This window comes from Gaetbulibacter sp. PBL-D1 (assembly GCF_050509525.1).
Lineage (GTDB): Bacteria > Bacteroidota > Bacteroidia > Flavobacteriales > Flavobacteriaceae > Gaetbulibacter_B > Gaetbulibacter_B jejuensis.
The window spans coordinates 115,343-173,013 of the sequence record NZ_JBNWKB010000006.1 but is presented as its reverse complement, the minus strand read 5'-3'; the positions used below and the strand labels follow the sequence as shown (position 1 = coordinate 173,013).

General features: G+C 33.0%; 44 protein-coding genes (2 of these 44 running past the window's edge). 34 read left to right on the top strand and 10 right to left on the bottom strand.

The features are described 5' to 3' along the window. Nucleotides 1-369: the final stretch of a peptidylprolyl isomerase gene (locus ACQ0RB_RS06980; RefSeq protein ID WP_131507699.1), read on the top strand. It extends 855 nt beyond the left edge of the window; the window shows 369 of its 1,224 coding nt (coding positions 856-1,224); its start codon lies off the left edge, out of view; the stop codon is at nt 367-369. A 69-nt stretch (nt 370-438) separates the two neighbouring features. On the opposite strand, the gene ACQ0RB_RS06975 is transcribed toward ACQ0RB_RS06980, so the two are convergent. Next, nucleotides 439-1,902: an aminoacyl-histidine dipeptidase gene (locus tag ACQ0RB_RS06975; protein WP_430497457.1), complete on the bottom strand. Its 1,464-nt coding sequence runs from the start codon at nt 1,900-1,902 to the stop codon at nt 439-441. 194 nt (nt 1,903-2,096) lie between these two features. Between ACQ0RB_RS06975 and ACQ0RB_RS06970 the strand changes: the two genes are divergently transcribed. From ACQ0RB_RS06970 to ACQ0RB_RS06895, 16 genes are all read left to right on the top strand, one after another. Next, nucleotides 2,097-3,164, top strand: coding sequence for a DUF3810 domain-containing protein (locus ACQ0RB_RS06970; RefSeq protein ID WP_430497455.1), 1,068 nt, complete (start codon nt 2,097-2,099; stop codon nt 3,162-3,164). Nucleotides 3,165-3,249: 85 nt separating this feature from the next. Next, on the top strand, nt 3,250-6,234 hold the full coding sequence (locus tag ACQ0RB_RS06965) for an amidohydrolase family protein (RefSeq protein WP_430497453.1): 2,985 nt from the start codon (nt 3,250-3,252) through the stop codon (nt 6,232-6,234). Nucleotides 6,235-6,246: 12 nt separating this feature from the next. Next, nucleotides 6,247-7,557 carry an amidohydrolase family protein gene (locus ACQ0RB_RS06960; protein WP_430497451.1) on the top strand — a complete coding sequence of 437 codons (1,311 nt, stop codon included), beginning with the start codon at nt 6,247-6,249 and terminating at the stop codon, nt 7,555-7,557. A gap of 92 nt (nt 7,558-7,649) precedes the next feature. Beyond that, complete coding sequence (locus ACQ0RB_RS06955) at nt 7,650-8,447, top strand: TrmH family RNA methyltransferase (RefSeq protein WP_430497518.1); 798 nt, start codon at nt 7,650-7,652, stop codon at nt 8,445-8,447. Nucleotides 8,448-8,475: 28 nt separating this feature from the next. Beyond that, the gene (locus ACQ0RB_RS06950) at nt 8,476-8,823 is read left to right on the top strand and encodes a four helix bundle protein (protein ID WP_262732645.1); all 348 of its coding nucleotides are present in this window, start codon (nt 8,476-8,478) and stop codon (nt 8,821-8,823) included. Between the two features lie 48 nt (nt 8,824-8,871). After that, nucleotides 8,872-10,104, top strand: coding sequence for a M48 family metallopeptidase (locus ACQ0RB_RS06945; RefSeq protein ID WP_430497449.1), 1,233 nt, complete (start codon nt 8,872-8,874; stop codon nt 10,102-10,104). Between the two features lie 97 nt (nt 10,105-10,201). Then, nucleotides 10,202-12,412, top strand: a complete 2,211-nt coding sequence (locus ACQ0RB_RS06940; protein WP_129760440.1) for a RelA/SpoT family protein — start codon at nt 10,202-10,204, stop codon at nt 12,410-12,412. Between the two features lie 25 nt (nt 12,413-12,437). Beyond that, a complete protein-coding gene (locus ACQ0RB_RS06935) occupies nt 12,438-12,884 on the top strand; it encodes a Fur family transcriptional regulator (RefSeq protein WP_129760439.1) in 447 nt (148 codons plus the stop codon). 16 nt (nt 12,885-12,900) lie between these two features. After that, nucleotides 12,901-14,175: an adenylosuccinate synthase gene (locus ACQ0RB_RS06930; protein ID WP_430497446.1), complete on the top strand. Its 1,275-nt coding sequence runs from the start codon at nt 12,901-12,903 to the stop codon at nt 14,173-14,175. Nucleotides 14,176-14,304: 129 nt separating this feature from the next. After that, nucleotides 14,305-16,098 (top strand): OstA-like protein, encoded by a 1,794-nt coding sequence (locus tag ACQ0RB_RS06925; RefSeq protein ID WP_430497516.1) that lies wholly within the window; start codon nt 14,305-14,307, stop codon nt 16,096-16,098. Between the two features lies 1 nt (nt 16,099). Next, nucleotides 16,100-17,278 (top strand): aspartate aminotransferase family protein, encoded by a 1,179-nt coding sequence (locus ACQ0RB_RS06920; RefSeq protein ID WP_430497444.1) that lies wholly within the window; start codon nt 16,100-16,102, stop codon nt 17,276-17,278. Nucleotides 17,279-17,449: 171 nt separating this feature from the next. Beyond that, on the top strand, nt 17,450-18,853 hold the full coding sequence (locus ACQ0RB_RS06915) for a tetratricopeptide repeat protein (protein WP_262732638.1): 1,404 nt from the start codon (nt 17,450-17,452) through the stop codon (nt 18,851-18,853). Between the two features lie 45 nt (nt 18,854-18,898). Further along, nucleotides 18,899-19,819, top strand: coding sequence for a DUF368 domain-containing protein (locus ACQ0RB_RS06910; RefSeq protein WP_262732636.1), 921 nt, complete (start codon nt 18,899-18,901; stop codon nt 19,817-19,819). 2 nt (nt 19,820-19,821) lie between these two features. Beyond that, entirely contained in the window at nt 19,822-20,841 is a 1,020-nt protein-coding gene (locus ACQ0RB_RS06905) for a DUF368 domain-containing protein (protein WP_430497442.1), read from the top strand. Then, nucleotides 20,834-21,571 carry a shikimate dehydrogenase family protein gene (locus ACQ0RB_RS06900; protein ID WP_129760433.1) on the top strand — a complete coding sequence of 246 codons (738 nt, stop codon included), beginning with the start codon at nt 20,834-20,836 and terminating at the stop codon, nt 21,569-21,571. The genes ACQ0RB_RS06905 and ACQ0RB_RS06900 overlap by 8 nt, the downstream gene beginning before the upstream one ends. An 87-nt stretch (nt 21,572-21,658) precedes the next feature. Then, nucleotides 21,659-23,659: a DUF349 domain-containing protein gene (locus ACQ0RB_RS06895; RefSeq protein WP_430497440.1), complete on the top strand. Its 2,001-nt coding sequence runs from the start codon at nt 21,659-21,661 to the stop codon at nt 23,657-23,659. 192 nt (nt 23,660-23,851) lie between these two features. On the opposite strand, the gene mazG is transcribed toward ACQ0RB_RS06895, so the two are convergent. The 5 genes from mazG to ruvX all read right to left on the bottom strand — a co-directional run bounded on the left by mazG (nt 23,852) and on the right by ruvX (nt 27,041). Further along, complete coding sequence (gene mazG / locus ACQ0RB_RS06890; protein ID WP_430497438.1) at nt 23,852-24,625, bottom strand: nucleoside triphosphate pyrophosphohydrolase; 774 nt, start codon at nt 24,623-24,625, stop codon at nt 23,852-23,854. A 102-nt stretch (nt 24,626-24,727) separates the two neighbouring features. Next, nucleotides 24,728-25,153, bottom strand: coding sequence for a DUF5606 family protein (locus ACQ0RB_RS06885; RefSeq protein ID WP_129760430.1), 426 nt, complete (start codon nt 25,151-25,153; stop codon nt 24,728-24,730). A 63-nt stretch (nt 25,154-25,216) separates the two neighbouring features. Next, a complete protein-coding gene (gene def, locus ACQ0RB_RS06880; protein ID WP_129760429.1) occupies nt 25,217-25,807 on the bottom strand; it encodes a peptide deformylase in 591 nt (196 codons plus the stop codon). A gap of 112 nt (nt 25,808-25,919) precedes the next feature. After that, entirely contained in the window at nt 25,920-26,516 is a 597-nt protein-coding gene (locus tag ACQ0RB_RS06875; protein ID WP_430497435.1) for a T9SS type A sorting domain-containing protein, read from the bottom strand. A gap of 114 nt (nt 26,517-26,630) precedes the next feature. Beyond that, a complete protein-coding gene (gene ruvX / locus ACQ0RB_RS06870; protein WP_430497433.1) occupies nt 26,631-27,041 on the bottom strand; it encodes a Holliday junction resolvase RuvX in 411 nt (136 codons plus the stop codon). A gap of 232 nt (nt 27,042-27,273) precedes the next feature. Here ruvX and ACQ0RB_RS06865 point away from each other — a divergent pair, with 232 nt between their 5' ends. Both ACQ0RB_RS06865 and ACQ0RB_RS06860 read left to right on the top strand, forming a co-directional pair. After that, complete coding sequence (locus ACQ0RB_RS06865) at nt 27,274-28,089, top strand: 2,3,4,5-tetrahydropyridine-2,6-dicarboxylate N-succinyltransferase (RefSeq protein ID WP_262732628.1); 816 nt, start codon at nt 27,274-27,276, stop codon at nt 28,087-28,089. Between the two features lie 50 nt (nt 28,090-28,139). Continuing rightward, entirely contained in the window at nt 28,140-29,207 is a 1,068-nt protein-coding gene (locus ACQ0RB_RS06860; protein ID WP_430497431.1) for a glycosyltransferase family 9 protein, read from the top strand. Here ACQ0RB_RS06860 and ACQ0RB_RS06855 read toward each other — a convergent pair. Further along, nucleotides 29,204-30,025 carry a glycosyltransferase family 2 protein gene (locus tag ACQ0RB_RS06855; protein ID WP_131507737.1) on the bottom strand — a complete coding sequence of 274 codons (822 nt, stop codon included), beginning with the start codon at nt 30,023-30,025 and terminating at the stop codon, nt 29,204-29,206. The genes ACQ0RB_RS06860 and ACQ0RB_RS06855 overlap by 4 nt on opposite strands. Nucleotides 30,026-30,170: 145 nt before the next feature. Between ACQ0RB_RS06855 and ACQ0RB_RS06850 the strand changes: the two genes are divergently transcribed. Next, complete coding sequence (locus ACQ0RB_RS06850; protein WP_430497429.1) at nt 30,171-30,932, top strand: glycosyltransferase family 2 protein; 762 nt, start codon at nt 30,171-30,173, stop codon at nt 30,930-30,932. Here ACQ0RB_RS06850 and ACQ0RB_RS06845 read toward each other — a convergent pair. Then, the gene (locus tag ACQ0RB_RS06845; RefSeq protein WP_430497427.1) at nt 30,929-31,702 is read right to left on the bottom strand and encodes a lipopolysaccharide kinase InaA family protein; all 774 of its coding nucleotides are present in this window, start codon (nt 31,700-31,702) and stop codon (nt 30,929-30,931) included. The two genes, ACQ0RB_RS06850 and ACQ0RB_RS06845, sit on opposite strands and share 4 nt — an antisense overlap. 103 nt (nt 31,703-31,805) lie before the next feature. On the opposite strand from ACQ0RB_RS06845, the gene ACQ0RB_RS06840 reads away from it, so the two are divergent. The 7 genes from ACQ0RB_RS06840 (at nt 31,806) to ACQ0RB_RS06810 (ending at nt 38,223) form a co-directional block, all read left to right on the top strand. Further along, on the top strand, nt 31,806-32,723 hold the full coding sequence (locus ACQ0RB_RS06840) for a polysaccharide pyruvyl transferase family protein (RefSeq protein WP_430497425.1): 918 nt from the start codon (nt 31,806-31,808) through the stop codon (nt 32,721-32,723). A gap of 5 nt (nt 32,724-32,728) precedes the next feature. Then, complete coding sequence (locus ACQ0RB_RS06835; RefSeq protein ID WP_430497423.1) at nt 32,729-33,586, top strand: glycosyltransferase; 858 nt, start codon at nt 32,729-32,731, stop codon at nt 33,584-33,586. 1 nt (nt 33,587) lies between these two features. After that, nucleotides 33,588-34,148: an L-threonylcarbamoyladenylate synthase gene (locus ACQ0RB_RS06830; RefSeq protein ID WP_129760419.1), complete on the top strand. Its 561-nt coding sequence runs from the start codon at nt 33,588-33,590 to the stop codon at nt 34,146-34,148. A 43-nt stretch (nt 34,149-34,191) separates the two neighbouring features. Then, entirely contained in the window at nt 34,192-35,610 is a 1,419-nt protein-coding gene (locus ACQ0RB_RS06825) for a CCA tRNA nucleotidyltransferase (protein ID WP_430497421.1), read from the top strand. Beyond that, the gene (locus tag ACQ0RB_RS06820) at nt 35,607-36,632 is read left to right on the top strand and encodes a COX15/CtaA family protein (RefSeq protein ID WP_430497419.1); all 1,026 of its coding nucleotides are present in this window, start codon (nt 35,607-35,609) and stop codon (nt 36,630-36,632) included. The genes ACQ0RB_RS06825 and ACQ0RB_RS06820 overlap by 4 nt, the downstream gene beginning before the upstream one ends. Nucleotides 36,633-36,663: 31 nt before the next feature. After that, entirely contained in the window at nt 36,664-37,179 is a 516-nt protein-coding gene (locus ACQ0RB_RS06815) for an IS1096 element passenger TnpR family protein (protein WP_131507752.1), read from the top strand. Nucleotides 37,180-37,257: 78 nt separating this feature from the next. Continuing rightward, nucleotides 37,258-38,223 (top strand): hypothetical protein, encoded by a 966-nt coding sequence (locus ACQ0RB_RS06810; RefSeq protein ID WP_430497418.1) that lies wholly within the window; start codon nt 37,258-37,260, stop codon nt 38,221-38,223. 237 nt (nt 38,224-38,460) lie between these two features. Here ACQ0RB_RS06810 and ACQ0RB_RS06805 read toward each other — a convergent pair whose 3' ends face one another. Then, nucleotides 38,461-39,537: a hypothetical protein gene (locus ACQ0RB_RS06805; protein WP_370450272.1), complete on the bottom strand. Its 1,077-nt coding sequence runs from the start codon at nt 39,535-39,537 to the stop codon at nt 38,461-38,463. 84 nt (nt 39,538-39,621) lie between these two features. Here ACQ0RB_RS06805 and ACQ0RB_RS06800 point away from each other — a divergent pair, with 84 nt between their 5' ends. The 5 genes from ACQ0RB_RS06800 (at nt 39,622) to ACQ0RB_RS06780 (ending at nt 51,686) form a co-directional block, all read left to right on the top strand. Next, nucleotides 39,622-40,518, top strand: coding sequence for an ABC transporter ATP-binding protein (locus ACQ0RB_RS06800; protein ID WP_430497416.1), 897 nt, complete (start codon nt 39,622-39,624; stop codon nt 40,516-40,518). 29 nt (nt 40,519-40,547) lie between these two features. After that, nucleotides 40,548-41,375 (top strand): ABC transporter permease, encoded by an 828-nt coding sequence (locus ACQ0RB_RS06795; RefSeq protein WP_129760413.1) that lies wholly within the window; start codon nt 40,548-40,550, stop codon nt 41,373-41,375. Nucleotides 41,376-41,498: 123 nt separating this feature from the next. After that, entirely contained in the window at nt 41,499-44,900 is a 3,402-nt protein-coding gene (locus tag ACQ0RB_RS06790; RefSeq protein ID WP_430497414.1) for a T9SS type B sorting domain-containing protein, read from the top strand. A gap of 36 nt (nt 44,901-44,936) precedes the next feature. Further along, nucleotides 44,937-46,721 carry a gliding motility-associated C-terminal domain-containing protein gene (locus ACQ0RB_RS06785; RefSeq protein ID WP_430497413.1) on the top strand — a complete coding sequence of 595 codons (1,785 nt, stop codon included), beginning with the start codon at nt 44,937-44,939 and terminating at the stop codon, nt 46,719-46,721. 141 nt (nt 46,722-46,862) lie between these two features. Beyond that, nucleotides 46,863-51,686, top strand: coding sequence for a choice-of-anchor L domain-containing protein (locus ACQ0RB_RS06780; RefSeq protein ID WP_430497411.1), 4,824 nt, complete (start codon nt 46,863-46,865; stop codon nt 51,684-51,686). Between the two features lie 3 nt (nt 51,687-51,689). Here the strand turns inward: ACQ0RB_RS06780 and ACQ0RB_RS06775 are convergent, their stop codons facing one another. Beyond that, a complete protein-coding gene (locus tag ACQ0RB_RS06775) occupies nt 51,690-53,258 on the bottom strand; it encodes a TlpA family protein disulfide reductase (protein WP_430497409.1) in 1,569 nt (522 codons plus the stop codon). Between the two features lie 123 nt (nt 53,259-53,381). Between ACQ0RB_RS06775 and ACQ0RB_RS06770 the strand changes: the two genes are divergently transcribed. Together ACQ0RB_RS06770 and ACQ0RB_RS06765 are read left to right on the top strand one after the other, a co-directional pair. Then, nucleotides 53,382-55,724 carry a choice-of-anchor L domain-containing protein gene (locus ACQ0RB_RS06770; protein ID WP_430497407.1) on the top strand — a complete coding sequence of 781 codons (2,343 nt, stop codon included), beginning with the start codon at nt 53,382-53,384 and terminating at the stop codon, nt 55,722-55,724. A gap of 68 nt (nt 55,725-55,792) precedes the next feature. Next, nucleotides 55,793-57,671: the 5' portion of a T9SS type B sorting domain-containing protein gene (locus ACQ0RB_RS06765; RefSeq protein WP_430497405.1), read on the top strand. Its footprint extends 1,034 nt past the window's final position; only the first 1,879 of its 2,913 coding nucleotides appear in the window; it begins with the start codon at nt 55,793-55,795; the stop codon falls past the right edge of the window.

Here is a 57,671-nt window from a genome sequence, read left to right as displayed (position 1 = left end):
TTAAGAGTATATTACATTAACAAAGGTGATGGAGAAAAGCCTGCGCAAGGTAAAAGAGCCTACGTAAACTACGAAGGTTATTATGAAGATGGACGTTTATTTGACAGTAATGTTGAAGCTGTTGCTGAGCGTCATGGTATGTTGGACGAGCGTAGAAAAGAAGCTAACATGTACAAGCCTTTCCCAATGAAAATTAGTCCAGATGCTCAACTTATTGCAGGTATGAAAGAAGCCCTTGCTGATATGCGTGTTGGTGATAAAGTATATATGTACATTCCTTATCACTTAGCCTATGGCGAACGTGATTACGGACCAATTCCTGCAAAATCAAACCTATCGTTTATTGCTGAAATGACAGGAATAGAATAGATTTCTAAACATTAAGAATAAAAAAAATCCATTTTCATATGAAAATGGATTTTTTTTATGATGTTCAATTTACTTTTTCGGAATCTGTTTTAAGATTTCTAGTACAAAGTTCCAGTATTTTTGAGCCGAAGAAATTTGAGCACGCTCATCAGGTGAATGTGCGCCTTTAATATTGGGTCCAAAACTTATCATATCCATTTCAGGATAGTTTTGTCCTAAAATACCACATTCCAATCCTGCATGACAAGCAGCAACATGAGGTTCCTCTCCATTATTAAGTGTTTTATATAATGGGACCATTACTTTTAATATTTCAGAGTCCATATTAGGCTGCCAACCAGGATAATCGCCACTAAACTCAACTTCACAACCTGTTAACTCGAATGTTGCTCTTAATGTATTGGCTAAATCCCATTTAGAACTTTCTACTGAAGAACGGGTTAAACAACCTATTTTAATATTCCCATCTTTCACAATTACACGTGCAATATTATTTGAAGTCTCTACCAAATCAGGAATATCAGCACTCATACGATACACACCATTTAACGCAGCATAAATAGCTCTTGTTAATCCTTCTTGCACACCTAAATCCATAATAGATTTTGGTGTTTCAATTTTAGAAACCACAACTGTTAAATCTGGTTCCATTGTTTTATACTCTGCTTTTATTTCTTGAGCCAATGCTTCTGTTTCGGCAACAAACGCTTCTTCGTGTATCGCATCTACAACAACAGTAGCTACACTTTCACGAGGGATTGCATTACGTAAACTTCCGCCATCAATTTCACTAATTCTCAAGCCAAAGTTTTCAAATCCGTCAAACAATAAGCGGTTCATTATTTTATTGGCATTACCTAAACCTTCATGGATTTGCATCCCAGAGTGTCCACCTTGTAAACCTTTTACAGTTAATTTAAAACCAGTTTTAAACTCAGGAGTTTCTTCTTCTTTATAAGTTCTTGTAGCAGTAACATCAACACCACCAGCGCAACCTACTCCAATTTCGTCATCTTCTTCGGTATCTAAATTTAAAAGTATATCTCCTTGCAATAAACCGCCTTCAAGTCCCATTGCTCCTGTCATTCCTGTTTCTTCATCAATAGTAAATAAGGCTTCAATAGCAGGATGCTTAATATCTTTACTTTCTAAAATTGCCATTATGGTGGCTACTCCAAGTCCGTTGTCAGCACCAAGCGTTGTGCCTTTAGCTTTTACCCAATCACCTTCAATAAACATTTCAATTCCTTGTGTGTCAAAATCAAAAACGGTATCGTTATTTTTTTGGTGAACCATATCTAAATGCGACTGCATTACAATGGTTTTGCGGTCTTCCATACCAGCAGTTGCAGGCTTTTTTATAATAACGTTACCTACCTTATCAACAATCGTTTCTAAACCAAGTTGCTCTCCAAAATCTTTCATAAACGCGATAACACGTTCTTCTTTTTTAGATGGTCTTGGTACAGCATTTAGGTCTGCAAACTTGTTCCAAAGTTGGGTTGGTTCTAATTGTCTTATTTCTGAATTCATAGTATTTACTTTAAGTTTTACAAAGGTACAAATTGAATATTGCATTCTGTCTTAATTTAGCGTTCTCTTTTGTGTTTATAATTTGTCACGTTGAGCGCAGTCGAAACGTTGTTTCTGAATTCCTTAAAGAAAATTGCATTAATGGATTCCGCATCAAGTGCGGAATGACAATAATTTTTATCTATTTTTGATTTATGCAGAAATACCTCAAATCCATACTAGCGTTTTCAATTGTACTTCAAATTATATTCTTGAAAATTATAGCACGTTTTCCTGATGTTGTTGAACAATTATACAGCAATGGTCTTTATGTATACATCTCAAAACTGATGCGATACGCTTTTGGTTGGGTGCCTTTTTCTGTAGGTGATATTTTATACACCTTAGCTACTGTTTATACATTAAGATGGTTGTTTGTAAATAGAAAACGTATAATAAAAGACACAAAAGCGTGGATTTTAGATGTATTATCAGCCGTATCTATTGGGTATTTTACATTTCATTTACTTTGGGCTTTTAATTATTACAGGCTACCACTACACAAAGCGCTTAATATAGAAAGAGACTATACTACTGAAGCACTTGTAGCAACTACAGAGCGTCTAATTAGTACTGTAAACACTGTTCATATAGCCATTACAAATAATGACACTATTAAGGTTGACATGCCTTATAGCAAAACAGAATTATTACAAAAAGTCCCTAAAGGCTATGATAAACTTTCTAAAAAATTTCCTCATTTAGCTTATCAGCCTAAAAGCGTTAAACGTTCTATTTATAGTTTACCACTAACTTATATGGGTTTTTCAGGGTACTTAAATCCGTTTACCAATGAAGCACAAATTGATGGGTTAATCCCAACTTTTAAATATCCAACCACTGCAAGCCACGAAGTAGCACACCAATTGGGTTATGCTGCCGAAAATGAAGCTAACTTTATAGGTAGTATGGCAGCAATGCATCATGATGATATTTATTTTAAGTATTCTGGTTATGCGTTTGCATTAAGACATTGCCTACACGAAATTTATAGACGCGATCCTAAACAGTATGAAACTTTGGTTGCTAAAGTGAATAAAGGCATTTTGAAAAACTATCAAGAGGTTAGAGACTTTTGGGACAGTTATCAAAACCCTACTGAGCCTTTGTTTAAATCTACTTATGATACATTTCTAAAAGCTAACAACCAAATAGATGGTATGGAAAGCTACAGTTATGTAGTTGCACTTTTAGTAAATTATTTTGAAAATAATACATTCTAAAAAAGTTAAAAAAAGTGTATTAGTTCGTTACTAAAGGCAATATTTCTATCTTTAGCTTTCAATTTTTTTAACCAACACTTACATAATGATAAGACCGTATCTCACTATCTTAACATTTTTGTGCTGTTTTTCTTTTTACGCACAAGAATATTTTCCAAAAAATGATGGTGTAGTTGCAACAAACACAAACTACACTGCATTTACAAATGCTAAAATTTATGTGACTCCTACTCAAGTTATTGAAAACGGAACATTATTAATCAAAGACGGAAAAGTCGTTGCTACAGGAACCTCTGTTAGCATTCCAAAAAACACTAAAGTTATTAATGTTTCAGGTAAAAGCATTTATCCTTCTTTTATTGACATCTATTCCGATTTTGGTATCAAAGCCCCTGAACGAGACTCAGGAAGTGGACGAAGTGCACAGTACGAACCTAGCAGATCAGGATATTACTGGAACGACCATGTAATGCCTGAAAACAAAGCAATAGACCGCTTTAGTTATGACAGCAAAAAAGCTTCAGAATACATTAAAGCAGGTTTTGGAACACTTAATGCACACATACAAGATGGAATTGTTAGAGGTAGCGGAATGCTTGTAGCGCTTGATAGCGAAGGCACAAACGCTAACCGAATATTAGATGATTATTCTGCGCAATACTTCTCGTTTTCTAAAAGTGTAACTTCAAGACAGTCTTATCCTTCTTCTATTATGGGAAGCATGGCTTTACTAAGACAACTTTATATTGATGCTGATTGGTATGCTAAAGGAAACTCTAAAACAAAAGATTTATCTCTTGAAGCACTAAATAAGAATAAATCCTTAATTCAAATTTTTGCTGCAGGTAGTAGAGCTAATCTATTAAGAGCTGATAAAGTTGGTGATGAGTATGGTGTACAATATGTTATACTTGGAGGTGGTGATGAATACGAACGTGTAAACGAAGTAAAAAACACAAACGCGTCGTTAATTATCCCAATTAACTTCCCAGATGCTTACGATGTTGAAAATCCGTTTTTGGCTTCAGGATTATCGCTTAGCGATATGAGAGCATGGAATCAAAAACCAACAAACCCGAAGGTTTTAGCTGAAAACAATATCAAATTTGCGTTAACTACGCATTCATTAAAATCGCCAAAAGAATTTAAATCCAACCTCTTAAAAGCTATTGAATATGGACTTTCTGAAGAAAAAGCTTTGGAATCGCTTACTACTATTCCTGCTCAATTACTAGGAAAGCAAAATACTATTGGTTCTTTAAAGAACGGAACTTACGCTAACTTCTTAATTACTTCTGGAAACATTTTTGATAAAAAAACCACATTATATGAAAACTGGGTACTTGGTCAGCAAAATATTATAGAAGACATGACTATTAAAGACATTAGAGGTGACTATGAGTTTAGATTAGCTGGGGAAGATTATAAAATGTCATTAAAAGGAGAACTTAGCAAATTGAAATCTGAAATTACCAGTGGCGACAATACTTTAGGCTCTAAAGTAAGCTACAGTGATGATTGGGTTACTATTTCAATGACAACAAAAGATTCTACAAAACAAGAGTTTGTTAGAATTATAGCAAATGTTGATAGCGACAACAACCTTAGAGGTACAACTACAATGCCTACAGGTAACGAAATGTCATTTTTTGCTAAATCGTTAAAGAAAGAAGACGACACTAAATCTGACGACAAAAAGAAATCTAAAGACTCCACCGAAAAAGTATTTCCAGTAACATTCCCAAACAATGCGTATGGTTTTACCGAATTACCAAAAGCCGAAACATTATTATTTAAAAATGCTACGGTTTGGACTAATGAAGCTGATGGAATTTTAGAAAACACTGATGTACTTATCAAAAACGGAAAGATCGCCAAAATAGGTCAAAACCTATCAGACAATAGCGCAAAAGTTATTGATGCAACAGGAAAACATCTTACTGCTGGAGTTATAGATGAGCACTCACATATTGCTGCTGCATCTATAAACGAAGGTGGACAAAACTCTTCTGCCGAAGTATCTATAGAAGATGTTGTAGAACCAGGAGATATAAGTATTTACCGTAATCTTGCTGGAGGTGTAACTTCAATACAAATCTTACATGGTTCGGCTAACCCAATTGGAGGTCGCTCAGCAATTATAAAACTAAAATGGGGAGAATCTGCCGATAATTTAATTTACGACAACAGTCCTAAGTTTATCAAATTCGCATTAGGTGAAAACGTAAAACAGTCTAACTGGTCTAGCTACTCAAGATTCCCACAAACACGTATGGGAGTTGAGCAACTTTATATAGATTATTTCACAAGAGCAAAAGAATATGATGCTTTAAAGAAAAGCGGAAAGCCTTATCGTAAGGATATAGAACTTGAAGTACTTGCCGAAATATTAAATAAAGAGCGCTTTATTTCTTGTCATTCATATGTACAAAGCGAAATAAATATGCTAATGAAAGTAGCTGAAAAGTTCAATTTCAACATCAATACGTTTACACACATTTTAGAAGGTTATAAACTTGCTGACAAAATGAAAGAACATGGTGTTGGTGGCTCTACATTTAGTGATTGGTGGGCATACAAGTATGAAGTAAATGATGCCATTCCTTACAACGCTGCAATAATGCACAACCAAGGTGTTACAGTTGCTATAAATAGTGATGATGGCGAAATGTCTCGACGTTTAAATCAAGAAGCTGCAAAAGCGGTAAAATATGGTGGTGTTAGTGAAGAAGAAGCTTGGAAATTCGTAACTCTTAATCCTGCTAAATTATTACATATCGATGATAGAGTTGGTAGTATTAAAGTAGGTAAAGATGCTGATGTGGTTTTATGGACAGACCATCCACTTTCAATATATGCAAAAGCAGAAAAAACCATTATTGAAGGTGTTACCTATTTCGATTTAAAACGAGATGAAATGATGAGAAGCAAAATTCAAAATGAAAAAAGCGAACTCATCAACTTAATGTTACAAGCAAAGAACAAAGGGTTAAAAACACAACCTATTAAGAAAAAAGAAAAAGAATTTTTGCACTGCGATTCTATGGATAACGAACACCATGAACACTAAAAAAACAGTATTATGAAACAAATTAAACAAACCCTTATAGTGTTATTAGTGTTATGCTTTTCATCAGCGATAGCACAACAAACACCTGCTCCAAAGCAAACTAAAGACATTGCTATTGTAGGAGCTACAGCTCATATTGGTAATGGTAAGGTTATTGAAAATAGTATTATCATAATTAAAGATGGTAAATTACTTACAGTTGCCGATGCTGGAATTGTAAAAATAAATATCACTAACATGGAAACTATAAATGCCGAAGGTAAACATGTATATCCAGGATTTATAGTACCTAACACTACTTTAGGATTAGTAGAAATTGATGCAGTTAGAGCAACAGATGACGATGCCGAAATTGGAACTTACAAACCACACATTAGAAGTTTAATTGCCTATAATGCAGAATCTAAAGTGGTTGAAAGTATGCGTCCAAACGGAGTGCTTATAGGACAAATAACACCAAGAGGTGGTACTATTTCAGGAACATCGTCTATCGTTCAGTTTGATGCTTGGAACTGGGAAGATGCTGCTATAAAAGTTGACGATGGCATTCATGTTAATTGGCCTAATAGTTTTTCTAGAGGTCGTTGGTGGCGTGGAGAAGACCCTGGTTTAAAACCTAACGAAAACTACTCGAAGCAAATTAATGAACTTCAAGATTATTTAGACCAATCTAAAGCCTATAACAATGGAGACAAAAAAACCACAAATTTACCTTTTGAAGCACTTAAAGGTATTTTTGATGGTTCTAAAAAACTATATGTAAATGTAGATGACGAAAAAGGAATTACTGATGTTATCAACTTCAAAAACAAAAATGGTATTAAACACATGGTTATTGTTGGAGGTTATTCAGCTTATAAAGTAGCCGATTTACTGAAGCAAAACAATATTCCGGTTTTAGTACAACGTCTTCATAAAACACCAGGTAATGAAGATGACGATTACGATTTACCTTATAAACTAGCAAAATTGTTAGTAGACAAAGGTGTTACAGTTGCATTGGAAAGTAGTGGTAGTATGGAGCGTATGAATGCTAGAAATCTTCCGTTTTTAGCAGGAACAGCTGTAGCTCATGGCGTAACGAAAGAGCAAGCATTACAAATGATAACACTTAATACTGCTAAAATTTTAGGTATTGATGATCAATATGGTTCTTTAGAAGAAGGTAAAAGCGCTACACTTTTTATTAGCGAAGGTGATGCATTAGATATGCGTACAAATGTTTTAACACACGCTTTTATTGATGGTCGCGATGTGAGTTTAGAAAGTCATCAAACTAAATTGTGGAAACGCTACTCCAATAAATTCAAAAATCAAGAATAACTTAAAGCGAACCAAATGGTTCGCTTTTTTGTTCAATAGACATTCGTTACAATAAAATTATCGACTAAAATGGCTACTTTTGTCTGGTTATGATAAAAGAAATTACAAGCATACAAAATCCTTACATTAAACAACTTGTTCAGTTAAAAGACAAATCGCGCGAGCGTAAAAAGTCTGGATTGTTTCTTATTGAAGGCAAACGAGAATTATCTTTAGCACTTAAAGGCAATTATGACGTGGATACCGTTTTGTTTTATTCTGAATTGATTTCAGAAGAAGAACTATCTTCATTAATACCATCAAACATTAAGCGTATTGAAATTTCTAAAGATGTATTTCAAAAAATTGCACATAGAGACACAACCGAAGGGATTATTGCTGTTGCCAAAACAAAATCACATCTTTTAGATGATATTATCTTTAAAAGTGAAAACCCTTTGATTTTAGTAGCCGAAGCTCCTGAAAAACCTGGTAACATTGGTGCTTTATTGCGTACTGCTGATGCTGCTAATGTAGATGCTGTAATTATTGCAAACCCAAAAACCGATTTATACAACCCTAATATTATTCGTTCTAGCGTTGGCTGCGTGTTTACCAAGCAAGTGGTTACAGGCTCAACAAAAGATATCGTTTCGTTTTTAAAACAACATCACATTAACATTTTTTGTGCTGCACTACAAGCTTCTGTAAACTATCACATACAAGATTATACATTACCTACTGCTATAGTTGTAGGTACTGAAGCGACTGGATTAAGTGACGAATGGTTGCAAGAGTCTACACATAACATTATTATTCCTATGCAAGGTGAAATTGACTCTATGAATGTGTCTGTTGCTGCAGGAATACTTATTTTTGAAGCTGTTCGCCAAAGGCTTATCAATGAATAATTAATGATGTACAATTAATCGTTAATAAATGAAAGACAACTTAATAGTTACTAAATCATATACTTTTGCGGTATCAATCGTTCTTTTAAGTAAAAAGTTAATGTCACAAAATGAATACATTTTGTCAAAACAACTTTTAAAGTCCGGAACATCTATTGGTGCTAATGTTGAAGAAGCTATTGGAGGTATTTCAAAAAAAGACTTCAGAGCAAAAATGTCAATTTCTTACAAGGAAGCCAGAGAAACCCATTATTGGTTAAGACTTTTGAAAGACACAAATTACATTTCAAAAGAAGATTATAACAAACTTGAACCTGAACTCTCAAGTATTTTGAAAATTTTATTTAAAATAATTCAATCTTCTAAAGAAGACTAATTATAATTAACTATTAATAATCAATCATTACTAATTATTAATTCTAATATGACTGCCACTACTCTATTTTATATTATAATAGCAATAATCATTGTTAATTTTATAATTGATAAAATCCTAGATGCGCTTAACGCAAAACATTTTAACGATGCTATACCAAACGAGCTTAAAGATGTTTATGATGACGCTGAATATAAAAAATCGCAAGCCTACAAACTCACCAATTATAAGTTTGGTGTTTGGAGTTCAACTTTTTCGGTGGCTTTAACATTGGCTTTTATTTGTTTTGGTGGTTTCGAATATGTTGATGTTTTAGCAAGACGTTTCAGCGATAACTCAATTGTAGTCGCTTTGGTGTTTTTTGGTATAATCATGTTTGGAAGTGATATTCTATCTACTCCATTTTCTTACTATAAGACTTTTGTGATTGAAGAGCGTTTTGGCTTCAATAAAACTACCATAAAGACATTTATTCTAGACAAAGTAAAAGGGGTATTAATGATGGCTGTTATTGGTGGTGGAATTTTAGCTCTCATCATTTACATATTTCAACTTACCCAACAACATTTTTGGTTATACGCTTGGGCTATCATAACGATATTCTCGGTATTTATGAATATGTTCTACGCTAAGCTTATTGTACCACTATTCAACAAACAAACTCCTTTAGAAGAAAGCTCTTTACGTAATAAAATTTCAGAATATGCTCAGTCGGTTGGGTTTAATCTTGAAAAAATATTTGTCATTGACGGTTCAAAACGTAGCACAAAAGCTAACGCTTACTTTTCGGGTTTTGGAAATGAAAAAAGAGTTACACTATATGATACCTTAATCAATGATTTGGAAGAAGAGGAAATTGTAGCAGTTTTAGCTCATGAAGTAGGTCATTACAAAAGAAAACACATTATTTACAACTTAGTAGCTTCAGTATTACTTACAGGACTTACTTTGTATGTGCTTTCTATTTTTATAACAAATCCATTACTTTCTAATGCTTTAGGCGTAAGCACACACAGTTTTCATGTTGGTTTAGTAGCTTTTGGACTACTCTACGCTCCTATTTCTGAAATCACAGGACTGGTAATGAATTGGCTGTCTAGAAAGTTTGAATATCAAGCTGATGATTACGCAAAAAACACTTATAAAGCGCAACCGCTTATCACAGCTTTAAAAAAACTAAACAAAAACAGCCTTAGCAATTTAACACCTCACAAAGCTTACGTATTTGTGCATTATTCTCACCCAACACTGTTACAACGCATGCGAAATTTATTGGGTTAAATAGCATTTATTTTTAACAGATTTGGCAACTGTTTTCCATTAAATAAAACCATAAAAAGCAATTGCACATTAAATTTCTAATGCGTACTTTAGTTTTATGACAGAAGTTGAGATAGAAAAAGAAAATGCAGCCATTGCTAAAGCTTACAAAGAACTCCTTAAAGTAAGTTACCAGACATTAACCAATGACGATAAAAAATTAATCCGTCATGCGTTTGATGTAGCTGTTGATGCGCACAAAGACCAACGTAGAAAATCTGGTGAAGCCTATATTTTTCATCCTATAGCTGTAGCAAAAATTGTCGCTTCAGAAATAGGCTTGGATGCTATCTCTATTGCTGCTGCTCTGCTCCATGATGTTGTTGAAGACAATGAGGATTATACCAAAAATGACATCGAACAACTATTTGGAGAAACTGTAGCACGTATTGTTGACGGACTTACTAAAATTTCGTCGCTAAGTAAAGAAACCGATGTTTCCACCCAAGCGGAAAATTTCCGTAAAATGCTATTAACACTCAATGACGACATTAGAGTTATCATTATCAAAATAGCCGACCGTCTTCATAACATGCAAACCATGGATGCGATGAGACGTGATAAACAGGAAAAAATAGCTTCTGAAACACTGTACATCTATGCACCATTAGCACATCGAATTGGGCTTTACAACATAAAAACCGAACTAGAAGATCTTGGTTTAAAATATACCGAACCTGAAGTTTATCAAGATATTCATGATAAAATAAAAGAAAGTAAAGAAGAGCAAGACAAATACATTGAAACCTTTTCTAAAACCATTAAAGATGCTTTAGATGCTGAAGGCTTAAATTATGACATTAAAGGTCGCCCAAAATCTATTTATTCTATTCGTAGAAAAATGATAAAACAAGGTGTCACCTTTGATGAAGTATATGACAAATTTGCTGTTCGTATCATTTACAAGTCAGATGTCGCTAACGAAAAATTCCTAGCTTGGAAAATCTATTCTATAGTTACAGACCACTTCACACCTAACCCAACACGATTAAGAGATTGGATATCCTCTCCAAAATCTACTGGTTACGAAGCGTTGCATATAACGGTTATGGGACCTAAAGGACGTTGGGTAGAAGTTCAAATTCGTAGTGAGCGCATGAACGAAATCGCCGAAAAAGGCTATGCTGCACACTACAAATACAAACAAGGTAATACCGAAGATGCTTTAGACACCTGGATAAACAAACTACAAGAAGCATTAGAAACTAACGAGACTAACGCTGTTGATTTTGTTGAACAGTTTAAACTCAACCTATATTCAAAAGAAATTTATGTCTTCTCACCTAAAGGAGATTTAAAATCGTTACCAAAAGGCGCAACACCTTTAGATTTTGCCTTTAGTATCCATACCGAAATAGGTATGAAAACAAGAGGTGCTAAAGTAAATGGCAAACTGGTGCCTTTGAGTCAAGAATTGCAAAGTGGTGACCAAGTTGAAATTTTAACTTCCGAAAATGCCAAACCTAACTCCAACTGGTTAGACTATGCTACTACTGCAAGAGCACGAAGCAAAATTAAAGGGTCGTTAAAAGACGAGAAAAAAACAATTGCTGAAGACGGTAAAGAGATTTTAAAACGAAAACTAAAGCAGCTTAAAATAAACCTTGATGAAAAGGCTGTAAACGACATGGTTGTTTACTTTAAGCTAAAAACAAGCTTAGACTTATTTTATCGTGTTGGTATTGGCACTATTGACAATAGTATGCTTAAGGACTTTGCTTCATCTAGAAGCAATGCTTTAGTTAGCTTTATCAAAAATAAAATCTCTAGAAGACAAAACATCTCTAAGGAAGAGATAGAAAAAGATGAGATTACCTCAAAGTATGATTTATTAGTTTTTGGTAAAGAAGAAGAAAAACTAGACTATAAGTTAGCTAACTGTTGTAATCCTATTCCTGGAGATCCTGTATTTGGATTTTTAACTATTAATGAAGGTATAAAAATCCATAAAAAGAATTGCCCAAATGCCTTGAGTTTACAATCTAATTATGCCTACAGAATTATTCAGGCAAAATGGATAGATTCTTCACAACAAGAATTTTCAGCTCAAATAAAATTATCTGGTATTGATAATTTAGGATTGGTAAACAACATTACAAAAATTATTTCTTCAAATATGCACGTTAACATGAAGAGTATTAGTTTTCAAAGTGACGATGGTGTTTTCACAGGAAAAATCAACGTTGTAGTTAAAAACAATTCCATGTTAAAAAAACTTATGGATAACCTTAAAAAAATTAATGGTATAGATAAGGTTACTAGAGTGTAAAAAATGTGTAAATTTGCAACTTATTATGAGTGTAAAGACAGAACAAAGTAATCAAGAAATCGTAAAGAACGTTTTTACGGCTTTCTTAGAAGAAAAAGGACACAGAAAAACTCCTGAGCGTTATGCTATACTTCAGGAAATTTACGATAGTGAAGAACATTTTGATATTGAATCTCTATACATCAAAATGAAAAATAAAAACTATCGTGTAAGTCGTGCTACACTATACAATACTATAGAAATCCTTTTAGAGTGTGGCTTGGTAAGAAAACACCAATTTGGTCAAAACCAAGCACATTATGAAAAATCTTACTTCGACAAACAACACGATCATGTTATTTTAACTGACACTGGTGAGGTTATTGAGTTTTGCGATCCTAGAATTCAATCTATCAAAAAAACCATCGAAGAAGTTTTTGATATAAAAATCAACAATCACTCACTTTATTTTTACGGAACTAAAAACAAATAACACTAACTAAATTATAATGGCAGTAGATTTACTACTAGGTTTACAATGGGGAGACGAAGGCAAAGGAAAAATTGTTGATGTTCTCACCTCCAAATACGATATTATTGCAAGATTTCAAGGTGGTCCAAATGCTGGACATACATTGGTATTTAATGGTAAAAAACATGTATTACACACAATACCTTCTGGTATTTTTCATAACGATACTGCAAATGTAGTTGGTAATGGTGTAGTTATTGACCCTGTAATCTTCAAAAAAGAGCTTGATAAATTAGCAGAACAAGATGTGGACTACAAAGCATCACTTCTTATTTCTAGAAAAGCTCACATTATACTGCCTACGCATCGTTTATTAGATGCTGCAAGCGAAGCTTCAAAAGGAAAAGCTAAAATAGGCTCAACCCTTAAAGGTATTGGTCCAACTTATATGGACAAAACCGGAAGAAATGGTATAAGAGTTGGTGATATAGAACTTGCCGATTGGAAAGAAAAATACAGAGCTCTTGCAGATAAGCACGAAGCTATGATAGCATTTTATAATGTTGACATTCAGTACGATTTAAAAGAACTTGAAGCTGAATTCTTTGATGCTATAGAAACTCTAAAAACACTTCAGTTTATAGATTCTGAAGAGTACTTACACCAAGCACAAAAATCGGACAAATCCATTTTAGCCGAAGGTGCTCAAGGTTCGCTTTTAGATATCGATTTTGGAACCTATCCATTTGTAACTTCTAGTAACACTACAGCTGCTGGTGCTTGTACTGGACTAGGAATTGCTCCTAATAAAATTGGTGAAGTGTATGGCATCTTTAAAGCTTACACTACTCGTGTAGGTTCTGGACCATTCCCTACTGAATTATTTGATCAAGATGGAGAAACTATGGCTAAAGTTGGTCATGAATTTGGAGCAACAACTGGTCGTCCACGTCGTTGCGGATGGTTAGATTTGGTAGCATTACGCTATGCATGTCAAGTAAATGGTGTTACACAACTTATCATGATGAAAGGTGATGTACTTTCTGGGTTTAAATCGTTAAAGGTATGTACTGCTTATAACTATAAAGGTGAAACCATACATCACTTACCGTTTAATATTGAAGAGAAAAATGTAACGCCTGTATACACAGAGTTTGAAGGTTGGAATGAAGACTTAACAGAAATGACTGAAGCTTCTCAAATGCCAAAACAACTTAATGATTACATCGCTTTCTTAGAAAAAGAACTTGAACTTCCTATCACAATTGTTTCGGTAGGACCTGACAGAAAACAAACCATTGTAAGAAAGTAATTTACAAACCTAAATACTAAGCCTGCTCATTATTTTTAAGCAGGCTTTTTTCTGTTAAAAAATGTGTTAACACATACGAAAGCCTTTAGAATATAGTTATTTTTGAAAAAAATTAATTTTATCTTGAAAATACACAACCTACTCTATTACACTATACTTATACTTTTTGTAGTCACTAAAAGTTATGCTCAAGAAGGTAAAAGAATACAAATTGAGCATGCAGGTTTTATGGTTGCTGATTCTACTGTTGGTAAAGACATTGCAACATTTGTAAGAAATGACCAGCAACAAATTCATGTCACTCATGATGGTGTAAACATGTGGTGTGATAAAGCCATTTATTATAAAAACGAAAACTTTATTGAGGCATTCAGTAATGTAAGAATGCAGCAAGGAGATACTATAAACATGACTGCTAAGTATGTTGAATATAGCGGAACTACAAAACTAGCTTTTGCCAGTGGAGATGTTGTACTTACCGAACCGCAATCTACCTTAACAACTGACACGCTCTTTTTTGACCGAGCAAAACAACAAGCTTATTATAAGAGTAAAGGAAAAGTGGTTAGAGACTCATCTGGTACTATTACTAGTCAAATTGGTCGTTATTACATGGACAGCAAAAAATACCGTTTTTTAAAAGACGTGGTATTGGTTAATCCTGATTATACAATTAATTCCAACCAATTAGATTTTTATTCTGAAAGTGGTCACGCTTACCTTTATGGTCCAACAACCATTAAAGGCGAAACTTCAAACATTTATTGCGAAAGAGGATTTTATGACACCAATAATGATGTTGGTTATTTCGTAAAAAAATCAAGAATAGATTATGAGAATCGAATTTTTGAAGGTGATAGTATGTTCTTTGATCGAAACCGAAGTTTTGCTTCTGCAACCAATAACATAAAAGTTACAGATACCACAAATAAAAGTATCATTAAAGGACATTATGCCGAAGTATTTAGAGAAAAAGACTCTATGTTCATCACCAAACGTGCTTTAGCTATTACAGTACAAGAAAACGATTCCATTTACATACACAGTGACACGCTTATGGTTACTGGTAAACCCGAACATCGAATTACAAGAGCTTATTATAATGCTAAAATTTACAAAAGCGATTTAAGTGGAAAAGCAGATTCTATTCATGCTGACCATAAAACAGGTTTGACCGAGCTTATCAATTTATCACGCTTTTCATCAACCGATGCTTTTGCTACTAAGCGCAAACCTATATTATGGAACTTAGGTAATCAAATGAGTGGAGACACCATTCACTTAATTTCAAACACTGAAACCGAAGAACTAGACTCCTTAAAAGTATTTGACAATGCCTTTTTAATAAGTAAAGACACTTTAGGTACAGGATTTAATCAAATTAAGGGTCAAAAACTATATGGCTTGTTTAAAAACAACGAATTATATAATGTTGACATCATAAAAAATGCTGAAATCATCTATTTTTCTAGAGATGGAGAAAATGAACTTATTGGAATAAACAAGTCAAAGTCTGGTAGTATCAATATTCAAATTTCAGATAATACTATCAATGAAATTAGACTAATCAATCAGGTTGATGGAGACTTATTTCCTGAATCTCAATTCCCTGAAAATGCTAGACGACTTAGAGGCTTTGATTGGCGAGAAGAAGAACGTCCAACTAGTGTTGAAGACCTTTTTAAAGACGATCCTCCACTAGAACTTCCTATCATAAAAGGACTAGGAGAGTTTGTTCCTGAAGAAGAGTTTTTTGATGAAGCATTGTTAGACCGAGTTGAAGAAGCTGAAAGCGAAGACCCTAAAAAAGTAAACAAAGCTGCTCGTAATATTCCTAAACAAGTATTGCAAAAAAGAGATTCCATTAAAGCTCAAAACACACCTCTAAAAAAGGTGGTTAAGCCTAAAAAGGATAAGCAATAACATGAAATCAGATTTTTTTACATACCAAGCGCAAACGAGTCCACATCCTTTAGCTATGGAAATTTCTCATGCTAATGGTAGTTATATTTATGATTCAAACAATAAAGCTTATTTAGATTTTGTAGCTGGTGTTTCAGCAAATAGCTTAGGTCACAATCACCCAAAAGTTGTTAACGCCATAAAAAATCAACTGGATAAGTATATGCATGTTATGGTTTATGGCGAATACATTCAAGAACCAGCAGTAGAACTCGCTAAACTTTTAGCTAAGCATTTACCTAAGCCTCTTGAAACAACGTATTTAACAAACTCTGGTACCGAAGCTATTGAAGGCGCTTTAAAACTAGCCAAACGTTTTACAGGTAGAAGTCAAATAATTGCTGCAAAACATGCTTATCATGGCAATACTATGGGTTCCATGAGTGTTATGGGTTACGAAGAACGCAAGCAAGCGTTTAGACCTTTACTACCTGATGTCCATTTTATTGAATTCAATAACGAAGTTGACATCAATACAATTACCACAAAAACTGCAGCAGTAATTTTAGAAACCATACAAGGAGGTGCAGGTTTTATTGAACCTATCAATGATTACTTACAAAAGGTGAAAGCGAAGTGTAAAGCTGTTGGTGCTGTTTTGATTTTAGACGAAATCCAACCTGGTTTTGGTAGAACAGGAAAACTATTTGGTTTTGAACACTACAACTGTGTTCCTGATATTTTGGTTACAGGTAAAGGCCTTGGTGGTGGAATGCCTATTGGTGCATTTACAGCTTCTAAAGACATGATGTCTAATTTAACTGAAAACCCAAAACTAGGACACATCACTACATTTGGAGGACATCCAGTAATTGCAGCTTCAGCTTTAGCTACAGTAAAAGAAATTACTGAAAGTAATGTAATGACTGAAGCTTTAGAAAAAGAGCAATTAATACGTAAAAAACTAAAGCATCCTTTAATAAAAGAAATAAGAGGAAAAGGATTAATGCTAGCTGCAATGACACCTTCTGCAGACATAACAAATGAAGTTATTTTAAAGTGTCAAGACGAAGGATTAATACTTTTTTGGTTACTTTTTGAGCCAAAAGCCATCAGGATTACGCCTCCATTAACCATTTCAAACGAAGAAATTATTAAAGGTTGTGACATAATACTTAAAGTTTTAGACTCAATTTCTTAATCTTATTTGCTCTAAAAACACTACCTAAAACACTGATATAAAGCAAATAAAACCCATTTACATAAAATAAAAATTCACCTGTTAATTAATTTGTTAAAAACATTCATCGCAAAAACTTCAATTGCGCCAATAGAACAGTAAATTTATTACAAGTAACAATTATACCTGCCTATGGAGTTCAGTCGCAGTGACGAAAACAACTTATCGCTTACAAGATTTGAGTCAATGCTAAAAACCAACAATGTGTTGTTTTTTGATTCAAATGAGTTTGAAAACATAATCCAGCACTATCTGGAAATTGGTAAAATTGCCCTCGCAAAAAAGGCCATCAAATTAGGGTTAGAGCAACATCCAACGTCAGTTAACCTTAAACTTTTTCAGGTTGAGATTTATGTTATTGAAAACAAGCTAGAACATGCTGACAAAATTCTTGATGAACTTTATGAAATAGAACCTTCTAACGAAGAAATTTATGTTCAAAAAGCAAATGTTCTCTCTAAAAGAGATGAACACGAAATGGCAATCAACACGTTAAAGATTGCTTTAAAACTGAGTAATAATGACGAGGATGATTCCGATTTATACGCACTCATTGGTATGGAATACTTGTTTTTAGATAAGTTTGAAGAAGCAAAAGAGTATTTTATCAAGTGCCTTGAATTAGACATGTACGATTACTCTGCTTTGTATAATATTATTTACTGTTTTGACTTTCTTGACCAAAACGAAGAAGCTATCAACTTCTTAACTCAATATTTAGACAGTAATCCTTATTGCGAAGTTGCATGGCATCAATTAGGAAAACAATACTTTGCAATTAAAGACTATAAAAAAGCATTAGCAGCATTTGACTTTGCTATAATATCAGACGATACTTTTGTAGGTGCTTATCTTGAAAAAGGAAAAGTTTTAGAAAAGCAACAACAGTACAATAATGCTATTGAAAATTATAAAATCACCTTAGCACTTGACGAGCCTACATCATTTGCACTTTTAAGAATTGGTCATTGTTATGAAAAATTAGGCAATGACGACTTAGCGGTTCAATATTTTTACAAAACTGTACACGAAGATCCGCTTTTAGATAAAGGATGGATTGCCATTACTAAGTTTTATAATAAGAAACGAAATTTCCAAAAGGCGCTTTATTACATCAACAAAGCAATAAATATTGATTGTGAAAATGTGATTTACTGGAAACTGTATGCACAAATCAATCATCAGTTAAACTTTTTGGAAGAAGCTGAAAGAGGCTACAAAAAAACATTAGAACTTGGCAATTATGAACTTCAAACTTGGTTATCTAGGTCAGATATTTTAATCAGCTTAGGTGAGTTTGAAGCTTCAATTTACAACTTAATTCAAGCTGCAGAATTCTATCCTGAAACACCTGAAATTGAGTTTAGATTAGCTGGTTTATATTTTACATTACACGAATCAGAAAAAGCGCATTACCATTTAAAAAATGGCTTGTTGCTAGACGATGAGTTTTATTACATACTAGAAGAACTTTTCCCAAAAGTTTATAATAAAATTTCTGTAAAAGAGATTATTTCAAATTCTAAAAAGGCTTAAAGCGAAAATTCCATACCTTTACGTTTCTTATTTTTAAAATAACAAATGCAAAGACGCTTTTTAGATTATTTCATCCTTTCACTTAAAGGCATTGCCATGGGAGCAGCAGATGCAGTTCCTGGAGTTTCTGGCGGAACAATAGCCTTCATTTCTGGTATTTACGAAGAACTAATTACCACAATTAGCAACGTTAACTTATCTTTAATTACAACTCTTAGAAAAGAAGGTTTTAAAGCCTTTTGGACTCAGCTTAATGGTAACTTTTTGGTGGCACTATTAACTGGTATTGTTATTAGTTTTGTGTCCTTTATGCGATTAGCCAAATACCTTATTGAAAATCATCCTATTTTAATTTGGTCGTTCTTTTTTGGGTTAATTGTAGCTAGTATCTTCTTTGTAGGTAAGCAAATACAAAAATGGAATTTAGCAGTTATTATTTCTCTAATAGCTGGAGCCTTAATCGCTTATTACATTACAACACTACCTTCAATGGCTAATAATGACAACCCTTTGTTTTTATTTTTTGCTGGAGCTATTGCTATTTGCGCTATGATTTTACCAGGTATTTCGGGTTCATTCATTCTTGTTATTCTTGGAGCATACAAAACCTTAAGTGATGCTTTGCATGACTTTGATATAAAAAAAATACTAATTTTTGCTGTTGGTGCAGTTGTTGGTTTATTGAGTTTTAGTCGCGTTTTAAAATGGTTGTTCAAAAACTACCACAATATCACATTAGCTATTCTTACTGGTTTTATTTTTGGGTCTTTAAACAAAATTTGGCCTTGGAAAAAAGTGCTAACATGGCGTACAAATTCTAAAGGAGAACAAATTCCTTTATTAGAAGAAAGCATATCTCCTTTTAACTTTGATGGAGATCCTAAATTAGCAATTGCCATTGTTTTAATGATTGTAGGTTTTTCTACAATTTTTATACTTGAAAAGTTAGGTTCCAAAAAACAATAACAATGCAAAGCACCAGAACTTTTAAAGACAAACTCTTTCTGGTCATTAAAGGACTAGCAATGGGAGCCGCAAATAAGGTACCTGGTGTATCTGGTGGTGTGGTTGCTTTTGTTGCAGGGTTTTATGAAGAGTTTATATACTCACTTCAAAAGGTAAACAAAACAGCTTTTAAACTTTTATTCAACGGTAGGTTTAAGAGTTTTTACAATTACATAAACGGTCGGTTTCTTACCTTACTCCTTTTTGGGATGTTGGTAAGTTATTTTAGCGTATCCAAAATATTGGATTACTTCCTGGAGCATTATCAGCTTTTTGTATGGAGTTTGTTTTTTGGGATGATTATTGGCTCCATTTATTATATTAACAAAGATTTTAAAGACTGGAATTATAAAACAATACTCTCTTTAATTGTAGGTATTGCCTTAGGTGTTGGTATTAGTTTTTTAGATCCAGCTAAAGAAAATGACAATCTTTGGTTTGTATTTTTCTGTGGAATCATTAGCGTTTCAGGAATGACACTTCCTGGATTTTCTGGCTCTTTCATATTAATTCTCTTAGGAAATTACGTATTACTTCTAGTGGACTCCGTTAATGCTTTATATGATACTTTTTCTGAAATATTTAGCGGCAATTTTGAGTTTGTTCACGATGCAAATAGAATAAGAATGCTAAAAGTTTTAGGAGTGTTCACTTTAGGCTCAGTTACTGGATTAGTAACATTTTCGCACATACTTAATTACATTTTAAAACATTATAAAAGCATTACCACAGCAACAATAATTGGTTTTATTATTGGCTCTCTTGGTGTTGTTTGGCCTTGGAAAGAGGTTGTTTACAAACAAAACGCTTCAGGTGATTTTATTTTAGACTCTACTGGACAAAAAATTATAGAAAACTACACACGATTTATTCCTGAACTTAACAACGAAACATACATTGCAATTATGTTTGTTTTAATAGGAATTTTAATAGTTTTGGCGTTGGAATGGTACGGACAAAAAACCAGAAAGATAAATGCATAAATTAGGATTAGTAGGTAAGAATATTTCCTATTCATTTTCCAAAAAATATTTCACTGAAAAATTTGAAAATGAACGACTTCCGTTTGAATACGAAAATTTTGACATCAAAGCAATTTCTGAATTAAAAGATATTATTGCTTCCAATAAAAAGTTAGTAGGATTAAACGTAACTATACCTTACAAAGAGGCTGTAATTCCTCTATTAGACGATATTAACAAAAGAGCGAAAAAAATTGGAGCTGTAAACACTATAAGAATTTCTCCTAAAGGTAAACTTAAAGGCTACAACACGGATTATTACGGATTCAAAAAATCGTTACAACCTTTATTAAAACCTCATCATACTTCTGCTTTAATTTTAGGAACAGGTGGAGCTTCAAAAGCTATAGCATACACGCTTAAAAAATTAAAAATAGATTTTGATTATGTGTCTAGAACTCCAAAATCTGGAGTTAAATTTTTGTATTCAGATTTAACCGATCAAATCATAAGCTCATACTCAATTATTATTAACTGTACTCCTGTTGGAACTTATCCTGATGTTAACACATGTCCTGATATTCCTTACGATGGCATCACATCTAACCACATACTTTACGATTTAATCTACAATCCTGATCAAACAAAGTTTTTAACCTGTGGTGACATAAAAGGTGCACAAACTTGTAATGGTTATAAAATGCTAGAGCTACAAGCCGAAAAAGCTTGGAAAATTTGGAATCTTAAATAAAGTACCAAAATTTCTATTCCTTTTTGTAATTCAGTGACTTGTTAGTATATTAGCTTTTTAAGTATTTAGAACTAAAAACATTGTAAAATGTCAGAGAAAGATAACCTGCAAAATGCAGATGGAAACGAAGAAACAAAAGCTACTGCAAACCAAGCTACTGAAAGTACTGGAGCTGAAACAACTCAAGATGCTACGTCATTAGAAAACCCAACAACTGATGAGAATACTAATTCTACTTCAGAACAGGTTGAAACTAATGAGGAAACCAAAACTGAGACTGTTGAAGAAAAATCCAACTCTCATGTAGATGAAATTGACGAGTCTAATGCCGAAGATGCTGAAGACGAAAGCAATAGTGATAGGCACACACTAGAAGAAAAAGACTACCACGCCATGTCAATGGAGCAGTTGGTAAAAGAATTTGACAGTTTACTTAAACAACAAAAAGTTCAAACTATAAAATCTCATGTTGATGAGATAAGATCTGAATTCAATGCTAAATTCAGTGAACTTCTTGAAGAGAAAAAAGAAGAATTCATTAACGATGGTGGTAATGAAATAGACTTCAAGTACTCTACTCCAACAAAAAAAGAGTTCAATTCACTTTATAAAGAGTATAAAAATAACCTAAACGCTTACTACAAAAATCTAGAAAGCAGTTTAAAATCTAACCTAGAAAATCGTTTAAGAATTATTGAGGAAATTAAGGGACTTATTAATGTTGAAGAAAATATAAACACAACATACAAGCACTTTAAAGAACTACAAGAAGAATGGCGAAATGCTGGTCCGATTCCAAGAGACAAATACAATAACGCTTGGAATACATACCATCACCATGTTGAAATTTTCTATGACTTCCTGCATCTCAATCGTGATTTGAGAGATATGGATTTTAAACACAACTTGGATCAAAAACTTAAAATTATTGAGCGTGCTGAAGAACTTGCAAAAGATGACAACGTAAACAGAGCGTTTAGAGAATTGCAAGTGCTACATAAAATGTGGAAAGAAGACCTTGGTCCTGTTGCTAAAGAACATCGAGAAGACATTTGGGATCGATTTAGCAATGCAACTAAAACCATACATGATAAACGACAAGCGTATTATGCCGATTTAGATAAGGCCTATGAAGCTAACTTAGAGCGTAAAGAAGAAATTATCGCTAAAATTGATGCAGTAGCTCAAGACAATGCCAACACACATCAAGCATGGCAAAAGAAAATAAAAACTATTGAAGCCTTAAGACAAGATTTCTTTAATGCTGGAAAAGTACCAATTAAAGTTAATGAAGCTACTTGGGCAAAATTTAAAGCATCAGTAAGAGCTTTTAACAAAAAGAAAAATTCCTTTTATAAAAACTTAAAAAAGGAACAGTATGATAATCTTCAGAAAAAGCTAGACCTAATAAAAATTGCTGAAGACAATAAGGACAGTGAAGACTTTGAAACTGTAACGCCTTTAATGAAGAAAATTCAAAGTGACTGGAAAAAAATTGGGCATGTTCCAAGAAAAGACAGTGACAAAATTTGGCACAAGTTTAAAGCTGCTTGTAATCATTACTTTGATAAACTTCACGCTGAGCGTAATGCTGCTAATAAAGAATTATTTGAAGCCTATGAAATGAAGTCAAAGTTTTTAGAAGCCTTAAAAGATTTAAAATTATCAGGAACACCAGAAAGTGATATTGAAACTTTAAAAGCTAAAATAGACGAGTGGAAATCATTAGGCAATGTTCCTCACAGCAAACGTTATATTGAAGGAAAGTTCAATAAGGCTTTAGATGACATGTTCGGTAAACTTAAAATGGATAAGACCGAAATTGAAATGATTAAGTTTGAAAATAAACTTGAAGCCTTATCACAACCAGATGATACTAGACTTCTTGATAATGAACATAATTTTATTCGTAAAAAAATAGACGAAGTAAAAGGAGAAATCAACCAACTAGAAAACAATCTTCAGTTTTTCTCTAATGTTGATGAAAGCAACCCTATGGTAAAAGATGTTTTAAACAATATTGAAAACCATAAAAACAATCTGAGCATTTGGGAAGAAAAACTTAGAAAGCTTAAGGATATGTATTAAAAATCAAATCCTACCTGCTAAAAACAGGTAGGATTGTGACCCCTAACTAAACTAAATTTTGAATCTTAATCACATCCGCTTAAAATATAATTAAGACTACCTACTTATGATTATGAAACTATAATTTCAAGTTTCTATCTGTATTATATACGTATTATCTTACATGTTTGGATTACGCAACCTAAAAAAAAGTTATATTTTTTTTGCTTCTTCCCAATAAACGTCCATTTCTCTTAGGCTCATGTCCTGTAAACTTTTGTTTAGTGACTTCGCTTTTTCTTCTAAATATTGAAATCTTTTAATGAATTTTTTATTGGTTTTCTCTAAAGCATTCTCAGGATTAATTTTTAAAAACCTTGCATAGTTTATTAAAGAAAATAAAACATCTCCAAACTCGTTCTCCATATTTTCTTTATTTCCACTATCTACTTCATGCTTCAATTCTTGGATTTCTTCCTCAACTTTTTCCCAGACTTGATGAGGCTCTTCCCAATCAAAACCTACTCCAGCAACTTTATCTTGTACTCTACTCGCTTTTACCATTGCTGGTAAACTTCTTGGAACACCTTCTAATACGCTTTTCTTTCCTTCTTTTAGTTTTAACTGTTCCCAATTGCGTTTTACATCTTCTTCATTATCGACACTTACATCTCCATAAATATGTGGATGACGATCAATAAGCTTATCGCAAATGCTATTACAAACGTCAGCAATATCAAAATGGTTGGTTTCGCTTCCTATTTTTGAATAAAATACAATATGTAAAAGTACATCACCTAGCTCCTTTTTTACTTCATCTAAATCATTATCCAAAATAGCATCACCTAACTCATAAACTTCTTCAATGGTTAGGTGTCGTAAGGATTCCATAGTTTGCTTTTTATCCCATGGACATTGCTCACGCAACTCATCCATAATGATTAACAAACGCTCAAATGCTTTTAGTTGTTGGGTTTTATCTGTCATGTTTTGATGATATTAAGACCCAAAAATACGATTAATAGCTATTTAGTAAAGCATGTATTACTACATGTTTATTAAAACATATTAACCAAAAAATGTAAGTTGTTATTCTTCTTCTTCAGAAGTTGAATCTTCAAGAGCTTCAAGGTTTTCCAACAGGTTGTGTTGGTGAAGTAAATTGTACCATTGTACAATCTTTTTTATGTCGCTTGCATATACTCTATCTTCGTCATAGTCTGGTAAAACTTCAAAGAAATATTCTTCTAAAGCATCTTTACCATCTTTATGACTTACTGATGTAGTTTGCCCGTTTTCTTTCTCTTTTATTTTAAGAAACACTTTGTATAGTGGCAATTCTTCTGATAGTGTATAAATAGCTATTTCACTAAGTACACTTACATTGCTGTGTATGTTAACTGATAGTCTTTTTTTATCAATTAATGATTCGGCAATTAATCCTCCACGTGTTTGCGTTACTATTTTAAATAATCCAGGTTTTCCAGAAATAGAAAGAATTTTATCTAAACTCATGTGTTAAACAGGCTTTTTTTGTTGTGGGCAAATATAATTTTTTGTGAATAAGAATTAAAACTATTAACGTTTCTTTTTCATTAAAGGAAACTTCATTTTATAGTCAATCTTTATTTTTCCTTTTGATATGTTAGCTAGCTTTCCTTTTATAAGTCGCTTTTTAAATGACGATAACTTATCAGTAAATAAAACACCTTCAATATGGTCGTATTCATGCTGAATAACTCTCGCAATTAAACCATCAAACTCTTTGACATGTGTTTCAAAATTTTCGTCTTGATATTGTATCTTTATTTTTGGTTGTCTAAACACATCTTCTCTTACATCTGGAATACTTAAGCAACCTTCGTTGAAAGCCCATTCATCACCTTCTTCTTCTAAAATTTTAGCGTTTATAAAAGTTTGTTTAAAAGCTTTTAATTGTTGCTTTTCTTCTTCAGTATGCGATTCATCTTCTGAAAACGGTTCAGTATCTACCAAGAACAAACGTATTGGCAACCCTATTTGTGGTGCTGCCAAACCTACACCATACGCACCATACATAGTATCGTACATATTATCAATAAGTTCATTAAGATTAGGATAATCTTTAGTAATCTCTTCTGCTTTTTTTCTTAAAACAGAATCGCCATAGGCAACAATAGGTAAAATCATAAATTCTTATTTTCGGATGCAAAAATACAATTCTTATGCCTTTTTTGAAGTTTTTAAGCACAAAAAAACTCCTTACATGGTAAGGAGTTTAATATTTGAGTTTGAATTTTTTTTATCTCATTACTACAACCTTCTTTGAAATAGATAGATTGTTAGATGTAATTTGAACCATATAAATACCGTTAGGTAAATTAGAAATACTTAAAGGTTTTACACTTAAGTTATCAGTATTTTCAGCTAAAACCAGTTTTCCTGTTACTGAATATATATTAATACTTGCCGAAACATTAGATTGAAACTTTACGTTTAATGTATTTCCAGTAGTTACTGGGTTTGGAAACACTCTTAAAGAATTAAAAATTGCTTCAACTTGTTTTATCGATAATGTTTCGTTAGTAAGTGTTCCGTCAGTGTATTCGCAAGTTGCATAACCAAAATCAGCAGTAAAAGTGTTTGGTGGAGCAACTGGGTCTCCAGATGTTAATCCATAAATAGAATACTCGTCATCACAACTAGATAGTGTAAAAACACTAGCTCCTACATTTACAGTAGTTGGTCTGTTCTCACATAGAGAAGTTCCTGAGTCATAAAAGAAATACAATGAAGATCCATTAGAGAATCCTGTTGGAGGGCAAGATTGCGCGTTTACTTTATTAAAACCAAATAGGCCTATTATAAGTAATAAAAATAAATAGTAGTTGTTTTTCATAGTTTGGGGTTTTAAATAATTACCAAGCCAAACATATATCTCAGGAGCAAATGCCTAAAATAATTTAGTTGAAATACCTTAATTTACTGATAAAATACACTTTACAGCCCTATTTTATCTCGAATATAGATAACTTTGAAGTATTATTGTAGCACTAATTTCATCTACTAAGGCTTTATTTTTTCGTTGTTTTTTAGTTAACCCACTATCTATCATGGTTTGAAACGCCATTTTAGAAGTAAAACGTTCATCAACTCTTGTAAATGGTATATCAGGAAAAGTCTTCTTAATCTTATCAATAAATGGTTTAATAGCTACCTCACTTTCAGAGGCTTCATTATTTAAACGCTTAGGCTCTCCAATAACAAATAGCTCTACAGATTCATTAGAGACATACTCTTTTAAAAAAGCAAACAAGTCTTTAGTTTCAACAGTTGTTAACCCAGAAGCTATAATTTGCAACTCATCAGTTACAGCTATTCCTGTTCTTTTAGTACCAAAATCTATTGCTAAAATTCTTGCCATATTGATTGCAAAGGTAACATAATAAAAAACTCTCCCTTTATAAAAAGGAAGAGTTATTAAAATAATTAGCTATTAATTAACTGATGATTTAATTTCCCTCTAACTAAACAAAACCACTCATTAATCATTTTTAAGACACACACAAAACGGATAGGTCACATATTATTTTTATTTTTTTCTCTTAAAATTATAGAACTATCTTTGTAGCTAGTTTAAAACTTAAATTATACCAATGACAGAATTACAAACCATTATTGAAAATGCTTGGGAAGACAGAGCACTTTTAAAAGACCAAAACACAATTGACAGCATTAGAAAAGTAGTTAACTTACTAGACGCTGGAGAATTAAGAGTTGCCGAACCTACCGCTAACGGTTGGCAAGTTAACGAATGGGTTAAAAAAGCTGTGGTATTGTATTTCCCTATTCAACAAATGGAAACGCTAGAAGTTGGTATTTTTGAGTTTCATGATAAAATTCCTTTAAAACGTAACTACGCTGAAAAAGGCATAAGAGTAGTACCACATGCTGTAGCAAGACATGGTGCTTATATTTCATCTGGCACTATATTAATGCCTAGTTATGTAAACATTGGTGCTTATGTTGATGAAGGCACTATGGTTGACACCTGGGCAACAGTGGGTAGTTGCGCTCAAATAGGAAAAAACGTTCACCTTTCGGGTGGTGTTGGTATTGGTGGAGTTTTAGAACCTTTACAAGCTGCTCCTGTAATTATTGAAGATGGTGCATTTATTGGTAGTCGTTGCATAGTTGTTGAAGGCGTTCGTGTTGAAAAAGAAGCTGTACTTGGTGCTAATGTTGTACTGACTATGAGTACAAAAATTATTGATGTTACAGGAGATGAACCTGTTGAAATGAAAGGTATTGTTCCTGCACGTTCAGTTGTTATTCCTGGAAGTTATACCAAAAAATTTGCTGCTGGCGAATACCAAGTGCCATGTGCATTGATAATTGGTAAGCGTAAAGAAAGTACTGATAAGAAAACTTCTCTTAATGATGCTTTAAGAGAGTACGACGTTGCTGTGTAAATTTAAACTGAGTTAGTGTTTCTGCTAATGATTTTTAGAAAACTTAAAGTTTGAAAGTTTTAATCATTCAACAAAAAATGATAGGTGATGTTTTGGCAACAAGCATTTTGTTTGAGGCTATAAAGCAAAAATATCCTGATGCTGAAGTGCATTATGTTATCAACTCTCACACCTATCCTGTTGTTGAAAACCATCCTTTTATTGATAAGTTTCATTTTTTTACACCCGAACTCGAAAAAAGCAAGCTAAAACTATATCAATTTGCGAAACAGCTAAAAAAGGAACATTATGATGCTGTAATAGATGTTTACTCTAAAATATCTAGTAATATAATAAGTTATTTTACGAAAGCTAAAATCAGAATTTCATTAGACAAAGGTCCTAACGCATTAATTTACAATCATCTTTTTAAAAATAAATTGAAAGCTGATACTAATGCAGGATTAGCTATAGAAAACAGACTGCAATTATTAACGCCTTTAGGAATTGACTCTTTACATATTGTTAGACCAAAAATTCATCTTACTGATTCTGAAAAGCAAAACGCTAAAGACTTTTTACTCGGTCATGATATTAGCTTAGAAAAACCTTTATACATGATAGGCGTTTTGGGAAGTGGTAGCTCCAAAACATATCCTTTTGAGTATATGGCAAAAACGATAGATACTATTGTTAATGAGCAACCTGAAGCTCAACTATTATTTAATTATATCCCTAAGCAAGAAGCTGACGCCAAAGCTATTTATGAGTTGTGTAATGCTCAAACCAAAACGCAAATCTATTTTGAAGTGTTTGGAAAAAGCTTGAGAGATTTTTTAGCAATAACTTCTCATTGCGATGCTTTAATAGGTAACGAAGGTGGTGCAATTAATATGGCCAAAGCGTTACACATTCCAACGTTTACTATATTTTCTCCATGGATAAAAAAAGAAGCTTGGAATATGTTTGACGATGGTAAAACCCATGTTTCGGTTCACTTAAAAGATTATAATCAAGAGCCTTATTTAAACATAAAACATCCTAAGGAATTAAAATCTAAAGCTGCAGAATTATACTCTCAATTTAAACCAACGTGTTTTGATGAAGAATTAAAAACGTTTTTAAAACAATTAAATTAACCTTTCTTAATTCCGTACTCAGTCCACTTTAGGTTTTCTTTTTTCACTTTAGCTCTAATGGCTAAATTACGATCTAGCGACTCTTGCGTTTTATAACCTCTAGCATGATCCAAATGTAAACAAATGGCTTTGTAGCGTATTTGCTTTGTTTTAATTCCATTATTAACTAGGCGTTCTCCCAATTCTCTATCAGGCCCACCATATTGCATGCGTTCGTCATAACCATTAATGGCAATTAAATCGGTTTTCCAAGCAGAAGAATTACAGTTATTAAATGTTGCTCCTGTTGGTGTTATCTTATCCATAAAATCAGCATATCCATTTTTAGCAGAAAGCTTCAACTTGTTTTTCCAGTTAAGTTCTCCTTGAGATTTTAACCATTTTACTTCAAAACAACGTTTTGATTTAATATCATCTTCAGCTATGGTTTCGCTAATATCCATTGGTAATTTGCAATAACCACCAGATAAGAAATACCCTTCTTCAGCAAATTTAGCATGCGTTTCTACAAAGTCTTCTCTTGGAATACAATCACCATCAGTAAATAGGATATACTCGTTTTTTGCCATTACAATGGCTTCATTTAATATTTTTTGGCGTCTATATCCTTTATCTTCATGCCATGCATGAGTGATTTCTACAGGATAATCTGCTTTAAACCTATCAATAAGCTCTTTGGTTTCATTAGTAGAGCCATCATCAGCAATTATAATATCAAAATCCTTATAGGTTTGCACACTATAACCATAAAGTACTTTCTCTAACCAATCAGTTTTATTGTACGTAGCGATTATAACTGTTATTTTAGGAAATGCCATTTAATTGGGTTTTTCTTGTATAATTAATTGGTGCAAATATAAGCAAATAGTATACATTATATTTTGAAAAAGGGGTTTTAAAACTATTGATATGGCTATTGAATAATTACAAAATACGTACTTTTACAACATCAATATTTTTTAAATGATAAAACTATCTGGTGTAATAATTACGTTTAACGAAGAACGCAAAATTGAAGAATGTCTTCAATCGTTAAGCAATGTAGTTGATGAAATAGTAGTTGTAGATTCGTTTTCGACTGATAACACTAAAGCTATTTGCGAAAAATTTAACGTAAGGTTTATTGAACAGAAGTTTTTAGGCTATATCGAACAAAAAAACTTTGCTATTGCGCAAGCAAAACATGACTACATTGTTTCTCTTGATGGTGACGAAGCCCTATCTGATAAGTTGCAACAATCTATTTTAGATGTAAAATCGAATTGGAAATATGATGGATATTACAGCAACCGTTTAAATTGTTTTTGTGGTCAATGGATAAAGTACACAACATGGTATCCTGATAAAAAATTGCGTGTTTTTGACCGAAGAAAAGCAAAATGGTCTGGTATTAATCCGCATGATAGAATTGCCCTAACTGATAAAAACAATAAGGTAGGTTTTTTAAAAGGAGACATACTGCATTGGAATTATAACACCTACTCGGAGTACAATAAAAAAGTAGAATTATTTACCTCAATTTCGGCTGAAGCCTATTATAAATTAGGAAAAAAAGCACCTTTATATAAAATACTTTTTAATCCAACTTGGGCATTTTTTCAATCTTACTTTTTAAAACTTGGATTCTTAGATGGATTTAATGGTTTTTTCATTTCAGTACAAACCGCCAATACGCGTTTTTTAAAGTATTCAAAACTACGCAGCCTATACAAGCAAAATCGTTAGCGTTTTTTCTTCCTCCAAAAAAAGTATTTCTTTTTAAAAGCTTCTTTCTTTTTAAACCCTGAAGAAAATTTTTGAGAGTAAAAGTACATGCGTTCTCTAACTTCATCACTAGGCTTATTCATTAGTTTAGCATACTCATCACTTATTATATCTAACATATAATCTTTTGGAGACAAGCGTGCAAAATTAGCTAAACGCTCTTGATAGTTAAGTGTTTTAAAATCCATTCGGTTAAGGTCTACTAAATAAAACTCATAACCAGAATTGGTCTTTTTTATAAGTGTATTTCCTGGAGAATGATCTAAAAAATGAATTCCCTTTTCGTGCAAGTCATAGGTAAATTGAGTAAATTGTCTTAATATGTTTTCGTAATCCTCATATTTAGGCTCATCAATAAGTTTTCTTATAGTGAAATCATATTTTAACTGCTCACTAATGTAATAGCTTCTTCCAAATGTAAAAATAGATTTATACTCTACAAATGCTACTGGAGTTGGTGTTAAAACACCCATTTTAAGCAACTGCTTCGCGTATAAAAAAGAACGTTCAGCTTTACTTTTTCTAAAAAAACGATAGACAATTTGGTTAACTACATTAGGGTTTTTAAAGGACTTAATATTGTACTCTACATCATCAATTGTTATCTTTTTAATTTTATTTCTAGAACCGTAACCTATTAATTTCCCTTCGTGGTCAAAATTATCAATTGCCTTAAGAACTTTTTCCTTATTCAATTTTGAGTTATCTGCCAATACTATTGTAATTCCCATAAACCTGCTCAATAATTTCGTATTTTTATATAAGAGTATAAAAGTAACATATAATCATAAAGTGTTTAATACTTTTATATAATTTATTTACTTTGCCAATTGTATGAGCTACCTTAATTTTTTCAAGAAAAAACTATCTCACTTTGAGAGAGCGCGCAATAAAAAAGAAGTTATTGAGCGAATAGTTTCCAATCCGTATCAACACAATAACGATGTTGTTAACCTACATAGATTAGACCCAAACAATGTTGGCGACTTTTACTGTGCACCTCATCATTACTTTGATGAACTAAAAGGAAAAGCTCTCGATTTGTTTGATTACAAAAATAATGACGATAGCGTTAGAGACAATTGGCACAAGACTATTTGCGAAAATGCTCTTATTATTGGAGGAGGTGGATTGCTAAACCGACCAGGTTTTAACATGCACATGAATATGCTTGAAAAACTATCTCAAACCGATAAAAAAATTGTGTTTTGGGGAGTTGGTCATAATAGCAAAAGCTCAAAACTTTACGGAAAACAAATTAAATACAATATTACACCTAGCAATTACGGTTTAGTAGGTGTTAGAGATTATGGCAGGACTGAAGAATGGGTACCTTGTGTAAGTTGTATGCATCCTATTTTTGATACTTCGTTTGATGAAACTAGAGAAATTGGTATTGTTTTTCATCAAAAAACACTCAGAAACAAAAAGGTTATTTCAAAATTTTCAGACTTTGAAAGTATAGCAAACAACTCCACTTTTGAAGCAATGGTTGAGTTTATAGCTTCATCAAACATAGTTTTAACCGATAGCTACCATGCTATGTATTGGGCAATGTTGTTCAATAAAAAAGTTATGGTGTTTCCTAATTCAACCAAGTTTTACGATTTTAAATACCAACCTGTTATTTCAACCTTTTCAAACTATAAAGACGATTTAAACAAACTTCAATCCTATGATGGAGTTCTAGAAGAATGTCGAACAGTTAATAATGCATTTGCTGAAAAAGCATTTAATTACTTAAACTTATAACACCAATGTTTGAGCATTTCTTAATCACAAGATTTAACCTTACTAATCCTGATTGGACCACAACAAAAAACAATGAGTTATTGCTCAATGACTCTTGGATGGAACAACGCATATGGTTGTTTAAAAGTTTTTGTCTACCATCAGTTGTTAATCAAACCAACAAAAACTTTACTTGGTTAATTTTTGCTGATACAGCAACAAAATCTGATTATAAAACCATACTGAATGATTTGGTTAAAGACCATGACTTTATTCGATTGGAATATATCGATGGTATGGCAAAATTTCAAAGTTCAATAAACGCTATAGTTTCTAAAATGTCGCAAGGCAAAAATCATATCATTTCAACCAGAATTGACAATGACGATGCTATACACAAAGATTTTATTAGTGAAATTCAAAGCCAATTTAATTCACAAAAATATCTTGTTATTGATGTTATTAAAGGGTACTCCTTACAAATAAAACCTCAAATAATGCTCGGAAAAAAGGAGCATATTTTCAATCCTTTTTTAAGCTTAATTGAAGAAAACAACAACCCTAAAACCATTTGGCATAATAGTCATACCGATTGGAAAAATGAAACACGTATTAAGTACTATACAAAAAAACGCTTGTGGATAGCTATAATACACGACAAAAACAAAATAAACAACTTTAATGGTTACGGAAATATAAACTGGAAAAACTTATCAAAGGAGTTTATTCTTTCTGATGAAATGAGCAACACTATATTAAATAATGCCATTGATAAAAGCCAATGGAGAAAATTGAGTTTAAAAAACCGCATTATCGTAAAGTACAAAGTGTTAAGCAAAATTTTCAAAAAGAGTATTGGCGTTTATAAACTAAAATCTAAGTAACATGACTGATGAAATTAACTCAGCACTAAAAGTTTTAAAACAAGGAGGTATTATCCTTTATCCTACAGATACGGTTTGGGGAATTGGTTGCGATGCTACCAATTACGAGGCCGTTGAAAAAGTTTTTAAACTTAAACAACGTGCCGAAAGTAAGGCTATGATTTGTTTAGTTAACGATTTTAAGATGCTCAATCAATATATCGAAGATGTACCAGAAGTAGCTTATGATATTTTAAAATACGCTGCAAAACCTACTACAATTATTTACGACAGACCATTGCGTGTTGCTGAAAATTTAATTCCAAAAGACAATACACTAGCCATAAGAGTTGTTCGTAAAGGGTTTGCCAATGCATTGGTTAAAAAACTTAGAAGACCTATTGTTTCAACATCTGCTAATATTAGTGGACAACCTACACCAAAATCGTTTAAAGAAATAAGCGAAGACATTTTAAAAGGTGTGGACTATGTTGTAAATTTGCAAAATGTAAAATCAGCATCAAAACCATCTGCAATTATTAAATTAAGTAACGATGGTGCTGTAGAAGTTATAAGAAAATAATTTTCTACAAATAACAGCATTTGGTGTTTGAGATTATATGAGTATGAATTACAAGCAAGCACTTCAACACCCAATATTCGAGATTGTTTCCCAATCGGCTAAAGAACTTAATTTAGATAGCTACGTTATTGGTGGTTATGTACGAGATTTTCTACTCAAAAGAGATTCAAAAAAAGATATTGACATTGTAGCTATAGGAAGCGGAATAGAACTTGCTAAACAAGTTGCTAAAAACCTTCCTAACAACCCAAAAGTACAGGTTTTTAAAACCTATGGTACTGCTATGTTGCGTTATGACGATATTGAAGTTGAATTTGTAGGAGCTCGTAAAGAAAGTTATAACGAAGACAGTAGAAATCCTGTTGTTGAAAATGGCACCTTGCAAGACGACCAAAACCGTCGTGATTTTACCATTAATGCTTTAGCGCTTAATTTATCTCAAGAACATTTTGGTGAATTACTAGATCCTTTTAATGGTGTAACCGATTTAGAGAACAAGTGTATAAAAACACCTTTAGATCCTGATATCACTTATAGTGACGATCCTTTAAGAATGATGCGTGCCATACGTTTTGCAACACAATTAGATTTTGAAATTGAAAAAAAGTCTTTGCAAGCCATTTCTAAAAACAGTCATAGAATACAAATTATAACTAACGAGCGCATTACTGTTGAGCTTAACAAGATTTTGGAAAGCAAAACACCTTCTATCGGTTTTTTACTTTTAGAAAAAACTGGATTGTTAGAGCGTATCTTACCTGAACTAACCGCTTTAAAAGGTATTGACGAAGTTGAAGGACAACGTCATAAAGATAATTTTTACCACACTCTTGAGGTTGTTGATAATATTAGCAAATATACCGACAACCTATGGTTACGTTGGGCTGCATTATTACACGACATAGGAAAAGCACCTACCAAACGCTTTAGTAAAAAAGTGGGTTGGACTTTTCATGGTCACGAGTTTGAAGGTTCAAAAATGGTGTATTATTTATTTAAAAGACTTAAAATGCCATTAAATGACAAAATGAAATTTGTTCAAAAAATGGTATTAATGAGCTCTAGACCTATTGTGTTGGCAAATGAAGAAGTTACCGATTCGGCAGTACGTCGTTTGGTATTTGATGCTGGTGATTATGTAGACGATTTAATGACGCTTTGTGAAGCTGATATTACCACCAAAAACCCTAAAAAGTTTAAAAAATATCACAACAATTTTAAAATTGTTCGCCAAAAGATAGTTGAAGTTGAAGAACGCGACCATATAAGAAACTTTCAACCTCCTATTTCAGGAGAAGAAATCATGCAAACTTTCAACTTAAAGCCTTCTAAAGAGATAGGAATGATTAAAGAGACCATTAAAGAAGCTATTCTTGATGGTAAAATTCCTAATGAATATGAAGCAGCTTATCAATTAATGTTAGATAGAGGTGTACAGTTAGGTTTAACAATTCAAAAATGAAAACACATTTCAATACTATAGCAAAAGTAACCTTAGTCCTAACCTATTTAGTTATAATAGCAGGAGCTGTTGTACGTATGACAGGTAGCGGAATGGGTTGTCCTGATTGGCCTAAATGTTTTGGATACTACATTCCTCCTACTGAAAAGGTTCAATTGGAATGGCATGCTAACCACGATTACAAAAAAGGTCAAGTTATTATTGTTGACGAAACTTTACAAGTAGCTAAAAGTAGTTTTACGTCTTCCAATGAGTTTATAAAAACCAATTGGGACACCTATACAAAACATGATTATGCAGTATTTAATCCAACTCACACATGGGTTGAATACATTAATAGATTATTTGGTGCACTTGCTGGCTTAGCAACTTTAGTCATGGCATTTGCATCTTTAAGGTATTGGAAACGCAACAAAAGTATTACGCTTCTATCGTTTTTTACTGTTTTTGCAATGGGCTTTCAAGCTTGGTTAGGAAAAACCGTAGTCGATTCAAACTTAGCACCTTTAAAAATTACTATTCACATGGTAATGGCATTAGCAATAGTAGCTGTAATGCTCTACATAATCTTTAAAACCAAACAAAGTAACACGTCCTTTACATTCAACACACAATTTAAAAACGCATTAATTGTAGCGTTAGCTTTAACTTGTATTCAGGTAGTTTTAGGAACTCAGGTAAGAGAATTTGTAGACCATCAAATAAAAGCTCTAGGAGAAGGCAATGCCTCAAACTGGTTAAACAATCCTACCACAAGTTTTTATATTCACAGGTCATTTTCTATACTTGTATTATTAGTTAATGGCTACTTATTGTTACTACTTAAAAAACACCAATTGCATTACAAAAAAGTATATTGGGTATTAGGTATTTTATTGGTTGAAATTGCTTCAGGAATTGCCATGGCAAACTTTAGTTTTCCATTTGGTTCACAAACCTTACACCTCATATTAGCTAGTATATTATTTGGAATTCAATTCTACTTAATATTAGAAGCTACAAACGCTAAAAACAAAGCCTAAACTTTGTAACTTTGCACATTATTGAACATTTATGATTTACAGATTTAGAATAATACTTGACAACGATACAGAAGACGACGTATTTCGTGATTTAGAAATTCGTGAAGATGACACACTAGAAGACCTTCATAACATTATAACCCAATCTTTTGGTTTTGATGGCTCTGAAATGGCTTCTTTTTACCTAAGTAACGATACTTGGGAACAAGGTGAAGAAATCTCTTTGTTTGATATGAGTGATGGTGTAAACCCAGTAAAATTAATGAACACAACATTAATTAACGATGTGGTACACGAAGCGCAAACCAAATTGATTTACGTCTATGACTTTTTGAGTATGTGGACCTTTTTTGTAGAGCTTGCTGAAATAGTTGATGAAGCTGAAGGTTTTGACTACCCTAACCTTATGTTTGTACATGGACAAATCCCTGACCAAGCACCTGACAAAAACTTTGAAGCTGAGGATTTTGATGACTTTAATGAGTTTGATGACGACCTTGATATTGACGACTACGAGAGTCTAGATTTTGATGAAAACTGGAATTAATTTTCCAATTTCCTAAATTTTTTACGCAACCATTCGGTTACTTTTTCATCTAAAGAGTATAACTCTAAATTATTTATTATGAAAAAGCAACCTATTTTTAAATTAGTATTACTAGTATGTATTGGTGTATTGGCACTTAACTGTACCAATGATGATGACAACCAAAACAACATTCCTGCTGATACCTACACATCACTCTCTAGTTTAGTTGAAGCTTTAAAAGAAGAACCTCAATCTCATGACATTACAGACCCATCTGTTGCTACAGTAATTACTGGAGACGATGGTACAATATTCAACATTGGACCAAATACATTTACTGATGATGATAACAATGTTATTACCTCTCCTGTTGTCGCTAAATTATCAGAGTATCTTACATTAGATAAAATGTTTCTTAACAATGTGCAAACCTCAAGCAACGGTCAGTTATTGATTACAGGAGGAAGTTTTAACTTAACCTTTGAAGATGAAAACGGAAACCCTGTAAATGCAAATCCGTTTAACATTCAAGCGCAAATGACTATTCAAACAGATACTACTGGCTTAGGATTGACTGATATGGATTACTACGTAGGATCTGTCGTTACACAAGATGGTAGAGAAGTTGTAAACTGGACTTTAAACGGAAACAACGAAAACTGGTTTGGTGAAGGATATTTTAATGTTTTTGGACTAGAACAAGGTCTATCAAACTGTGATGTGCTTTATGATATGGCTGGTGAAACGGCAACTCAGTTTGAAGTTTCAGTGTCTGATGTTACTGATTACTCTCAAACTACAGTATGGATGTTTATTGAAGACTTTCCTTCAGTTGTTATGATTACAAGTTTAAATGATGCTGAAACTGCTTTAGAAACTTATGCTGGCTCAATTCCTCTTGGTTTAAATGCAACTTTGCTTGCAATTACTATTGATGAAAACAGCTATTTAAAGTTTGGTAGTTTACCTATTACTGTTGAAGGCGATGACACTTTTAACGTTACTGTTGACTATGGCACAACTGAAGAACTTACACAATTGGTAAGCTCTATTGTAAACTAATATAAGTGTTGAAAATATAAATTTAAAAGCATCCTCTTTGGGATGCTTTTTTTGTTAGAAAAAACCATTGATTGAACCAAATTAATTTCAAAAAGTCAGTTCGAGTGGTTTTTGATAGAAAAACCGTATCGAGAACTATTTAAAAAAGACTAAAATTCTTATTCTCGATACATATCGACTATAAACGTCGATATACTCGAATTGACAGAATTTAGTCAAAACACAACCAACAATAGGCTAGAAAAAGTTTTTCATGTTCATTCCTTGATAGTTTCGTTTTACAAAGGCTAGAGCGTTTTTCATAATGTCTCCCATTGTTTTACTCTTCTTAAATTCAATATCTAGTGTATAATCATAAATTTGCTCTCGAAGCAGTTTTATATGCTCAGGAATTGATATTGTATCGTCTTGCATACAATCTAGCAACTCCACTATTCTATCATGATAACTAATCATTCGACGTGCAACAATTGAGCGTTCTTCAATTTTATACTGCTCAATAGATTCTTTTTGAATTTTCTCGCGCACCAACTCTACCATTTTAAAATTCTCTTTAAAAAATTGGGGCCTGTACACATTAAACTTACCTTCATAACTCTGTTGGTCAAAATCGATAGCTCTAATTTTAAAAACCACATGATCAAAATCGTGTGTTGGTACAATTACATAGTTGTATGATCTCATATCACCAAGTAATCTAATCATACAACGTTCGTTAAACTTTACAAACTCTTTAGCTATTTGCGATTTTTCAGAAGCAGTACATTCTGGCAACATGTTTTTAATAAACTCATCACCAGGAATACCAGCAATATGCTCTTCTATCAATGTATTTTTATAAACTAAAAAGTTAAGGTTATAAGGTGAAAGCATATGCTCAAACTCTAGTCCATACACACGAGAAGCATCGGCTTTTTTTACATAAAAATAGGTGTAGTTATCGTTGAGTATATTTCTAATTTTTACTCTAAAAGGCTTTGAGTTCCCGAAGGTGCAAAAGTCAATAGCATCAACACTTAGGTACTTAAAAATACTTTCATTACCATCAGAAATTAAAATAGAATACACACGCTTTAAGCTTAAATCTATTTCTTCGCGTTCAAACTCGTTATAGTACACACGAATCCAAAGTGTGTCTTCGTCATTCTTATCATAAACCACTACCGAACCTTGAAAACGCAATAGGTCTTCATAAAAAATAGGTAAGCGAATATTCCTGTTATAGTCTTGTAAATAGTTATGTAACTTACTATTTATTGGGTAAGATGGTTTCTTTTTCGATATCTTTAAGTCGTCCATAGCATTTAAAATCATTACTAATTTAATGTTTTATAAAATACCATGTAACAATAAGCGGTAATACTCGTCATATTTTTAACTAATCAATCATATTATATTTTGGAACAAATATTAACAATCAACAATCTCACCAAGAAATTTGGCTATTTAACTGCTGTAAAAGACCTTTCTTTTACCATAAATAAAGGTAATGTTTACGGAATTTTAGGACCTAACGGAAGTGGAAAATCAACCACTCTAGGTATTGTACTTAACGTAGTTAATAGAACTTCAGGACAATTTAGCTGGTTTGATGGTAAAACATCTACACACGAAGCACTTAAAAAAGTAGGCGCTATTATTGAGCGTCCTAATTTTTACCCTTATATGACTGCACAACAAAACCTAAAACTGGTGTGTAAAATTAAAGGTGTTGACTATGCAAAAATTGATGAAAAGCTTGAAATTGTTGGTTTACTAGACAGAAAAGACCATAAATTTAGAACCTACTCTTTGGGTATGAAACAACGTTTAGCAATCGCATCAGCATTGTTAAACGATCCTGAAATATTAATACTAGACGAACCTACCAACGGTCTTGACCCTCAAGGAATTCATCAAATTAGAGAGATTATAAAAAAAATTGCTTCAAATGGCACTACAATTCTTTTAGCATCTCACCTTTTAGATGAAGTTGAAAAAGTGTGCTCTCATGTAGTAGTACTTAGAAAAGGTGAAAAACTATACTCTGGTCGTGTTGACGAAATGATTAACAGTCATGGCTTTTTTGAGTTGAAGACAGATAAAGAAGATGAATTGGTTAAACTACTTGAAAGCGATACTTCTTTTGGTAAACTAAAGATTGATAACGGATTAATTACTGCGTTTTTAAACCAACCAATGGATGCCTCTTCCTTTAACAAGCTCATGTTTGAAAAAGGAATTGTGTTATCACACTTGGTAAAACGTAAAGAAAGTTTGGAAGAACAGTTCTTACAATTAACAGACAACAACTAATCAAAATCAATCAAAAAAACACAGTATCCATGTTACGACTTATAAATTTAGAATTACAGAAACTTTGGCTAAACCGAACAAGCAAAGTATTAATTTTTGTATCGTTCATCCTGCCATTTACAGTACTCGTATTATCTTCAATTAAAATAAACTTTTTCGGATTTTTCACTTTAGAATTAGGTGAACTTGGTATTTTCAACTTCCCTATCATTTGGCACATTACCACATTTTTCGCATCGCAATTCAAGTTTTTCTTTGCAATAGTTGTGGTAAGTATGATAGGTAATGAATACAGCAACAAAACCATAAAACAAAACCTTATTGATGGACTAAGTAAAAAAGAGTTTATCTTATCAAAGTTCTACACTATTGTATTCTTTTCTCTAGTAGCAACATTACTTATTGGTTTGGCGTCGTTTTGTATAGGTATGTACTACTCTAGCTATACTGAAGCCTCTATAGTTTTTAGAGAAACTGAATTTTTACTCGCCTATTTCGTGAAATTAGTAGGATTCTTTAGTCTATGTTTATTCTTTGGTATGCTAGTAAAACGCTCAGCTTTTGCTTTAGGGTTTTTATTTGTACTCTATATTGTTGAATGGTTAATTTTTTGGGGAGCTTATGAAGTTTTAGGAACAGCAGATTCAGCATTTAAAGTAAAAAACTTTTTACCGCTAGAGTCCATGTACAAACTTATTGACCAACCAGTACAACGTATAGTAATGACAAAGTTTCCTGAAAAGACCGAAATCGCATATGACTATGCAGTGCATTGGTATGAAATTGTTACTGTAATAGGTTGGACTGCTCTATTTGTCTTTTTATCGTACAGATTATTAAAAAAGCGAGATTTGTAATATCTTTAGTGATTCAGTATTTGTATATACTTCTTGTTAACTCAACTTTAAATTTCTAAAGTTTTAATAGGATTTTCAGTTTTTAACTTGTTGTATATACAAACGCTTTATCACTAATATTTCATGAAAAAGAACATCTTATTACTCTGCTTTAGCATTTACTGTACATTAAATATGTACTCCCAAAACGAAGCTGCAAATTGGTATTTTGGAAAAAATGCAGGTTTAAGATTTAACACAACTACTGGTACTGTTACAGCTGTTACCGATGGACAATTAAACACTTTAGAAGGTTGTACATCCATTTCTGATACTGATGGTAATTTACTGTTTTACTCTGATGGTAGAACCATTTGGAATGCCAATCATTTACCAATGCCCAACGCAAGTGAAGCATTTGGAACAGGACTTAAAGGTGATGATTCTAGTACGTCTTCTGGATTGATAGTACCAAAACCTCAAGATTTAAATCAGTACTATATTTTTACTGTTGATGAGCCTCATCATTTTAATTCATCAGCATTTCCTAACCAACAAGATGGAGATGGTGTAAATGATGGTTTAATGTATTCTTTGGTTGATATGACTTTAGAAGGAGGTTTAGGTGATGTCGACCCATTAGAAAAAAACGTTCCTCTAATTACCTATGACACTACAAACCAAACCGAATCTGAATTTAAATGTTCTGAAAAAATAACCGCTGTAAAAGCTGATGATTGCTTCTCCTTTTGGGTAATTACTCATTTTGTAGATAAATTTTATGCTTTTAAAGTAGACCAAAACGGTGTTAACACTACTCCTGTAGTATCCACTGTAGGACCTGTAGTTCCTGCCGAAGGTTATAGAAGAAATGCTTTAGGTTACTTAAAAGCATCTCCTGATGGCACAAAACTAGCAGTGGCACATCATGGGTTTGCTACTGTGCTTCAAGGCGAAACAGGTGGTGGTGTTTACTTATTCGATTTTGATAATGACACAGGTGTGGTTTCTAACCCACTAACACTTTTTGGTCAAGAAAATAATGATAGTCCTTATGGTGTTGAGTTTTCGGCTGAAAATAGAAAAGTATATGCAACCATTAGCGATGGTATTGCTGGTAATGGCTCTAGCCATGTATTACAATGGGATCTTGAAAGCACAGATATTCCTGGTTCAATGACAGTTATTCATTCGTCAAATTCTTTTAGTGCTGGCGCATTACAACTTGGGTTAGATAAAAGAATTTACAGGGCTCAAGTTAGTTTTGCTAATATAAATGGAACTGGAAGACATATTGGAGTGATTCAAAACCCTGAAGCTGATGGAAACGCAGCTGGTTATAACGAAACAGGTGTTTTACTAGATATTAATGGCAGCTTTCAAAACTTAAGTCGTATAGGCTTACCACCTTTTATTCAATCGCTTTTTAATAGTCAAATAGATATTATTCAAAATGGGATAAGCACTACAGAACTTTTACTCTGCGATGGTGATAGTTACACACTTATTGCCGAAGACGTTGCTGGAGCAACCTATAATTGGTCTAAAGATGGTGTACCGCTTACTGAGACCACTTTTGAGCTTTTTGTAGACACACCAGGTTTTTATGAAGTATTTATTGAACCTAACAATGGTGAATGTCCTATTGAAGGTGAAGCTATTGTAAGTTACCACGACATTCCATTTGCAAGCCAACCAGACGATATGGTGATGTGTGACATTACTGAAACTTCAACTTTTGACTTCACACAACAAGATGCACAAGCATTAGACACGCAAGATGCTACTGAATATAATGTACACTATTATGCTTCTCAAGAAGATGCTGATAATAATGAAAATGAAATTATAGGTTTGTACAACAACACTTCTAATCCACAAGAAATTTTTGTTCGTGTTGATAATGCATCTAATCCTAATTGTTATGCAACCTCTTCGTTTTTTATAGAAGTATTTATTACACCACAAATAGAAACTTTAGAAGATATTACAGTTTGTGATGAAGATTTTGGAGGAAATGTAATGGATGGTATAACAACTTTCGATTTATCAACATTGTACACTGACATTTATGGTAGTCAAGATCCAGCTTTATACACCATAACATTTCATTCCTCGCAATTAGATGCTGACGATAATTCAGACGCTTTAAATACAGACTACACTAATACAACGCCTTACAGTGAAAATATTTTTGTTAGAATTGAAAATAACATCAATCCTGATTGTTACAGTACTGGAAGTTTTACTTTTATGGTAAACGATGCTCCTGAAGTTGTTAATTCAACCATAATCCAATGTGATGAAGATGGTATTCCTGAAGGATTTACAATCTTTAATATTAATCAGATTTTTGATGATATTACTGCAGGAGCAGCGAACCGAACTATAAATTACTATCTTTCAATGAATGATGCCGAAGGCAATACAAATGAAATTGATGGTAATGCGTTTGAAAACTTTTTCAACCCTCAATTGGTATATGCCAAAGTAACCGATGAAATTACTGGTTGCTATAACATTGCTGAAGTTACATTAGAAGTCAGCACAACTTCAGCAAACAACACTACAATAGAGGCATGTGATGACGATGGAACTGAAGATGGTTTTTATGCTTTTACATTAAACGATGCCAATGAAGCTGTCTTAAGTGGTTTACCTGATGACTTGGAACTTAGCTATTACGAAACCTATGAAGATGCGTTGCTAGAAACAAATGTACTATCAAATACATTTACTAATACTATAGCTTATTCTCAAACAATTTATGCTAGAGTTGAAAATTCAAATGCTTGCTATGGAATAAGTGAAGTAGAATTGGTGGTGTTTGAACTTCCAAATATTCAAACCGAAGCAGAAACTATATATTGCCTTAATTTTTACCCTGAAACCATAACACTAACAGGTGGTCTTATTGATGATTTACCTAATAATTATTACTACGAATGGTCAACAGGTGAAACCACCACTACAATTGAAGTTAACGAACCTGGAACTTATACTGTGCGTGTTATAAATACTGATGGATGTTATAAAGATAGAACCATTACTGTACTACCATCAAACATTGCTACTTTTGACAATATAGAAGTTATTGATGCCACACAAAACAATATGGTTACTGTTTTTGTATCTGGTGAAGGCGATTATGAATATGCAATAGATAATCCTGAAGGTCCTTACCAAGACAGCAATGTATTTGATAATGTAGATGCAGGTTTGCATACCATATATGTAAGAGATAAAAACGAATGTGGTATTGTAGATGAGCTTATTTCGGTAATAGGGTTTCCAAAGTTTTTCACACCAAATAATGATGGTTACCACGATTATTGGCAAGTTTATGGTCTTTCAGAAGAATTTCAGCCTCAAAGTGTTATTTATATTTTTGATCGTTATGGTAAATTGTTAAAAGAATTAGACCCTGTTAGTCCTGGTTGGGACGGAACATATAATGGGTTTCCTTTGCCTTCAAGCGATTATTGGTTTCATGTTACCTTAGAGGATGGAAGAGTGTTTAAAAGTCATTTCACTTTAAAACGCTAAATCCGATTGAGCCAGTTAATGTTCAAAAAAGTCATGATGATAAGGGTAACCCAACTCATATTACTTTTCTTTCTTTTTTATAATCCTACTACTGTTTTGGGTCAAGATGTTGAGTTATACCAACAGTTTAACGGCAGATACGATTACACTGCTATAGGAAACACATTAAACTTAGCCGAAAATGGAACAGGAGCTGATTGTATAATTTCAACAGAATCTTCAGCTACTTTATCTTTAAACGCAAATCAAACTATTGTTGCTGCTTACTTATATTGGGCAGGTTCAGATACTGGTGATTATAACGTATCACTAAATAACAATCCTGTTACTGCTGAACGCACTTTTAGTGACGCCTTAGATGCCAACAGAGTGTTTTTTGCTGCATTTGCTGATGTAACCACTTTAGTACAAAGTATTGGTTCTGATGAATATACTTTGTCAGATTTAGACATACAATCTATAATTTCACCATATTGTCCTACAGGAACTAACTTCGCAGGTTGGGCAATTACTATTATTTATGAAGACGATAACCTACCTTTAAACCAATTGAATGTGTATGATGGTTTACAAAGCGTACCTGATATATTAACTATTACTTTAGACAACCTAAATGTATTGGATAATGAAAATGCAAAAATTGGTTTCATTGCTTGGGAAGGCGACCGCTCATTAGCTGTTAATGAACAACTAACTATTAATGGAAATATTATAGGAAACCCGCCACTCAATCCTATCAATAATGCTTTTAATGGTACGAACAGTTTTACTGGAGCGTCAGACCTATACAATATGGATATTGATGTTTACAATATTCAAAATAACATATCTATTGGTGATACTTCGGCAACTATTCAACTTACATCTGGTCAGGATTTTGTTATGATAAACAACATCATTACGGTTTTAAATAGTCAGCTACCTGATGCAACAATAAGTCTTGACAATTATATCGTGGAATGTGGCAATAGAAACATTGAAATTGAATACACTGTCAATAATTTCAACAGTACAGACGTACTTCCTAACAACACTCCTATTACATTTTATGCTAACGAAATAATCGTAGGACAAAGTGCGACATTAAATACTATTGAAATTAACGAATCGGAAACCAACTCCATAGTTTTAACCATTCCTGAAACTGTTGGAGAGGATTTTATTTTAACGCTTTCAGTTGATGATATTGGTGACAACTCAGGTATTGTGGTTGAAACAAATGAAGACAACAACACCTTTGAGCAAACCATCAATTTACTTGTTGCTCCTCCTATTGAAACTTTGCCTGAAACCTTGCTCTGTGACGAAGGTTTTAACTCTGCAACATTTAATCTCAATGAAATTTTTCAGCAATCAATAAACATTAATAACAATGTAGCGTTTTACACTAGTCTTCTAGATTTACAAAACCAAGAGAACGAAATTTTTGACCCAACAGCTTACAACAATATTACAAATCCTGAAACTATTTATGCAAGAGTTGAAAGTGATCCTTGTTATGATAGTTACAGTTTTGATGTGTTGGTAGAAAACTGTCCACCATACATTCCTGATGGTTTTTCACCAAATAATGATGGTCCTAACGATTGGTTTAATATACAAGGTCTATATGATATTTTTGAAAACCACAAACTGCTTATCTACAATCGTTATGGCACTTTAATATTTGAAGGAGATAATTCCAAACCTTGGGATGGACAAGCCAACAGAGGCATTAATAATCTTGGTAAAATATTACCTGTTGGCACCTACTACTATGTACTTCATTTAAACGACCCAAACTACAAATCTATGGCTGGTTGGGTCTATTTGAACTACTAAATGTTAATATTTTGTGTATTTCGTCGTATTTTTTTGCATTTCATCCTTGATTGATTTAGTTTTCACAGCAAAATAAAAGAATCACTATTCAGCATGTCCCAAAACCATGTGTTGCTGTGAGTAAAACTTAACCTATTGATAATGAAAACCATCAAAATTTCCCTCCTTGTATTTGCATGTTTTTTATGTAACCAAGTATTCTCTCAACAAATTACTGTTGATAATACACTAACTGAACAACAACTTATTGAAAACACCCTTACTGAAGGTTGTGTAGAGATTACTAATATCAATTCGCAAGTTAATGGTAGCGTGAATGGATTTGGAAGTTTTGGTTATTTTGAAAGTGCGTCTTCAAACTTTCCTTTTGAAAATGGAATTATTCTTTCAACAGGTAATGCTGCTTCTGCAGGAAACACACAAAACAACGACATACTTAATGAAGGTGAAGACAATTGGCTTACCGATACCGATCTTGAAACCGCTTTAGGAATTACTGGGACATTAAACGCAACTTCTATTGAATTTGATTTTATTTCAATTTCAAACCAAGTGCAATTCAATTATATTTTAGCATCCGAAGAATATTTTGGTAATTTCCCATGTGAGTATTCTGATGGGTTTGCATTTCTTATTAGAGAAGCAGGAACCAATGATCCTTACACAAATATTGCAGTAATTCCTGGAACATCTACTCCTGTTAACACAAACACTATCCATGATGAAATTGCTGGGTTTTGTGCTGCTGAAAATGACGAGTATTTTGAAGGCTATAGTATTGGAGATACAAACTTCAATGGTCGAACTACTGTAATGACTGCTACTGCAACTATTACGCCTTATGTACAATATCATATAAAAATGATTATTGCCGACCAAACTGATGAAAACTATGATTCGGCTGTTTTTATTGAAGGGAATAGTTTTTATGCTGTTGTAGATTTAGGTGAAGACATTTCAACTTGTGCTGAATCTTTAACACTTAATGGAGATATCCAAAATGCTCAGGCTACTTACAGTTGGTATCTAAACAACACCTTAATTAATGGTGAAACTCAACCTGAACTTCATGTAACGCAATCTGGAACCTATACAGTTCAAATTGAAATTCCTATTTCAAACACAACTTGTATTATGGAAGATAGTGTTGACATTAGTTTAAGCTCTACGCAATCTGCCGATCCAATTTCAGATTATGAAATTTGTGATGATTTAAGTGGTGATGGTATTGAAACTTTTGATTTATCAACTAAAGACGCTGAAGTTTTAGCATCTGTACCAAATTCAACCTACAATTACTCATATCATTTAACAAATAATGATGCTGTAAACAATACAAATGCTATTACAACACCTATACAAAACACCTCTAACCCACAGACTATTTTTGTAAGAATTGAAGATGTAAATAACGGTTGTTTAGCTTTTAGTACGTTCAACTTAGTAGTTAACGAGCTACCTAATATTACAGCTCCTACAGATTTAGATGTTTGTGATGATGATACTGCTGATGGTTTAACTTTAATTGATTTAAGTGAAAAGGATGATGAAATTACTTCCGGACAAACTATTCTTGATGTTACCTATCACTTTACTCAAGCCGATGCTGACTCAGGAGCAAACCCAATTGCTTTACCATATAGCAACACCAGTCAAACAGAACAGTTATTTGTAAGAGTTACTAATTCGCAAACTGGTTGTGCATCAACTACAACACTAACTTTTAATGTGTTGGATAATCCTGTTATCAATACTGAAGACCTTTACATTGACGCTTGTGACCCAGAACATGATGGTTTTGCAACTTTTGACCTCAACACAATAACTGACGAGGTTTTAAATGGAATTACTGGAGTTTCAACTTCATTCCATGAAACATACGAAGATGCGTTGACATTAAGTAATCCAATAGCAAACCCTACTAGTTACGACAATATTACGTTTGAAGAGCAAACATTATATATAAGTGTTGTAGATGATGTTTCAGGATGTATTTCGGTTGCATCTTTTGAAATTCATGCAAATCTTTTACTAACAGGAACTACAATTAGAAATTTTTCGTTGTGCGACCAAGATAATGATGGCGAAGAAGCTTTCGACTTAGAAAATATAGCTATTTCAATTATAAACGACATCCCAAACGTAACAGTATCTTTTTATGAAACTGAAAGCGACAGAGACAATCAAATAAATGAAATAGATGTTACTGTTGCGTATGTTCCAGATGAAATTCCGCATACTTTATATATCGCATTACATAGCGACACTTGCACTGAATATGAAGACATAGAACTTAATCTAAACCCAATTATAGAATTTGACACCATAGGTAGTGTTAATTATTGTGATGACGACCAAGATGGTTTTACGCTTGTCGATCTTTCAATTTTTGACAGTATGGTTACTGAAGGGCAATCAGGGTTTACGGTTATGTACTATGAAACTGAAAGTGATGCCAATAGCAACACAAATGCATTACCTACTATGTACAGTAACATTTCTAATCCGCAAATACTATATACTAGGATTAGATATGACCAAACTGGTTGTGCTGATGTCAACTCGTTTGAGTTAAATATTATTCCTGCTCCTATTACAGCAACACCTAGTGATGTTGTAATTTGTGACGACAATCAAGATGGTATTTACACCATAGATTTAAATTCTAAAATTTCTGAATTGGTTTCAGATACAGCAAACAGAACATTTTCGTTCCACACCAGTTTATCTGATGCTGAAGCTAGTGCTAACGCAATTGCTAACCCTACTGCATACCCAAGTAATACTCAAACAATTTTCGTAAGGGTTGAAAATGCTACAACAGGATGCCATACTATTGAGTCTTTTGAAGTTATTGTAAACACACTTCCTAATTTTATAAACATAAGCAACTATAGTATTTGTGAGCAAAACAGCGACGGTTTTGGTGATTTTACATTCAATACAAAAGATGCTGAAATTCTCAACGGACAAGCAGGTAAAGAAGTGCTTTATTTTGAATCTCAAAACGATGCAGACAACCGCACAAACGCGATTGATAAAACTGTAGCTTATCAAAACTTAAGCAACCCACAAACCATTTTTGTAAGGGTTGAAAACACAACAGATCAAGATTGTTATGGCACTGCATCATTTACTATTGAAATGGGAAGCAATCCAGAGTTCAATGCACCAACCGATTGGTTTGTTTGTGACGATATTTCAAATGATGGCAGCGAAGTATTCGATCTAAACGAAAAAATAACTGAAATCTCTCAAGATATTCCTGAGAATTTAGACATTACATTTTACACCTCTTTGGTAGATTCTGAAAATGGCACAAACCCTATCGCTTTAAACTATGCCAATACTTCAAATCCGCAAACTATTTATGTGAGAATTGATAATGGTACAATTTGTAATTCATTAACCGCTTTTGAGGTAAATGTTATTCCTGCTCCTGAAGCTAGTCCTTCAGAACCATTAGTGTCCTGTGATGTGGATTATGATGGTATCGTAACTTTTGATTTAACCGATGCTGAAGTTGATATTTTTGACGTAAGACAAGACGATATTGTTATTGCTTACTACGAAACACTTAACGATTTAGAAAACGAAACCAACCCAATTGCAGACCCTGAAAACTATAACAACATTTCAAACCCACAAACGGTTTATGTAAGAATTACAAATACGGTTTCTAACTGCTATTTAGGATTACCGTTAGAGCTAATTGTAAACCTACCTCCTACTATAAACGATTTTGAATCAATTAGTATTTGTGATAATGTTGACAGTTACTACAATCTTAATGAAGTGAATGCTTTAGTAACTTCTGAAAATGATGCTGTTGTCACCTATTATCTTAATGCCAATGATGCCTTAACTGCAAATAATGTAATTGCTACAGACTACACGTATCAAACCAATAACGACACAATACACGTTAGAATTGAAAATGGCACAACAGGTTGTTTTACTACCTATGCATTTCAATTAGAGGTAAATCCATTACCTGTTGCATATCAACCAAGTGATTTGGAAGATTGCGACGATGATTTTGACGGATTTTTAACTTTTGACATATCGCAACAAAACGCAACAATTTTAGGAACACAAAGCCCTAATAACTTTACTGTAACGTATCACAACAGTGAAGCTGATGTTAATACAGGAGACAATAATTTACCAGACTTGTATGATGCTATTGATGGAGAAATCATTTACGTAAGAGTTGAAAACAATACAACAGGATGTTACATAACCACTCAATTTACAACTCATGTTTATGCAAGACCTATTGTTGATATTGATGATCAAACCTTGTGTTTAAACAATTCACCTTTATACGTAACTGCAGAAACAAACAACCCTGGAGACGAATACATTTGGTCCACAAACCAAACCACTCCAGATATTGAAATTACTGAAATTGGTTCGTACTGGGTTACTGTAATCACGCCTTTTGGATGTTCTACAACTAGTGAGTTTGAAGTTATAGAATCTGAAACTGCGATTATAGAGTTTACTGAAACTTTAGATTTTTCTGACCCAAATTCTATTACTGTTAATGTAAGCGGAATTGGTGACTATCTGTATATTTTAGATAATGGTGTACCACAAGAATCTAACTTTTTCAATAATGTTACTTTAGGATACCATACCATTACTGTAATGGATATTAATGGTTGTGCTGAAGCTACTAGAGAAGTTGTAGTGGTTGATGCGCCTAAATTCTTTACACCAAATAATGATGGCTATTTTGATACTTGGCATATCTCTGGTATAGAAACCTTACCTGGTTCCATAGTATATATTTACGACCGTTATGGCAAACTTATTAAGCAATTAACCTCAAACTCTGCTGGATGGAATGGGTTCTATAATGGAAACCGAATGCCTACAAGCGACTACTGGTTTGTTGCTAAAATAATAAGTGATGATGGAGAGTTTGAAGTTAAAGGACATTTTACGTTAAAAATCTAAAAATCACTTCACTTCATTTATTATTCTTTTAAAGTTTAAACTATCAGAAGGATGTGGAGCACTTCTTAAAACTATTTGGTTGTTCTTATTTAAAATCACATATCTAGGAATAGCAGTAATCTTTAAAAATTTTGCTAATGAAGAATTAGTACCATTTAATAAGAAATACTGATTTCTAACTGTTAGGTATTCACTTAATTCTTTAGACATATCCAACCATTTACTTTTATTCTCATCTATAGATAAATAAATCCACTCAACATTATCTTCAACAATAAGCTTATCTTTGAATGATTTTGTTGTTTGAATTTCTGAAATACAAGGTCCACACCAACTCGCCCAAAAATTTAAGACTCTTGTTCGCTTATCTGATCGTCCAAAAATTTCCCTTAACGTTAATGTATCTCCAAATTTATTAATCAACTTGGAATCTAAAGCTCTATCAGACAATTTATAATCGAAAGAGCTTAAATCTTCTTTCATTTCCTGAATTTTTTCTCTGTAGTCCTTCTTTGAAACTTTTACTTCGTATTCATCAAGTATATTTTTCATAAAATCTACATTTTGAATGCTGTGCCCAAATCCATGTAAATTATAATCATATAGCATTCGAATTATCGCATAATCTCGTATTTCCCCTTCAAGATTAGTCTCTATATATTCTTTTTCAGCTAAAAGTTTCTCTCTAGAATAGTCTGGATGATTTGAAGTTTCAAAATAATGACTAATAAAAGCGTTTAAAGTATTCTTATAACGAGGAATGTATAAAGAATTTGGCTCCTTAAAATCTTCAATTGTAGTATTGTTTAAATATTTATTACTATTAAAAACAGTCTCTTTGTTTACATATTCTTGTTCTATGAAAGTCTTTAACCCATCTAAAGAATTATAATAAGCTCCTTCCCAACCTCCTACTTTTTCATATCGTGGACAAATAAGATTATACAAATAAGTATATTTTAAATAATCTTTTACGATTTTTATTTCACTATTTGATGTTACATTATAATCATCAATATAGCTTTCAAATAATTTATTTCTTTCATTATTAATAGAATCAACTCTATTTTTATAATCTTCTATGTTTCCTTTATAAGGGTTTCTACCATACTCTAAATTAGAGTAGCTATTTATTTCATACAAAAAATTATTAATAGCTGCATTTTTTCCTTTAAACACAATCTTATGGTCTTTTATTTCGTAAAAAACCGTGTCTCCTGGTACATATAAAATATCTGTGTAATAAAAGTGTTCATCATTTCCCCAAGACATTGTTTCCATTATCAATGGTTGACTTATTGAGTCTAATACCATAATCATTGTGTCTTGGTTTACTTCTTTTTTTGTGTCTTTATGATTTTTTCCAAATGAATAAGTGGGATTTAAAGGCACTAAAAAATTGAAAACATTCTCATCATCAGACACGCACTTAACAACTACTTTTTCTGAGTTATACTCTACTTTTTCTATAGCATCATTATTTACTTTAGTAGTCTTTTTTTCTTTAAGACAACTAGTAAAAAGTAGAATTAAAACACATATAATTCTATACCTCGATTGTTGAATTCTCATATTTATCATTAAATCCTTCTAAATATAAGAATTTCAGCTCTCTATATCACATTCCTTTCTTTAACATTTCTTCAACGAAATACATTAAAGCATTATGTATCTTTGCAATCGGAAAAATTGCAAATGAACAAAGTAGTTATTATAGTATTTTTGTGTATGTGTACGTTTACCTATGGCCAAAACATTCAGGTAGACAGTCAAACCTATACACCTCAACAACTCATTGAAGACATTCTAATTGACAGCAACTGTATTGATAACGTTGTGGTGACCAATGTTTCTGGTGGCGATTTTGGAAACACCGACCAAAGTTACGGCTATTTCGATGCTGCTGGAACAACCTTTCCCTTACAAAGTGGTATTGTGCTTAGTACAGGACGTTTATCAAATGTACCTGGACCTAACACTTCATTAAGTGATGATGATGCTCCAAACTGGCTTGGAGATACTGACCTTGAAAATGCATTAAACGAGTCTAACACTACTAATGCTACTATTATTGAATTTGAATTTTCTTCAGTAGCTTCACAAGTAAGTTTTAGATACTTATTTGCTTCAGAAGAATACCAAGAAGGCAACTCTAATACCTGTCAATATTCAGATTTGTTTGGGTTTTTAATCAAACCTGCAAACCAACAACAATATACTAACATTGCTCTAATACCTAACACGCAAACGCCTGTAAAAGTAACTACAGTACATTCAGGAATTCCTGGAAGTTGCGCTCCTATTAACGAAGCGTATTTTGGAAGTTGGAATGGTGCTAACACACCTATCAATTTTAATGGTCAAACTACTGTTTTAACTGCAACTGCTGACATAGTTCCTAATGAAACGTATCATGTAAAACTTGTCATTGCCGACGAGCAAAACTACAGGTACGACTCTGCTGTATTTTTAGAAGCTGGAAGTTTTGAGCTTTCAACAAACTTAGGTCCTGACAGATTATTAGCCAACAACAATGCTGTTTGTGAAGGAGAAACCTTAGAATTAAGTGCTTACCAAAATGGACAAAACACCTACGAGTGGTATAGAGATGGTGTATTAGTTCAAGGTGCTCAAACAGGTTGTGGAACCTGTGGAACATATACTGTTTCTCAACCAGGTACATACACAGTAGAAGTAGGATTGGCTAATAGTTGTATTTCTTATGGTGAAGTGGTTGTTGAGTACTCACCCAACCCAATAGTTTTTGATTCGGTATTAATTGAATGTGACCAAAATCAAGATGGTATTACTTATTACAACTTGTTTGATGCCTCACAAGATGTTACTAATAATGACGCTTCACTTCTTGTTACTAATTTTTACCTTTCGGAAAATGATGCGCTCAATGAGGTCAACGAAATACCAAATGCCAGCAATTTTCAAAATAGTAATCCTTTTCAAACAGTTTATGCTCGTGTAGAAAATGAAAACCGATGCTCTAACATTGCTGCTGTAGAATTACAAATATCCAATAACACCTTATCTATACCTAATGCCGAAGCTTGTGATGGCGAAGTCATTGATGGCTTTGGAGAATTTGATTTAACCGAAATTTCAACCTCCTTTGAAGATCAAATTCCAACTGGAGCAACAGTTCAATACTACGAAACTGAAGCTGATGCCTTTAGTGAAACCAATGCGTTGAGCTCTCCTTATCAAAATAGTACAGCATACAATCAAACGCTTTTTGTTAAAGTAACAACAGCCAACAACCAATGTTATAGCATTGGCACTGTAGCTTTAGAAGTACTTTATACGCCTACCCTTTTAGAAGACGAAACGTTTATTTACTGCCTCAACACCTATCCTGAAACTATAACATTATATGGAGGTGTTCTTAACGATTCTCCAAGTAACTACTATTATGAATGGTTATTTAATGGAAATTCAACAACAGTAAATACCTCTTTTAACAACATTAACGAAGTTGGCACGTACACTGTTATTGTAACTGACCCTAATGGATGTTCTGCTTCAAGAACCATTACGGTTGAAGCTTCAAACATAGCTCCCATAGAAAATATTACTATTGAAGAAGGCACATTTAACAATACAATATCTGTAACCGTTAGTGGTGAAGGCATGTATGAATATGCTTTAGATAATGGTGCTTATCAAGACGAATCTGTATTTTATGATGTTCTTCCTGGATTTCACACAGTTTATGTTAAAGACAAAAATGATTGTGGAGTTGCTGAACAACTTATTTCAGTACTTGGTTTTCCTAAATTTTTCTCACCAAATGGTGACACAATTAAAGACACATGGAAAGTATATGGAACCAATGAGCAATTTAACCAAGGTATTGATATAAAAATATTTAATCGCTATGGTAAGTTATTGGCTTCAAGAAATCACCTTACTAATGGTTGGGATGGTACTTTTAAAGGTAAGGCTTTACCAAGTGACGACTATTGGTATCTTGTGACTTTACCTGACGGAAGAACTTACCGAGGACATTTTGCATTGCTTAGGTAATTAGATAACCCTAACTTAACAAAAAAATCAACTTACATTTATTACTTTTGCTCGTTCAAAAATAATAAATGAAAAAGCTCCTATTTATTTGCTTTGCTGTAATGGCTTATTCTTTTACAGTAAAAGCTTCATCAAAAAGCAATTCTAATTCTACTTTTTACTGTCCAAGTCCTGTTATTAATTCCTTTAGTCCTTCTCAAGGTCCAGTTAATACTCAAGTTACATTAGTAGGAAGTAATTTTGAAAACACTGCATCAGTTAATATAGATGGCGTTAGTGCTAGTTTTACAATTGTTAGTAATAATGAATTGTTAGTCACTATTCCTGAAGGAGCTGAAAGTTCAGCTATTACTGTTTTAACAACTGGAGCTTGTTCTGGTACTTCCGCAAACAGTTTTACCGTTTTAGAAGATTCTTGTAGTATTGGAGAAGTTTACATTTCTGAGGTTTATGACTCTGAAACAGGAAGCTATGGTGCTGTAGAACTTTATAACCCTACCAACACTGTAATTAACTTAAATGGTGTTTACGAATTACAACGTTTTGGCGATATTGGTGATGCTACTCCAAGCGCAATTATTCCACTAACAGGAACTATTGCACCACAAAGCACATACATGATTGTAATGGGAAGCACAGGTAATACATGTAGTGGATTTCCTATTGGAGATGCTGTTGCTGCTGGTATTAATGATAATGATGAAATTAAACTCGTAAAAAACAGTACTGTAATTGATGTCGTTGAAGCTATTGATGAAAGAGGTTACACTATAATTAGAAATGCAAACGCTACTGCTCCTTTGGATACTTATAATGTTAGTGATTGGAGCATTAGTACTTTTGAAGACTGTAGTAATTTAAATACCCACACTGATACTGCTAACAATACTATTCCTGAAATTACCGATCCTATCTCACAAACAATTTGTGAAAATGGAATGATAACTTTTTCCACATCTTTAAACAACAGTATTTTTCAGTACCAATGGAAAGTCCTAGATACGTCAGGAAACTGGGTAGATGTTCCTAATAGCAGCCCTTATTCTAACCCACAAAATAGTTGGCTAGATATTACAAATGTCCCTCTAAGTTTTAATGGTAATCAGTACTATTGTGAAGTCACTTACAACTCATGTACGTTAATTACCAATGCTGCTCAAATTACTATAGATACACCAGAAGTCGACACACTTCCTGATGTTGACGTTTGTACCGAATACACATTGCCAACACTTACGAATGGAAACTACTTTACTGGAACTAACGGAACAGGAACACAGCTTAATGCTGGTGACAACATAACCACTAACCAAACTATCTATATTTACAATGAAGTTGGCACTGCTCCAAACACCTGCTCTAACGAAAGTAGTTTTGAAATAACCATCACTGGAACTCCTAGCGTTGACACACTTCCTGATGTTGACGTTTGTACCGAATACACATTGCCAACACTTACAAACGGAAACTATTACACAGCAACTAACGGAACAGGAACACAGCTTAATGCTGGTGACAACATAAACACTAACCAAACTATTTATATTTACAATGAAGTTGGTACTGCTCCAAACACCTGCTCTAACGAAAGTAGTTTTGAAATAACCATTATAGGAACTCCTAGCGTTGACTCGCTTCCTGATGTTGAAGTTTGCTCTGAATACACATTACCAACTCTTACCAATGGAAACTATTACACAGCAACTAACGGAACAGGAACACAGCTCAATGCTGGTGACAACATAACCACTAACCAAACTATTTATATTTACAATGAAGTTGGCACTGCTCCAAACACCTGCTCTAACGAAAGTAGTTTTGAAATAACCATTACAGGAACACCTAGCGTTGACTCGCTTCCTGATGTTGAAGTTTGTACCGAATACACATTGCCAACACTTACCAACGGAAACTACTTTACTGAAACTAACGGAACAGGAACAATGC

Excerpts from the sequence above, each read along its gene's own strand:
- ACQ0RB_RS06885 (WP_129760430.1), bottom strand. The coding sequence starts at position 25,153 with ATGAGTTTAGATAAAATTCTTTCTATTTCTGGAAAACCTGGATTATTT.
- mazG (WP_430497438.1), bottom strand. The coding sequence starts at position 24,625 with ATGACAGATAAAACCCAACAACTAAAAGCATTTGAGCGTTTGTTAATC.
- ACQ0RB_RS06945 (WP_430497449.1), top strand. The coding sequence starts at position 8,872 with ATGACTGCCACTACTCTATTTTATATTATAATAGCAATAATCATTGTT.
- ACQ0RB_RS06920 (WP_430497444.1), top strand. The coding sequence starts at position 16,100 with ATGAAATCAGATTTTTTTACATACCAAGCGCAAACGAGTCCACATCCT.
- ACQ0RB_RS06965 (WP_430497453.1), top strand. The coding sequence starts at position 3,250 with ATGATAAGACCGTATCTCACTATCTTAACATTTTTGTGCTGTTTTTCT.
- ACQ0RB_RS06900 (WP_129760433.1), top strand. The coding sequence starts at position 20,834 with ATGCATAAATTAGGATTAGTAGGTAAGAATATTTCCTATTCATTTTCC.
- ACQ0RB_RS06940 (WP_129760440.1), top strand. The coding sequence starts at position 10,202 with ATGACAGAAGTTGAGATAGAAAAAGAAAATGCAGCCATTGCTAAAGCT.
- ACQ0RB_RS06830 (WP_129760419.1), top strand. The coding sequence starts at position 33,588 with ATGACTGATGAAATTAACTCAGCACTAAAAGTTTTAAAACAAGGAGGT.
- ruvX (WP_430497433.1), bottom strand. The coding sequence starts at position 27,041 with ATGGCAAGAATTTTAGCAATAGATTTTGGTACTAAAAGAACAGGAATA.
- def (WP_129760429.1), bottom strand. The coding sequence starts at position 25,807 with ATGATTTTACCTATTGTTGCCTATGGCGATTCTGTTTTAAGAAAAAAA.
- ACQ0RB_RS06975 (WP_430497457.1), bottom strand. The coding sequence starts at position 1,902 with ATGAATTCAGAAATAAGACAATTAGAACCAACCCAACTTTGGAACAAG.
- ACQ0RB_RS06810 (WP_430497418.1), top strand. The coding sequence starts at position 37,258 with ATGAAAAAGCAACCTATTTTTAAATTAGTATTACTAGTATGTATTGGT.
- ACQ0RB_RS06775 (WP_430497409.1), bottom strand. The coding sequence starts at position 53,258 with ATGAGAATTCAACAATCGAGGTATAGAATTATATGTGTTTTAATTCTA.
- ACQ0RB_RS06915 (WP_262732638.1), top strand. The coding sequence starts at position 17,450 with ATGGAGTTCAGTCGCAGTGACGAAAACAACTTATCGCTTACAAGATTT.
- ACQ0RB_RS06855 (WP_131507737.1), bottom strand. The coding sequence starts at position 30,025 with ATGGCATTTCCTAAAATAACAGTTATAATCGCTACGTACAATAAAACT.
- ACQ0RB_RS06790 (WP_430497414.1), top strand. The coding sequence starts at position 41,499 with ATGAAAAAGAACATCTTATTACTCTGCTTTAGCATTTACTGTACATTA.
- ACQ0RB_RS06875 (WP_430497435.1), bottom strand. The coding sequence starts at position 26,516 with ATGAAAAACAACTACTATTTATTTTTATTACTTATAATAGGCCTATTT.
- ACQ0RB_RS06935 (WP_129760439.1), top strand. The coding sequence starts at position 12,438 with ATGAGTGTAAAGACAGAACAAAGTAATCAAGAAATCGTAAAGAACGTT.
- ACQ0RB_RS06835 (WP_430497423.1), top strand. The coding sequence starts at position 32,729 with ATGTTTGAGCATTTCTTAATCACAAGATTTAACCTTACTAATCCTGAT.
- ACQ0RB_RS06825 (WP_430497421.1), top strand. The coding sequence starts at position 34,192 with ATGAATTACAAGCAAGCACTTCAACACCCAATATTCGAGATTGTTTCC.
- ACQ0RB_RS06815 (WP_131507752.1), top strand. The coding sequence starts at position 36,664 with ATGATTTACAGATTTAGAATAATACTTGACAACGATACAGAAGACGAC.
- ACQ0RB_RS06910 (WP_262732636.1), top strand. The coding sequence starts at position 18,899 with ATGCAAAGACGCTTTTTAGATTATTTCATCCTTTCACTTAAAGGCATT.
- ACQ0RB_RS06795 (WP_129760413.1), top strand. The coding sequence starts at position 40,548 with ATGTTACGACTTATAAATTTAGAATTACAGAAACTTTGGCTAAACCGA.
- ACQ0RB_RS06850 (WP_430497429.1), top strand. The coding sequence starts at position 30,171 with ATGATAAAACTATCTGGTGTAATAATTACGTTTAACGAAGAACGCAAA.
- ACQ0RB_RS06950 (WP_262732645.1), top strand. The coding sequence starts at position 8,476 with ATGAAAGACAACTTAATAGTTACTAAATCATATACTTTTGCGGTATCA.
- ACQ0RB_RS06930 (WP_430497446.1), top strand. The coding sequence starts at position 12,901 with ATGGCAGTAGATTTACTACTAGGTTTACAATGGGGAGACGAAGGCAAA.
- ACQ0RB_RS06960 (WP_430497451.1), top strand. The coding sequence starts at position 6,247 with ATGAAACAAATTAAACAAACCCTTATAGTGTTATTAGTGTTATGCTTT.
- ACQ0RB_RS06780 (WP_430497411.1), top strand. The coding sequence starts at position 46,863 with ATGAAAACCATCAAAATTTCCCTCCTTGTATTTGCATGTTTTTTATGT.
- ACQ0RB_RS06820 (WP_430497419.1), top strand. The coding sequence starts at position 35,607 with ATGAAAACACATTTCAATACTATAGCAAAAGTAACCTTAGTCCTAACC.
- ACQ0RB_RS06895 (WP_430497440.1), top strand. The coding sequence starts at position 21,659 with ATGTCAGAGAAAGATAACCTGCAAAATGCAGATGGAAACGAAGAAACA.
- ACQ0RB_RS06905 (WP_430497442.1), top strand. The coding sequence starts at position 19,822 with ATGCAAAGCACCAGAACTTTTAAAGACAAACTCTTTCTGGTCATTAAA.
- ACQ0RB_RS06805 (WP_370450272.1), bottom strand. The coding sequence starts at position 39,537 with ATGATTTTAAATGCTATGGACGACTTAAAGATATCGAAAAAGAAACCA.
- ACQ0RB_RS06785 (WP_430497413.1), top strand. The coding sequence starts at position 44,937 with ATGATAAGGGTAACCCAACTCATATTACTTTTCTTTCTTTTTTATAAT.
- ACQ0RB_RS06845 (WP_430497427.1), bottom strand. The coding sequence starts at position 31,702 with ATGGGAATTACAATAGTATTGGCAGATAACTCAAAATTGAATAAGGAA.
- ACQ0RB_RS06840 (WP_430497425.1), top strand. The coding sequence starts at position 31,806 with ATGAGCTACCTTAATTTTTTCAAGAAAAAACTATCTCACTTTGAGAGA.
- ACQ0RB_RS06770 (WP_430497407.1), top strand. The coding sequence starts at position 53,382 with ATGAACAAAGTAGTTATTATAGTATTTTTGTGTATGTGTACGTTTACC.
- ACQ0RB_RS06970 (WP_430497455.1), top strand. The coding sequence starts at position 2,097 with ATGCAGAAATACCTCAAATCCATACTAGCGTTTTCAATTGTACTTCAA.
- ACQ0RB_RS06865 (WP_262732628.1), top strand. The coding sequence starts at position 27,274 with ATGACAGAATTACAAACCATTATTGAAAATGCTTGGGAAGACAGAGCA.